The following is a 57,671-nucleotide window of genomic DNA, read 5'->3' as shown; positions in this document are numbered from 1 at the left end:
TACACCATCTGCTAATACTCCAGCACCAACTTGTTCTTCTTTCATATCTATATTAGAACTTTCACCAACAGCCTTTAAGCATCCAACTGTTTCAATAGTTGTAACAAAGTATGCTGGTAAAAATGCTATTACTGCCTTAAAATCAAACTTAACACCATATTCAAATATCTTAGGAATAGAAATCCAACTTGCTTCTTTAACTGCATTAAAATCAACCATTCCTAATGGAATACAAATTATATATCCAATAATCATTCCTATAAGTATAGAAGCACTACTTACTATACCTTTTCCATATCTATTTAATATAAGAGTTATTACTAATACAATTCCTGATATTCCTACATTTTTTAAATTTCCATAATCAGCAGAACCTGATCCACCAGCAGCCCAATCTATTGCAACTGGTAATAAAGTTAATCCTATTAAACATACAACTGTTCCTGTTACTAGTGGAGGGAACAATTTCATTAATGGCTTTATAAAAAAGCTTAAAATTATTTCTAAAAATGCCCCTAAAATAGTTGCACCTATTATTCCTGGTAACCCTAAAACTGAACCAACAGAAATAGATGGTGATACAAAAGTAAAGTCAGTTCCCATTATACAAGCTACTCTAGATCCAACCTTTCCAATTCCCCTAGCTTGTACTATTGTTGCTAATCCAGATGCTAATATCGTTGCACTTATTAATGTTGTCGTAGTCTTAGCATCAAATCCTAATGCACTTGCTATTACTAATGGAACAACTATTATTCCTCCAAATGCCGCGAATATATGCTGAATTCCAAATATAAATTTTTTAGATAAACTAGGATTATCATCTACACCATAAGCTAGTTTAATATCCCCTATAGGACTTTGTTCTTTAATCATTTGTTTTCTTCCTTTCTTTCATGGAGTAATTTACAGACTTAAATTATAAAAAAATAAGCAACACTCAAATTAAATTTGAGGTGCTGCTTAAAAAAATAAAATTCTATTCATCATATGCAACTCCTCGTAGTCTGCTAATTTAAGGTTAGCAGGTAGAAACTTTCGGACCATATTACCGATTATATACGAGATTATTTACTATATAAATTCATTATAATGCGAATGTTACTTACGGTCAACACAAACATTGTTTGTGTTTTACTCATTCCATAACTGTGCTTTATAAATTCCTTTATGTCCAGAAATAAAAAATGATATTATACATACCAACATTGCAAATACAATGTTATTTGCTCTAAAAAGTTCTAAATACATCATAAAGCATGCTATTGGTGCATTAGTTGCTCCTGAAAATACTCCAACAAGCCCTAAAGCTGCACAAAATGCAAATGACAAACCAAGTATGTGTGATAAAGTTGCTCCAAGTGTTGCTCCTATAACAAATAAAGGAGTAACTTCTCCACCTTGATATCCAGCTCCCAAGCACAATGCCGTTAATATAAGCTTAATAATAAATGCTAAAATGGGCACTTTTCCATAAAAAGCATCATTTAATAATCCTAAGCTTAAATTGTTATATAAATTATTTCTTAAAAACAACGTAGCTATTACCATTAAAGTACCACCAACAAATATTTTTAAATATTTATTTTTACAATACTTTATTAGTTTTTCATTAAACCAATGTGTCATATAAACAAATAATCTACTAATTAATCCAAAACAAATTGCTAATGCAATTACCTTTAAAACATTAATTATATCAACAGCTTCTTGTGCTGGTATTTTATAGTGACTATGTTTAACACCTAAAAACTTCACAACAGAATTTCCCACTAAGGCTGAAACTATAGCTGGTAGCATTGAATTATAACTTAAACGTCCTATATTTGCAATTTCTAAAGCAAATATAGTTCCTGTAAGTGGAGTTCCAAAAACAGATGAAAAACCAGCTGCTACACCACTTATTAATAATACTTTTTTCTCTTCTTCTGAACTTTTTAAAGCTTTAGCTAATGAATTTCCTATAGTTCCACCTATTTGAACCCCAGTCCCCTCTCTTCCTACTGACCCACCAAAAAGATGAGTTAATATAGTTCCAAGAAAAACTAGGGGTGCCATAATAAATTCAATTTTTTCTTTACTTCCATTTATATTTTCAATTATTATGTTATTTCCTTTTTGTGAATTACCACCATACTTGCTATAAAGATAAGTCATAAACATTCCTGAAAAAGGAAGTACAAATATTAATGATTTATAAGCTAAATTTAAATCTATAGCTTTTTCTAACAATATCAAAAATACTCCAATACATAACCCTGAAATTCCACCAATTATTACTGAAACTAATGCTAGCTTTAATATACTTAGCTTGCTCATATTATTCACTCCATTTATATTTTATACTTATTAAAATTCCCTAAGTATAGAAATATATTTATTTAATTGCTGATAGTATCATTCATATTATAATAATGCTAAACATTAAAGCTTTCACATATTGCGCCTCATGTCCAACTCTGATATAATCAAAAATTGTAGGGAATGAAGTTCTCCCTTGATAATTATCAAAACCGCTTATTATAGCTAATGACTTCTACAACTTTTTTTGTTGTAGAAATCATTAGCTTTTTTTAATTTTTAACTTTATTTTTTCTATTTTGTAATTATAAAGTTTTAATATTAAAATTTAATTTCATTTTTGGAGGATTATTTATGTTAATTAATGTTTTAGTAATTATAATTAGCTTAATACTTATTGGAATATTAGCTAATTATAGTGGAAAATTAGTAGAGTTTATAAAATTACCATCACTTATAGGAATGATTCTACTTGGAATGCTTATAGGACCATCATTTTTAGATTTAGTTCCAAAATCAACCTTAAGTATATCACCCTATATTAAGGATCTTGCCTTAATAACTGTATTATTTATAGGTGGTCTTGGAATAAGTTTAACTCAAATGAAACAAATTGGTAGACCTGCTATTTTATTAAGTATAATTCCTGCAACCTTAGAGGGTCTTACAATTGCAGTTTTATCCATGATATTTCTAAAATTCACATTTGTTCAAGGATCAATTTTAGGTTTTATAATTGCCGCTGTAAGTCCAGCTGTTTTAGTTCCATCAATGGTTGATTTAATTAAAAGAAAAATAGGACAAGATAAAGCAATTCCCCAAATGCTTTTAGTTGGTGCTTCTGCTGATGATACTGTTGCAATAACTTTATTTACGACCTTTTTAGGAGTATATATGTCTTCTGTTAATGGAAGTTCTATTTCTATTGTAAATGAACTTATAACAATTCCTATTACTATTGTTATAAGTATTTTAACTGGTTTATTGCTTTCCGTTTTAACAAAAAAGTTACTAAGATCAATTAATCATAATAGTTTAAGAGTTATTTTCGCCATTACAGTTTGTTTACTAATTAGATTGGTAGAAAATACTTTCCACTTAAAGCTGTTTAATTCTTTATTAACTATAATGATTTACGGATTCTCTTTAAGAGCATTTTTAGATGAATTAGCTCTTAAAATTCAAGATGGAATAAATATTGTATGGAAATATGGAAAGATATATTTATTTGCTTTTGTTGGTATGGCCATTAACCCTTCTCTAGTTGGAGAGTATTTATGGATTGGAATATTAATGCTAAGTATATCTCTAACTGTTAGATCTATAGGTGTTGCTATTTCTTTAATTGGAACTAATTTATCTTTTAAGGAAAGAATATTTTGTATTATAGCTTATTTACCTAAAGCAACTGTTCAATCTGCCAAAGCTGGAATACCTCTTCAAATGGGTGTTGTAGGTGGTGAAGTTATGCAAGCTATTGCTATCTTAAGTGTATTAATTACTGCTCCTATTGGTGCTATCGGAATTAATCTCACTTCACCTAAACTATTAAAACAAAATGATGAATATGAAGAGTTAGTAGTATAATATTAATCTTCTTATAAAATAAAAGTGACAAATTGAATTTATTATTAAAACTCAATTTGTCACTTTTAACTTTTCATTAAATAAACGCTCCAAATTCAGGACTATCATTAATATCATTCAGTAAATGCTTAATTTCCTGATCTTTATCCTTATCCATAACAAGAATAACATCTCCCGCATCAACAACTACTAAATCTTTAACTCCAAAACCAATAATCAGTTTTTCATCGCCTCCAAATATAGAGCAATTTTCGCAATCTTGAATATATACGTTATTACTTATTTTATTGTTATTTCTATATTGATTTAAATATCTACTTAATGCATTGAAACTACCTATATCGTCCCATTTAAAATCACCTTTGATTACGTAAGCCTTTCTTGTTCTTTGCATTACTCCAAAATCAATAGAAATTCCATCAATTAAACCATACTCTTCCCTTGTTACTTGCTCCTCATCTTCTTCTCCTAAATGTTGATATATATTCATTAATGATTTATACATCTTAGGCAAGTACTTTTCAATTTCCCTCAATATAACATCTGCTCTAAAAACAAACATTCCTGAGTTCCATAAATAAGTTCCCTTCAATAAGAAATCTTTTGCAACTTCAATATTAGGTTTTTCAGTGAACCTAGCTATTTTATAAGCTTGAGTTGCTGATGGTATCCTTTCACCCATTTCAATATATCCATATCCTGTTTCAGGCCTTGTTGGACTAATCCCTATAGTTACAATCCCTCTACGTCTATTTGCTATTTCAATAGCCTCTGATAGTGTATCTAAATAATCCTTTTGGCCCTCAATATGGTGGTCAGAAGGTAATACTACCATTACAGCATCATTATCTTTTTTTAATAACTTAATAGCTGATAATCCTATACAAGTAGCAGTTTCTTTATTTTCAGGCTCAGTAAATATATTTTCAGAATTAACGTCAGATAACTCACCTCTTATTTTATCTAAATAATCTTGGTTAGTTACTACATAAATATTGTCCTTCTTAATTAAAGGAGTAATTCTTTCAACAGTATTTACTAAAAAGCTTTTATTATTAATAACCTTCAAAAATTGTTTAGGTTGATTTGCTCTTGATAAAGGATATAGCCTTGTACCTTTTCCCCCAGCTAAAATTAGCGCGTATATCACAAAATTCCACTCCATGTAGTACTATGGTTTATTATATGAGTGCTTTTTCCCAATTGTGAAATTATAATATTATTTCATTATTTTCTTTACTAATTTCAATTTATTTTTATAAGGCGCAAACCTTACATTAAACTCTGCAAATGTTCCTCTATCCATTACAGCCCTATTATGTGTGAAGGCTTCAAAGCTTTCTCTTCCATGATATTTACCAACTCCGCTATTTCCAACTCCACCAAAAGGCAAATTAGAATTAGCAACATGAATGATAGTATCATTTATAGTAACTCCTCCAGAAGTTGTTGCTCTTAAAATATACTTAATTTTCTTTTTGTTTTCTGAGAAATAGTATAAAGCTAACGGTTTTTCTCTATTATTAATAAATTCAACCACTTTACTTAAATCTTCATAAACTAACACTGGAAGAATTGGCCCAAAAATCTCATCAGTCATAAGAGGAGATTTAAGATCTGGCTTAGTTATAATAGTTGGTTCCATATACAAATCATCTTTATCAATATTTCCACCAAAATAAATTTTACCATCCATTAAATAGCTCATTAATCTCTCTAAGGAGCTTTTGTTAACAACTCTAGGATAATCTTTACTTAACCTAATATTACTTCCAAACTGTTTATGTATTTCATCAACTATTAACTTTAATAGCTTTTCTGCTACTGATTTATGTACACACAAATAGTCAGGTGCTACACAAGTTTGACCTGCATTTAAGAATTTTCCCCACACAATTCTCTTAGCTGCTAAATTTAATTTTGCATCGGAATCGACTATACATGGACTTTTTCCACCAAGCTCTAGTGTTATAGGTGTTAAATATTTTGCAGCCTTTTCCATAACTATTTTTCCTACTCTCACGCTTCCTGTAAAGAATATATAATCGAATGGTAAGTCTAGAAGAGTAGATACTACTTCTTTTCCACCTAGTGGGTTTACAACCTTTAAATATGCCTCATTAAAATTTTCATTAATCATTTTTTCAAGCAATAAAGCTACATTCTTAGTATTTTCTGACGGTTTTATTATTGCAGTATTTCCAGCAGAAATAGCCCCTATTAGCGGTGATATAACTAATTGAAATGGATAATTAAACGGACCTATAATAAGCGTTACTCCATAAGGTTCCTTATAAACATAGCTTTTAGATGGATAGTAAATTATAGGTGATTTCCTTTTCTCCTCTTTTGCCCATTTTCTAACGTTCTTTATATGAAGATTAATATCATCATATACTATGCCAATTTCTGTGGCATATGCTTCAAACCCCGATTTTCCTAAATCTTTTTTTAATGCTTCTAATATTTTATCTTCATTACTTTTAATTATATTTTTTAACTTTTTCAAATTTTGAATTCTATAATTAATATCTATAGTTTTACCAGTACTAAAAAATTTCTTTTGCTTTTTAAAAATCATTTCTATATGTTCCATTACCGAACTCCTCGTTTATTTTAAATCAATATTTAAATCTTACCATAATTCACATTACTTTGTATAAGTTTATTTGGTATAACAAATTCTGATATTCCTGATGCATATGGTGCAATTTCATATAATCCAAAGTAAACTACGATATTTCCATTTTTAATATAAAAAGTTTGATTATCACTTATACCATTAAAGCCATCTTTTCCAGGAAAGTACCTATCTGGATCCTTACTTATTTGTCTATTAATTTCTTTATTTAATACATCTTTATAAGGAAAATCACTTTTAAAAATATCTTTTAACTGTAACTCATTTCCTGTTACTGAATCTATATTATATGCTACCCTATTAGTAATTCCATGAGCTCCACCTGTAAATTGATAATAATCTATGTAAAAGCTTATAATATCTGAATTATTAGTTACTTTATATCTTACATATAATTGATAAGAAATTAATGGTGAAGGATAATCTTTAAAGTATTCATCAGCAATACTTTTAACTTCATCAATCCACTTTTCTGTCCACTTTGTAATCTTATCATTAATTTCAGCTTCTTTTTTATCATTACTTAAGCCTTTTATTTGCGGAACAATCACGTTAATATCTAAATAATTATTTTTTGATTTATATATTTTATCCACAATCTCAACACTCATATTATCCTCATTTAAGCATTCACTTTTCAACATAGCCTGTGGATAATTTGTGATTACTGTTAGTAACATCAACATTACTAAAATCCACATTTTTAGGCACTTCATAAAACAATCCTCCTTTTATTTCGATAATACTCATACTCTTTTTATTATTATCTACAATATTGTTAATAATTATTAACATATCTATCAACATTTTTTTAACAAGTTATCCACACCCTGTTGTGGATTATGTGTGTAACCTCTATTTTTTGTTAATTTTATAATTTTTTTCATAAAATTATTTTATGCATGTTTTTAAATTTATTATTAATTTAATTTTTATTACCTGTTTTATCGCTCTTTTTCTGATAATATCTTAATTTTATACACATAAAATTAACTATTTAATTTTTATTAACTTATCAACACCCCATTCTAATTATTAACATTTTATAGACATTAGAAAATATAGATTCACTTTTTAAGTTTAGCTATTTTCATTAATTTATCACACATGCAATTAATTTTACCATTTTTTTTAATATACATCATTACTCATCATTTTCTTATATTATTTTTATTCATTTTAAATTCTAAAATTCATTTTTATAATTTAAAATATAAATATTTAATTTGTTATACTATTAAGTAATCATTTTATTTTTACTGTGTGTGGATATCTTTTTTAACTTTTTATCTTAATTCAGAAACTGTAGATAATTTTTTCAAAAAAATAAGCCACAGCTTTTAGCTATGACTTTTGTATTAATTTTATTAAAACTTCATTACTTATAAAGCATTTATTCTATTATTCCTCTTCATCAACCTCTTTAGTTTTTCCTGATGTTGAAATAAGAGAATTTAATTCTTTAAGCTCTTTATAAGTAAGATCTCTCCATTTTCCTATTTTTAATTCACCTAAATTTATATTCATAATTCTAACTCTTTTAAGCTTTACAACTTCATAACCTAAAGCTTCACACATTCTTCTTATTTGTCTGTTTAATCCTTGAGTTAATATTATTCTAAAAGTATTATTTCCTTCTTTCTTAACATAACATTTTTTTGTAACTTGCCCTAAAATTCTAATTCCGTTGCTCATTCTTCTAACAAATTCTTCATTAATAGGCTTATTAACAGTTACTATGTACTCTTTTTCATGATTATTTCCAGCTCTTAATATTTTATTAACTATATCTCCATCATTAGTCATTAATATTAATCCTTGTGAATCTTTATCTAATCTTCCTATTGGAAATATTCTCTTCTTATGATTTACAAAATCAACAATATTACCTTTTACCTTATGCTCTGTTGTGCAAGTAATTCCAACAGGTTTATTAAGAACTATATATACTAATTCTTCATCCTTAGAAATCAACTTTCCATTAACCTTAACCTTTTGCCCCTTTGAAACTTTAGTTCCCATTTGAGCTTTTACCCCATCAATAGTAACTAAACCACTTTCAATTAACTTATCGGCTTCTCTTCTTGAACAAAAGCCCGATTCACTTATATACTTGTTTAATCTAACAGTATCTCCTCTATCATTATGAACAATTACATTCTTATTTTTTCTTGACTTTTGTTGCATATGTACCTTCCTTATATATTATATTTGGAAAATTCAAGACCTCCAAAGCCCAATTTCTTTTGGATTTCGAGGTCCATTTCTCCATTATTAATTAAACTTATGCTCTCTACCAGAATTATTGAATCTAACCTTCAAGTCTTTCTTATAAATATACTCTTCTGTTTCAGGTAATGAATTATATCTTAATTCTTTACCTGTTACTGTTACTGTAATTCCCGTGGATTTTACCATTTCATTTTCATTAGCATATTCTATAATTTTATATATTGCTCTGTCAAGCTTTTGATCTAACAGGTTAGTTTCCTCTACTAGCAACTGTCCCTTTTCTGTTGATGATGTAATATTTAATACTCTGTTAAATCCATTAATCTCTAATCTAATTGGTGAAGTTGTTTCAACAACAATAGTTCGAACAACATTGTTATACTTATAAAGCATTGAAATTGAAAATACCACTAAAAATATTAATACAATTGATATATATATTTTAAAATCCTTTAATGTCTTCTTTTCATTTGCCTTAACTTCTTCTCCATTTATTACATCTTGGTTTAACTTAACCTTTTTAAACTCACCAATAGATGTAAGAATAATTGCATTCTTTTTATTTTTCCCTATTACAATGCCATTAACACCTATTTTTTCTTCATACTCTATAATTTCTTTTTTATTTTTTTCCTCTTCATCTTCTATACTATTTTCAACTATTTGTACATAATCCTGAATATTTTTATATATTGGATTTCCAAATATTAATGTATATGCAACTATATACTCCCTATATTTTTGTAAGAATTTCTTATCTACTCTTGTAAATCTATGTAAAACATCAATTGGTACATCCTCATTCTTCACAAAAGCATCATACAATTCAAAATTATTTATAATGAACATGGCTATAGTTAATAGCTCATTTCTTTTAGAATAATCCACTTCTGAATTTACTAAGTCTCTTATAAGCACTTTATATTTTATTAATTCTGATACAAGTTGATTTACTTGTTCATTTCTTGCTTCTACTATATCATTACCAATTAAAATCAACGGCTGTGTTGATGAAAATCGATATTTATTCTTTTGAAACTTGTCCATTTACTCCCCCTACCCTTATGCCTCATTTTTCTCAATAAGTTTTCCTGTTACTATCACTCTTCTTTTTGACCCTATTGTACATGTTATTAATGTAATTTTTTCATAATCTGCATTTTCCAAAACCTCAACCTGTTCAGGTTCTACAATAAAGCTTTCTTCAACTTCATATGTATATTTCCCATCTTTTGTAGTAACAATTACATTATCACCAGGTTTTACTTTATATAAATTTATAAATGCATCTGTAAAATCAGAAACTCTATGTCCTGCAACTGCAAAATTCCCTACTTCTCCTGGCATTGTTGATTCTGGAAACTTTCCTAAGAAATATTTAATTACATCCTCAGTTATTCCTTCCACAACCGGCTGTTTTAATTTAATTGAAGGAATCTCCATAATTGCTATAGGAGTATATCCATTTATTGAATCTAAATTTACTTCTTCCTCAGTATTCTCATTATCCCCTTCTGCTAATTGACTTTCAAAGGCTTCTAATAATTCATTTTGCTTTTGGGATGTAACTATCTTCTTATATGCTACAGTTCCAATTATTCCGACCCCTATAAGTATTAGTAATACCCCAATAATTTTTCTAAACTTTTCCAACAATTCCACCCCTATATTAAATTTCTTTTTTTATTTTTCTAATTTTGTACATATATGATTTTTTCTACATATATTATAACATAAGCACTTAAAACATTAATACCTTTTAATGTAAAGTATATGGGGGAGTTTATGAAATATAATAAAGATAATGTGATTTATATCGATTTCATATTCAAAAGAAAAAGAATTAACTCTAAATCTCTTTTATTATTATATAGGCTTTACTCTAAGCTATTAAGAATTTTTCCATTCAGAATTAATCGTAACAAAAACAAAAAACAAGCTTCTTATAATAGTAGAAAAACTTCGAACTATTAATTTTATTATCCCATTTTTATTTTCAAAATACATCTTTATGTTAAAATATATATATCGAACTATTAGCTTCAGGTGAAGCTTCTACTTCACCTGTTTGCTAAAATTATTATCTAAAGTCACTATTATGACTAAGCTATAATACAAAAATTAATGAGGTGATTTAATGAGAATAGGAATGGGATATGACGTACATAAATTAGTAGAAAATAGAGATTTAATTTTAGGCGGAGTGAAAATACCTTATGAATTAGGTTTACTTGGTCATTCGGATGCGGATGTACTTCTACACGCAATAATGGATTCTTTACTTGGCGCTTCTGCATTAGGTGATATCGGTAAACACTTTCCTGATACCGATCCAAAATACAAAGGAATTTCTAGCATTGAGTTATTAAAGCATGTTGGAAGACTATTACATCAACATAATTATATAATTGGAAACATTGATGCTACAATAATTGCTCAAAAGCCAAAAATGGCACCTCACATACCTAATATGCGTGAAAATATAGCGACTGCTTTAAACATATCAATCGACCAAATAAATGTTAAAGCAACAACTGAGGAAGGTCTTGGTTTTACAGGAGAAGGCCTTGGAATATCATCACAATCAATTTGTTTAATAGAAAAGAACAAATAATAATTTATAATAAAAAAAACAATAGTGTAGGATTATATCTATTTCCTACACTATTGATTTTTATATTATATTTTAAAATTATGTATTTAATTATTTTAAAACTCTACGTACTTATTACCATATCATTTATTAATTTGCCTTTTTTCTATGGTACCAAGCTATTGCAATAATTGCTGAAATCCCCATTAAATATGGATAAAATAAATATTTCATTATTGCAAATGGTGAAAGTGCAGCAAGTCCAGCTGCAGATATAAGTTGTGCACCATAAGGAATTACACCTTGGAATACGCAAGAAAACATGTCCATAATTCCGGCAACTCTCTTAGGCTCTAATCCAACTTCATCTGATATATCCTTAGCTATAGGTCCAACAGTAACAATTGCTACAGTATTATTTGCTGTACAAATATCTACTAAACTAACTAAAGCCGCAATTCCAAACTCTGCTCCCATTTTACTCTTAAAGCCCCTTAATCCTTTATTTATAATAAAATCTATTCCACCATTATATTTTATAATCTCAATAGTTCCAGCAATTAAAATAGATATTATAATAAGTTCACTCATTCCACCTATCCCATCAGCAATTGCACCAAAAAATCCTAATATATCAAAACTTCCTGTTGCAAATCCAATAATACCTGCTATTACTGTTCCACCTAATAAAACTACAATAACATTTAACCCTACTAAAGCTCCTACAATAACTGCTATATAAGGAACTATTTTTATTAAACTATAATCTAATGCTTCAACACTAGTTACTCCTGAATTTCTTGTTATTAAAACAAAAATTAAAGCTGTAATTATAGCTGCAGGTAACACAATTTTAAAGTTCATTTTAAATTTATCTTTCATCTCACAACCTTGAGTTCTTGTTGCTGCTATAGTTGTATCTGAAATCATTGATAAGTTATCACCAAACATTGCCCCACAAACTACTGCTGCAACTGCAATTGCTGTAACTATTCCTGTTTTTTCTGCAACTCCAACAGCAATTGGAACTAATGCAACTATAGTACCCATTGATGTCCCAACTGATAATGAAATAAAACAAGCAATTACAAATATTCCTGCAATCATTATATTACTTGGAAGTATTGATAACCCTAAATTCACAGTAGAATCAACAGCTCCCATAGATTTAGCTACTTGTGCAAATGCACCAGCTAATATAAATATTAATACCATCAATATTATATTGGTATTCCCAGCACCCCTACAAAAAATTTCAACTTTTTCATCAAATTTAACTTTTCTATTCATTAATAATGCAACTAGTGTTGCAGCTAAAAATGGTACTATTACCGAAACTGCATAAAAGTCTTTTGCTAATAAAGCTGACGATACATAAACTATTATAAAAACTAATAATGGTAACAACGCCCATCCATTTCCCTTTTTGTTCATCTTTCTCTCCTCCTTGGTATTTTACTCAAATAAAAAAAGCCCCCGAGAAACTCAGGAGCTTAAATATCAAAACTACATATAATTTCTCATCTATCAGGATTTAGCACCATCATTAATAGTTAATAATTAATAGTTATTGATGAAATTCTACTGAATTTCTAAAATATAAAAACTATTTAAGTTTTTATATCAACTACTAACTAATAGCTCTTAACTGCTAATAGGTTGCCGGGCTTCATAGGGCCAGTCCCTCCACCACTCTTGATAAGATATTAATTTAAAATGTGATTCTAAAGTTTTATTTAAATAATATAACTTTATTACTCGCAAATTGAAACTTTATATTTTAAAAATATATTTCCTTATTCATATTAACAAGTTGATATATCACTGTCAACTGTAAACAAAATCCAATTAAGATTAATAAAAAAAGAAGTAACAAAAGTTACTTCTTTTTTGGTGCGCCATCACGGGTTCGAACCGGGGACACCCTGATTAAGAGTCAGGTGCTCTACCAACTGAGCTAATAGCGCATAAAATGGAGCGGGTAGTGGGAATCGAACCCACCTTTCCAGCTTGGAAGGCTGGAGTATTACCGATATACGATACCCGCATACTTGACAATATAATTATAACTAATACAAATTATACTGTCAATAAATTTTAAATAACTTCTGTAAGACTCTTTTGTAATATTTTCCTAAAGATTTCACCTGCTTTTTTATCCTTAGTAGCACGGCAACATAAATCCATCCATGTTGTTAAATCCTCATGAGTCTTACTTTTAAACTCCTCCTCGCTACTTGCCATATAATTAGATTCTAAAACAAATTTACCTAAGTCCTCTGGTTTATCAAATAACTTTATATATAAAAACTCTTTACTATCTCCATACCAATCTCTATTAAACTCTCTTATAATTTTTTTCATCTCTATCACTGCTTTATTAGAAGGTAAATCCCAACACTTTTTTACTCTATTTATATATTTTTTCATCTTATCTGCTTCTTCTTTAGTAATTTTTTTACTAACCTCACCATCTCTTATTACTTCTTCAACAGGCTTTAATGGTATATAAGAAACAGAATCATCTTTGCAATTTATCCATATATAGAAGGCCTCTTGTAAAAATGAATATTGTATATATCCTATAAACGCCTTAATATTTGGGAAATAACTCCATATATTATTTAACCCATTTCCCCTAGAATAAATTAAAGTATGCATATAAACACTCTTTTCTGTTGGTAATTCATTCATAAACACATGACCTCTAATAGTTCTATTCTCAACAATAATATTTTTCCAATACTCAAAAGAATTATATTTTTGTCTCATATAATCACCTTCTTTCATAAATTTAAATATAATATAGTATATATTTAATATACCACTTTATGGTAAAAACAATCAACAGTAAACGTTTTTCATTATGTAAATTTGATATTTCACATTATTTAGAATATAATATGAATATAAATATATTATATTATATCATATAATATTCGAAAAAAATAAAGGGGGCAATCTATTGTACAATTGTGAGATATGTGGAAACAAAGCTGATGTTCATCATATAGTTCATAGAAGCGAGGGTGGTTTTGATATTGAGTTAAATTATAAGTATTTATGCGCTTATCATCACCGTGGGAAAAATGGTCCACATCAAAACCAATTTGTAGATCTTCAATACAAAATCGAAATGCAAAATAAATTGTACAATACTCTTCAAAAGGAATATTACTCTCCAAAGGAGATTTCTCAAATTTTAGGTATTCATAATAATTCCTTAAAAAGATTATTAAAGAACTTAAAGAGATATAAAGAAGGATATAAGCGTGACGATATAATCTATACACTTATGGGTTGCGTTAAATACAGCATAGAAACTTTAGAAGAGCTTGCTTTAGATCGTTTAACTGAAGTACTATAAAACTATATTGAATATAACAAAACCTATTTAAGTATATAGAATTGCCTGCAAAATTATTATATGTGATAATTTTGCAGGCAATTTTTTTATATTTTCTATTTACGAATACTCTATCTTGATCTCATTTCCCATGTGAAACTCATAAACATAGTTTAATAATTATATAACAAAAAAGACTGTGTAAACACAGTCTCACATGGAGCGGGTAGTGGGAATCGAACCCACCTTTCCAGCTTGGAAGGCTGGAGTATTACCGATATACGATACCCGCATAATTATTTTCGCTCGATTCATCCGAGCTCCTTTTAACAATTAATATTATATCCCCTCATTAAAAGCTTGTCAACTATTTTTTTAAATTTTTTTATAAATTTTTAATATATATTTAAAAATGGTGCAGATGAAGGGAGTCGAACCCATACGCCGATGGCGCTAGATCCTAAGTCTAGTGCGTCTGCCAATTTCGCCACATCTGCATACCCACAAATAAATTTTACAACTTTTGTAAAATATTTTCAATATATTTTTTATACTAAATTTCCATGTCTAATTGAATGAAAGATTCTCCTTGTGGTTTTAAAAATTCATAAGTATTTCCTCTCTCCTTATCTCCTATTATTAATAGTCTTTTATCTCCTATTATCATAAATCTATTAAAAAATATATCTTTATTATTACGCCAATATTTTAAAATCCAATGATTAGATTTATTTGAAAAGTATCGAAGCCAATCACTAGACGAAAACTCATTATTTATATATTTAGCCATAAACTTCACTCCCCTAATTAAATTGTTATATCTATAATTAATATATTTATATTCACCTTTACGTAATAAAATAACTGTTTCTAAAATTTTTATATTTTAAAATAAAATTGACTTTTCTTATCACCTAGTAAGCTTGATTGACTAAATTAAAATTTAGAATCTAACTTATAAAAAAAACAGTTTATTGACATAATTAATTCGGATAATTATAATTATTCTTAAATGAAACTCCAATTTCGACTTATAGTAAGTCTATAAAATCGGAGTGATATAATTTATATTACTTTTAAATTATATTTATAACTTTATAATTATTTAAAAATTTAAATCGATGAAGAGACGAGTAAATTAAACCTTCATTTTCAGAGAGAAAATACAGTAGCTGAAAGTATTTTTAAATGAAATTAATTGAAGACTACCTCTGAGAGACTCTAATCCAGTCCGTCGCATCACGTTACGATGTTTACTTAAGAGGCCTATTTTAGGCAATTAAGGGTGGAACCGCGGGAATATAATGCTCTCGTCCCTTTTCTATACTAGATTTGTATAAGAAAAGTGATGACGAGCTTTTTTTATACATAAATTTATTTATTATTATATTAAAATTGAGTTTAAATTTAATTTTGGGTTAACAATAAGACGCTACACATACATATTTAACTCGTACTTAAAATTAAAACTTAATTCTAAATTAATATTAAAGAGAACTCATCACCATATTAAATTTGATGAGTAAAAATCAAATATTTTGAATTTCACTTAAAATGAAGGGAGATACTAAAATGATTAAAGTTACTTTAAAAGATGGGTCTATTAAAGAAGTTGAAAATGGATCATCAGTTTTAGATGTTGCTAAAGCTATTAGTGAAGGTTTAGCAAGAGTTGCTCAATGTGGAATAGTTAATGGAAAAGTTGTTGACTTAAGAACAACTTTAAATGAAGATTGTGAATTAGAAATTTGTACTTTTGACTCTCAAGAAGGAAAAGATGCTGTAAGACATAGCGTTTCTCATGTACTTGCTGCTGCAGTTAAAAGATTATTCCCTGAAGCTAAAATTGCTATAGGACCTGCAATTGCTAATGGCTTCTACTATGATTTCGATGTAGAAAAAGCTTTTGCATCTGAAGATTTAGATAAAATCGAAGCTGAAATGAAAAAAATAATAAAGGAAAATCCTTCAATAGAAAGATTCGAACTTCCAAGAAACGAAGCTTTAGAGCTTATGAAGGATGAACCTTATAAAGTTGAATTAATAAATGACCTTCCAGAAGATGAAATAATATCATTCTATAAAATTGGTGATTTTACAGACCTTTGCGCTGGACCACACGTAATGTCATTAAAGAATATTAAAGCTATTAAACTTTTAAGAAGCGCTGGTGCTTATTGGAAAGGTGACGAAAAGAATAAAATGCTTTCTAGAATTTACGGAACTGCATTCTTAAAGAAAGCTGATTTAGATGCTCACTTAGAAGCTTTAGAAGAAGCTAAAAAGAGAGATCATAATAAATTAGGTAGAGAACTTGGGCTATTTACTACTGATGAAAAAGTAGGTCAAGGACTTCCATTATTTATGCCTAAAGGAGCTAAATTATTCCAAACTCTTCAAAGATGGATTGAAGATGAGGAAGAAAAAAGAGGCTATGTTTTAACTAAGACTCCTTTCATGTCTAAGAATGATTTATTTGTAGCTTCTGGACACTGGAGCCATTATAAAGATGGTATGTTCGTATTAGGTGATGAAGAAAAAGATGCTGAAGTTATGGCTTTAAGACCAATGACTTGCCCATTCCAATTCACTGTTTATAATGCAGAACAACATAGCTACAGAGATCTTCCAATAAGATATGCTGAAACTTCTACTCTATTCAGAAAAGAAGCTTCAGGAGAAATGCACGGTCTTACTAGAGTTAGACAATTCACTTTATCTGAAGGTCACATAATCTGTACTCCAGAACAATTAGAAGATGAATTCAAAGAAGTTGTTGATTTAATAAATTACGTTATGGAAACTTTAGGAATATCTGAAGATATTTCTTACAGATTCTCTAAGTGGGATCCAACAAATACTGAAAAGTATATAAATAACCCAGAAGCTTGGGAAGCTACTCAAAACCAAATGAGAACTATATTAGATCACCTTGGAATTGATTATGTTGAAGCTGAAGGTGAAGCAGCATTCTACGGACCAAAACTTGATATTCAATCTAAAAATGTTCATGGAAAAGAAGATACAATAATTACTGTTCAAATTGACTTCGCTTTAGGTGAAAGACTTGGTATGACTTACATCGATAAAGATGGTGAAAAGAAAGTACCATTCGTTATCCATAGATCTTCAATTGGATGTTATGAAAGAACTATCGCTACTTTAATTGAAAAGTATGCTGGAGCTTTCCCAACATGGATGTCACCTGTTCAAGCTAAAGTTCTTCCACTTTCTGATAAGTATGCTGACTATGCTGATGATGTAGTTAGAACTTTAAGAAAAAATGGTGTTAGAGTTGAAGTTGACCACAGAACTGAAAAAATTGGTTACAAAATCAGAGAAGCTAGACTTGAAAGAGTTCCTTATATCCTAGTTGTTGGTGAAAAAGAAGCTGCTAACAACGAAGTATCTGTAAGAAGCAGAAAGAATGATGATGAAGGTGCAATGGCTTTAGATGCTTTTGTTTCTAGAATAACTAATGAAATAGCTAATAAAGAAAGATAATTTTATTTAAACATGGTAAACAAATTAGTTTACCATGTTTTTTTCATGAATTTATATTATAAACAACATAAAAATTGTAAAATATATGTATATTAATGATATACTTTTTAATATATTTTTGAAAGGGATTGAGAATTTTGAGTTTTTATGAACAGGATAATATTGAATTAACTAAAGAAGAAATTGAAAACTGTAGACATAAATCTGAAAAGAAATGGTATGGGATATTACTATTTATTAATTTTGCTATAATAATCACAGTTATAGCATTTTGTATTATAAATATACATAACTATAATACATTACCTGATACATTAAAAGAATCTTTTTCAGATCCTTCTTCATATGCAAATGTAGTAATATTTCCTACTTCTGCTTTAAGTAGTTTTCCAACCGAACTTCAACTATTACTAGCAGGTATTGTAACAATAATTGCTTTTCCTTTTGGAGTAAATCTTTATTATGCTAAATACAGATCAAGAGCTATAAAAATTACCGAAAACAACTTTCCAGAAGTTTATTATAATATAGCTAAATATTCTCATAAGTTAGGACTAAAAAGGGTTCCTGAAGCATTTTTAATTCAACAAAATGGTGTTATGAATGCATTTTCTGCTTTTATAGTTCGTAAACAGTACATTGAAATTGATAGTGATTTATTTGAAATTGCTTATAGAGAATATAATGACTTAGAATCTATTAATTTTATAATAGCTCATGAATTAGCTCACATTAAATATAAGCATGCTACTTTTTATTATAATTTATTTATAATGTTTTCAACTGTACTTCCTATTATAGGAAGCACTGCTTCAAGAGCTAGAGAATATAGTTGCGATCGATTAGCTCAAAAAGTTACAGGAAACAACGGTGTTGAAGCTATGTTTTCTTTATTTGCAGGGAAACATCTTTATAAAAAAATAGATGTCCATGATTATATTAATAATAGTAATGACATAAAAGGCTTTTTTGTATGGTGTAATAATTTAGTTAGCAGTCATCCAATATTACCAAAAAGAATCAGAGCTTTAGTAAAAGGCGAAGGAAGTGGAGACCTTTATTGATAATATATAAAATGAAAAATAGTTAATGTAATCTGCACATTACATTAACTATTTTCATTTTCACACAACTTATTTAAATTCAACAATGGCTTATAAATAACATAAGATATAATTTTTAGAGAAAATTTTATTCCTTAAAGGAAAGATGATACTAACTAGTTTTTAGAATAATACTCTACAACTAAAACTTCATTAATTTCTATTGGAACCTCTGTTCTTTCAGGATATCTTTGTAAAACTCCTGAGAAATTAGCTTCATCTTTACTTAAATATGGTAAAACATTAAGAATATTTGATTCAAAATTTTCTTTAAACATAACATTCTTTTGAGACTTTTCTCTTAATTTTATTTCATCTCCAACAGAAACATTGAATGATGGAATATCAACTTTTTTACCATTAACTAAAAAATGACCATGTACAACCATTTGTCTTGCCTGTCTTATTGAATTTGCAAATCCTAATCTATAAACTAAATTATCTAATCTGCATTCTAATAAATTAATTAAGGCATGCCCTGTTAATTCTCTTGATTTAGATGCTTTTTCAAAGTAATTAGCAAATTGCTTTTCCATAACCCCATAATAAGCTCTTAATCTTTGTTTTTCTAATAATTGAGTACCATAGTCAGAAAGCTTTTTATCATTTCTTGCTGTGCCTTTAGTAGCTCTATTCATTGCTTTTGGGTGTCCACAAACATTTAAGCCTAATCGTCTGCACTGCTTAAACCTTGGGCCCATCATCTTTGCCATATAATCATCTCCTTAAATTATTTCTAAGCCTAAATACAATATATCATACATTTTACCTTTTGTAAATGATAATAATTATCATTATCATTTTATTTTTCTGCCTATCTTTTTCAATAATAAAAAAATATATAATATTTAATTGCAATAAAAATAGCGATAAGAATTTAAGATTACAAATTTATACTAACTGAATAAATTCAATTTTAAATCTCTCAACGAAATTTTGTCATAAACTTGTTACTTACAACTTATCACTATCTATACTACTACTTATAAATTTTATCGTAATTAATTTAAGCCACTATTAACTTTTTAGCCCCTTCATAATAAGTCTCATCTTCTATCTCTTCAATAAATTTTTCAACATATGCTTCTGAAGTACATTCAATGAAAATTGCAACCTCATCATCAATAGACTTATCAATAACTTTTATATTATTAAAAGCTTCTCTACATCTATTTATTACTTCTTCTTTATCCAAAGCCTTTATTCTTAATATACAATTGCAAGTTTTACTAGCAAACTTTATTACATTTGCCTCTTCTTTATTAAAACTATCAACTTTAGTAAATCTATTATTTATAATATCATTTAAATCACTATAAACAGCACTTCCTGTAGGAAGTTTACCTGCTCCCTTACCTACAAATAATAGTTCTCCTATTTCATCCCCATTTAAAATAACAGCATTTACTTCATTATTAATTTGCGCTAATATACTTTCATTATCTACTAATATAGGTTTTACTGAAGTATAAACTCCACTTTTACACTTAAAAGCTTCTGCTACAAGCTTTATTTTACAGTTTAACTTATTAGCATATTTAAAATCATTAGTATCTATATTAGTAATACCCTCTATTGATATATCATCCCACTTAAACTTTTTATCAAATGCTAAACTTGATAATATTGCAAGCTTTCTTGCTGAGTCATATCCCATAACATCTGATTCTGGATTAGCTTCTGCAAAACCAAGCTGTTGCGCTTCACTTAAAGCCTCTTCATAGGATAAATTTTCACCATCCATCTTAGTTAATATGAAATTTGTAGTTCCATTTAATATTGCTTTTATACTACTAATTCCATTACCATAAAGACTTTCAGTTAATGGCTTTATTATTGGTATTCCCCCTGCTACAGCTGCTTCAAACTTTAATGAGACATTATTTTCCTGCGCCAATTGGAAAAGTTCATGTCCAAAAGTAGCTATTAAGTCTTTGTTAGCTGTAACAACATGCTTTCCTAAAGCTAATGCTCTTTTTACATAATCATAAGCAGGATGTAACCCACCGATTACTTCTATTACAACATCGCTTTTAATAGAAAAGAACTCCTCTACATCAGTAGTTATAACCTCATTGTGACTGGAATTAAGATGTTTTTCTTTATTTCTAACCAATATACTAGTTATTTTTATATCATCTTCCCTGTTGTATTCTCTATTCTTATCTATTAATTCAATAAGCCCACTGCCTACTACTCCATACCCCATAATAGCTACTTTAGTCATTACTATTCCTCCAATCAAATACCTATATAGCTTTTAATGCTTCACTAATATCATTAATTAAATCTTTAGCATCTTCTATTCCTACAGAAAGTCTTAATAAATCTGGTGTAACTCCACTTGCTAATAGTTCTTCTTCATTTAATTGACTATGACTTGTAGTTGCTGGATGTAAAAGACAGCTTCTTGCATCTCCTAAAGTTACTGCTAAAGCAATTACATTTAATCCTCTACTAAATTCCTTGGCATTTTCAATTCCGCCTTTAACTCCAAATGTTAAAAGCCCACTAGCCCCACCTTTAAGATATTTCTTTGCCAAATCATAATATTTACTTCCTTCAAGTAATGGATAGTTAACCCACGAAACCTTTTCTTCAGTAGTTAACCACTGAGCTATTTCTAAAGCATTTTTTGAATGTCTTTCCATTCTTAAATGTAAAGTTTCTAATCCTAAGTTAGTTAAGTAAGCATTAAATGGACTCATACAAGCGCCTAAATCCCTTAATAAAGTTACTCTAAGCTTTACTATATATGCAGCTTGTCCAAAGCTTTCAACATACTTAAGTCCATGATAGCTTGGATCTGGTGTTGTAAAGTCATTAAACTTACCATTAGTCCAATCAAAATTTCCTCCATCTACTACTATTCCACCAATTGTTTGAGCATGTCCTTCTGAATACTTTGTTGTTGAATGTACAACTATGTTTGCACCATGTTCAAATGGATTGCAATGATATGGTGTTGCTACCGTATTATCTATTATAAGTGGCACTTGAATTTTTTTAGCAACTGAAGAGAACTTATCAAAGTCTAAAATATTTAATCCTGGATTTCCTATTGTTTCACCATATATAGCCTTTGTATTTTCTTTTGCTAGTGATAATATTTCTTCTTCAGATGCATCTGGTTCAACAAAACTAACTTCTATTCCTAAATTTTTTAAATGAACATTAAATAAATTAACTGTTCCTCCATACAAAGATGTTACTGAAATAATATGATCTCCTGCTTTACAAAGGTTTAAAACTGCATAAAGTATTGCTGATTGTCCTGAAGCTGTTGCTACTGCTCCAACTCCTCCTTCTAATTTTGTGTATTTATCCTCTAGCGCCCCAACTGTTGGATTAGAAATTCTACTGTATAAGTGTCCTTCTGCTTTTAAAGCAAATAAAGCTTCTAGTGTATCTGGATCATCATATTTGTAGGTTGCACTTTGATAAATTGGTAATACTCTTGGTTCACCTGACTTTGGTGAATACCCCCCATGAATTCCTATTGTTCCTTTTCCTAAATTATTTGACATAAATAAAGCCCCCTTTTTTTATAATTAGGAGTTCGTAGTTTTTAGTTAATAATTAACTTCAACTCTAATCCTATATTCATTTAAATTTTGATACTTATTGCTCTTTTATTAATTATTAATGGAAAAATATTAGCCTTGTTCTTAATTGTTATAAATTCCAATTTAAAATTTTTATACAAAAAAAGCTATTTCTTATTATCCTTATAGATAATGAGAAATAGCATAAAACTCTATTTTACTAATATATACTCTCATTTCTCAGGTTAAACCTGCAGGATTTAGCACCAACGTACATCAGCAAAATTTATAACTATAAGTCACAGTTAATTTATATAACTTGTCACTTACAACTTATCACTTGTTACTGATAACAGGTTGCTAGGTTTCTCAGGGCCAGTCCCTCCACCGTTCTTAATAAAAGATTTTCTATTAACTTGTTATCTTTATTATACACATATGGAATATTTTTTCAATAGTTTTTTTATAAATTTTTTACATTTTTATAAACTCTTTATTTGATATTATACCATCTGCCTTTATATCATGTTCCTCACACTGTATTTTATCAATGATCTGCAAATCATATGCCAATGCAATTTTAGGACATTTAATATTTTTTCTAGAAATATATTTATCATAATATCCTCCACCATAGCCAATCCTATTTCCAAATTTATCAAAAGCTACTCCTGGCATAATTATTAAATCAAACTCTTCTCCAATTTTATCTTCTTCCACAGTTTTAGGTTCAAGTATTCCCCACTTATCCACACCCATGTTATCTAAACTGTTAATTTTCATAGCTACCATTTCCCTTTTACCTTTATCGGTTTTTGGCACATAAATTTCTTTATTATCACTTAATGCATATTTTATAAACTCCTTAGTATCAACTTCCGAACCAAAGCTTATATAAGTAAATATTTTATTGGCATTCTTATAAGTATCACTATTAATCAACCTTTTAAAGATTATACTATCATATTCTTTTTTTAAAACTACTTCTATATCATCTCTTGTCTTCAATATTTCTTTTCTTATATAATTCTTATCCATAAGTCTCACTCTCCCCAAATTACTTTCTATCTATCTGTATCTTGCTTTTATACATCTCTATATTAAGTGATATTCTCATTTATCATTATACTATAACCCTACTACATATTTTATTAGTTAATTTTTATATTTTAATATAATCAAAAAAGGTTGTAGTTTAAACTACAACCTATAATAATCTATAATTATCTTCTATTTTGTTCTTTTTTAGCTCTTCTACAAGCTACACATCTTGTTGGCTCATTTGTAAATCCTTTTTCCTTGTAGAATTCTTGTTCTCCTACTGAAAATACGAATTCACTTCCACAATCTCTACATACTAATGTCTTATCTGTCATAAATATTCCTCCTGAAATTAAAGATTCTAAATTGATATAATAATCTCTAATTTTCGAGAAACTATTTACCTAAATGAAACTTTTTTTTGTTAGCAACTTTGCTACTCATTTATAATAACATAGTATTTATTAAATTACAACCTTTTTTAATTATTTTTTATAAATAATTAAAATTCATACAATATTTTCTATATTATTATCTAAACACCTCTAAGTAATATTATATCTCTTAATATTGAAGCTGCAGCATTCATGGTTCCTGAAGCGCCACCAATTATACTTATATCCCCTAAAGTATCTGTTTTATAATATATCCCCTTATTTTTATAATCTACGCAATATAACGGATGATTTTCATCAATTTCTATTGGTGTTACATAACCTTTGACTAAATTATCTTTCTTATATACCTTACCAATTAACTTTATCTTATTTCCCCTTACTTTAGCTTTTTCTATATTATCTAATCTAACTTCTTCAATCCCATTAATTTTTAAATCTTCTAGTTTTAAATCTGAATTCATAAGTACATTTGATAAAATAATTATTTTACTTGCTGTATCATATCCTAAAACATCTAAACTAGGATCGGATTCTGCTATACCAACCTTTTGTGCTTCTAATAAGGCTTCTTTATAATCTACATTATCATTAGCCATTTTACTTAATATATAATTAGTAGTGCCATTTAGTACTCCTTCAATACTTTGAATTTTACTCCCTGCAATATCATATATTCCTCCATTAATTGAAGGTAATGCTCCACCTGTTGTACATCCAACCTTAAGCTCTACATTATTATTATCAGCTAAAACTTTTAATTTTTTATAATCTAATAAAATAGGACCTTTATTCCCTGTAACAACATTTATATTATTTTCCAATGATTTTCTAATATGAGTAAGCCCTGGTTCGCCAGTTTCTATATTAGTTGAAGTTAACTCTACCAAAGTATCTATATCATTATTATCAATAATATCATTAATATTCAAATTATCTTTCCACTCATTGTGGCATGTAATATTTATATTTTCATCAATTACTTTTAATATCTCACTTAAATTTATTCCAGAAGCATTGTATATTCCTCCATTGCTTTTTATTATGTATTTTACGTTTATTTTTAAATTGTATTGTTGCAATAAATAACTTTCTTTATCTATTAGCAATTTTATTAATGCTTGTCCTACTCCTCCAAATCCAATTAACCCAATATCCATAGTATTCACCCCAATTTTATATTATAAAAGCACTTATCTATTTAAAGATAAATGCTAATTATTTCATCACTCATTTTATTTAAAATCGTTATTTATTATATAATTAATAGCTTCTTTACTTCTCTCTTTTAAATTTAATGTCTTAAATAAGTAAATCATTAACACTAAGCCTAATATAGGAAGTAATACAAATAAGATGTTTGTCCATAACTGTGAAGTTGGATAATAAACAAAATTAACTAAGAAGTTATTAGCAAAATGCATTATCATACATAAATATATTGATCTTGTATAATAATATACAGTTCCTATTATTAATCCTAATAAAAACGCATTAATTCCTTGTGGAAAATTTAGATGTGCTATTCCAAATATTAATGCTGAATAAATAATAGCTTTTTTCCTACTATATCTATTAATTAATCCATTTAATATAATTCCTCTATATAATAGTTCTTCAAAAAATGGTGCCATTATGCAAGTTTCTACTAATAATATAACTATAGGAATTGAGTTTAAATATTCAATAACATATTCATATGTATTACCTGTTGGAAAGAAATATAAAATATAATCGAACCATCCATAAGTTAATAAAATATATGAAACTATTAGTAGCGGAACTAATACCCAATCTCTTTTTCTTAATTTAAATCCAGTATTTATATTATTTACTTTATTGTTTCTATTGTTTAGAAAAATAATTAATATTAATATTGCACCAAACTCATATGCTGCCGATAATGCTGTCGATATCCACATCCAAAATCCACTATATGTTACAACTCCTAAACTATTTAATATAATATAAAAAATATCTGTAGGTTTATTTAAAAATAAAGTTATTATATCAAATAAAATTGTTATTCCTATAGCCTGCCAAAAGTTTAATGGGCTTAAATTTATTTTGCTACTATTTAATTCTTTTATATAATTAATCTTCATTAAATTAATCCTTTTCTTTTCTAATTGATTCATATATCTATTCTATTTTAAAAACCAATTAATGTAAACAATGTTATACAAAAAAAGCTAGCTTATTTGATATTAATATTCTTAAACCTTAAGAATATATTATAGCTAGCCTTATATTAATTATCTATTTATCAATCTTTGATACAAAAGTTGAACATTCTGTTTGTATTTCAGATAAAGCATAATCTCCTCCAATTGTTATATTGGATGCATCACATTTATTATCTTTATTATGTTCACAATTTATAGCTTCACAAGTTACATCTAACATTGTATTAGCTGATTTCACACTACTAGTAAGTTCACCAGTTTTTCTTCTAAAATCTTCACAACTTGTAAAATTAGCTGTAATGGTATTTTTACCTGCAATTTTAATACTTTCTTTGCTACACAAGTTTTGTGAATTATATACACATGTAGTAACATTACATGATAAATTATTCATTCTTATACCTCCTCTTTAGTTCATAATTCTCTATATATTATTGTTATAAGCTTACTTTTTTATACTTTCATTAAGTAATTATCTAACTTTTTCTATAAGTTACTTTATTTTTTAGTTATATTCGATTAAAATTATTAGTAATAGTTAAAATATATGTTATAAATGTTATTTACTTAGGACATAATTATTCTTTATAGAATAATTTTAAATTCCTTTAAGAATATTTTTAACTTAAATAATTAAGCGTTAATAGGAGAGGTAAAATATGTCAAGTGAAATTAATTCTTCTAATTTTATAAGAAACATAATAATTGACGATTTAGAAAGCGGAAAACATAAGGAAATAATTACACGTTTCCCACCAGAACCAAATGGATACCTACATATAGGTCATGCAAAATCTATTCTTTTAAACTTTGGATTAGCTGAAGAATTCCATGGTAGAACACATCTTAGATTCGATGATACTAACCCTGTAAAAGAAGATACAGAATATGTTCAATCAATTAAAGAAGATGTAGAATGGCTTGGTGGAAAATGGGATGAACTTTACTTTGCATCAAATTACTTTGATGAAATGTATAACAGAGCTGTTTTATTAATAAAAAAAGGATTAGCTTATGTTTGTGATTTAACTCCAGAAGAAGCTAAAGAATATAGAGGTACTTTAACTGAACCTGGTAAAGAAAGCCCTTATAGAAACAGAACTGTTGAAGAAAACCTAGATTTATTCGAAAGAATGAAAAATGGAGAATTTGCAGATGGAGAAAAAGTTTTAAGAGCAAAAATTGATATGGCTTCTCCAAATATGAACATGAGAGATCCTATTATCTATAGAATTGCTCATGCACATCATCATAATACAGGTGATAAATGGTGCATATATCCAATGTATGACTTTGCACACCCATTAGAAGATGCTATAGAAAAAGTAACTCATTCTATTTGTACTTTAGAATTTGAAGACCATAGACCTCTATATGATTGGGTTGTAAGAGAATGTGAAATGGATTGCCAACCTAGACAAATTGAATTTGCTAGATTAAATATGACTAATACTGTTATGAGTAAAAGAAAACTTAAACAACTAGTTGATGAAGGTGTTGTTGATGGATGGGATGATCCAAGAATGCCTACTATTTCTGGTTTAAGAAGAAGAGGTTGTACACCAGAAGCTTTAAAGAATTTCTGTGCTGCAATTGGTGTTGCTAAAGCTAACTCTACAGTAGATTCTCAAATGCTTGATTATTTCGTAAGAGAAGATTTACAAATGAAAGCTCCTAATGCTATGGCCGTTTTAAGACCTTTAAAATTAGTTATTACTAACTATCCAGAAGGTCAAACTGAAATGCTTGAAGTTAGCAACAATGCTAAAGATGAATCTTTTGGTAAAAGACTTGTTCCATTCTCAAGAGAATTATATGTTGAACAAGAAGACTTCATGGAAGTTCCAATAAAGAAATACTTTAGATTATTCCCTGGTAATGAAGTTAGATTAATGGGTGCTTACTTTGTTAAATGTAATGAAGTTATCAAAGATGAAAATGGTAATGTTACTGAAATTCACTGTACTTATGATCCTGAAACTAAGAGTGGTTCTGGATTTACAGGAAGAAAAGTTAAAGGAACTATTCACTGGGTAGATGCAAATAATTGTGTACCTGCTGAATTTAGATTATACGAACCATTAATCTTAGATGATGCTCCTGAAAATGAAGGTAAGAATTTCTTAGAACAAATAAATCCGAACTCTATGGAAGTTTTACAAGGATTTATTGAGCCAACTGCTGCTAAGGATGCTAAACCTCAAGATAAATTCCAATTAGTTAGAAATGGATTCTTTAATGTTGATACTAAGTATACAACTGCTGATAAATTAGTATTTAACAGAATTGTATCTTTAAAATCTTCATTTAAATTAAAATAAAAGAAAAAATAAGAGAAAGGCAAATGCCTTTCTCTTATTTAAATTAGGTATAGTGAGTGTTCTTGAGGTTTCATACACAGTAATACTTTATAATCGGATTCACACTGAGTCGCCACTTATATAATCATTTTTCTATAGCTTTCTTTCGATGCAAAAACTATAAACACCAGTTAAATTGTTTAGGGTTTACTTCTTTTTTAATATTCATCCCATCAGTCTTCCTCCAACACTCTTATCAATATTATTTTGCTCCGTATTATTAATTTAATACTAGAATTTATTTCTATAAACAGCTTTTAAATTATGACCATTGATTATTTGTTGCTGTTTTTTCTTGCTTTTCACATGTACAATTCTTATAATTTTCTACTTTTACACCAGCTGGTGATGCCCATTGATTATTTACTGCAGATTTTGGTGCACCACTATTACATCCACATCCACAACTTGATTCACAACTACTTTTTTCTTTTGTATGACATCCACACTTTGAATGTTTATCCATAACATTTACCTCCAGTGTCTTATTAAATTTAGCCCTGATACAGCCAAGTCTTAACTTAGTTCTACCACCGCTACAGTAATAGTTTGTACATTTTATTTTCTTTGATACCTTGTATTAATTTCATTTCAGTCCAAGTTGTGAAGTTAAATTAAAATATTGAAAAATTATATATTAAGTAGTTAATATATAAAACTTTAGTCTTTTTATAAAAAATAAAAACCCCTACTTATAAGGAGTTTTTATTTTGTAAATATTTTATTGCATTGAATTTTGGTTAGCATTTTGTTGTGCTTTTTTATAAGCTTCTATGTTTGAATCAATTTGAGCACTACTCATTGCACTTTGAGAATTTGCATTACTTTGCATATTGCTTTGTTGTTGTGCACTACTATTCATACTTTGTTGAGTATTATTGCTCATAGTCGAACTATTTTGACTTTGTTTATTCATAAAAAACACCTCCTTTTACATTTCGATATTATTTTATGAAGTTCTGTTAATATAATACACATTAAATTTTTCCAAGTTATATTATTAATAAAATAACACAGCTAAACATAAACATTTTTTATTTTATATTTAAAATATAAAATAAAAAAGCAACTATACTATTTTAAATATAGCTGCTTTTAATACTATTTTATAACTCTAAAAATCTATTAAATCTTTCTCTAACCTTATCTTCACCCATAATTTGCATTATAGTATAAAGGTCAGGAGTGTTTGTTCTGTGTGATAATGCACTTCTTACTGCTCCAGCAACATCAGAAATCATTCCCTTATATTGATCTGGATTAGCTTTATATTCTTTTCTGTTTGCACAATATCCAAGTTCTGCTCCAATTACTTTTAAATCTTCAAACCAATTTTCTTGGCTTCCAGCATTGAAGTTAAACTTCTTAGCATATTCTTCAATTATAGCTTTAGCATTTTCTAATGATAAAGTCTTTGGTAATTCCACTTGATCTGCTGTTTCATTATAGAATAACTCATCGAAGAAATAGAAAATCTTATCTTTAACTTCATCCCATTTAGCAAAATCTTTTCTTGGCTTTGGACCTTCTTTATCTATGTTGAATATTTCCTTAGACATAGCTTCATTTGCAGTTACTAAGTTATACATTTCTTCATCATATTGCTTAGCCCATGCTGTATATTGTTCATATACTTTATTTGCTGGCATTCTAGCAATAACATCTTTAGAAACGTCATTTAACTTAACTAAGTCAAATAATGCTCCACTCTTACTCATTTTTTCTAAAGCAACATGGAATTCATGGTAATCAGCAGTAGGATTTTCTGCTCTCCATTCTTCATAGCTTGAGTTTACTATGTTTAATAAGTATTCAATAACACAAACTACTGGATATCCAACTTCGTTGTAGTAAGATACAGCTGCTTCAGCATCTTTTCTCTTAGAAAGCTTTCTCTTAGATCCACCTTCTTGTTTCATTATTGTTGTAATATGAGCATAGTTTGGTCTTTCAAATCCTAATACTTCAAATAATTGAACATGTATTGGAAGAGATGATAACCATTCTTCTCCTCTTATTACATCTGTAGTTCTCATTAAATAATCATCAATTGCATGTGCAAAATGATAAGTTGGAAGTCCATCACCTTTTATTAAAACAACATCTTGATTGTTTTCTGGGAAAGATATATCTCCTTTTATTAAGTCGTGGAATTCTACTCTATTTTCAATATTTCCTGGTGATTTTAATCTTAATATATAAGCTTCACCATTGTTTATTCTTTCAATAGCTTCTTCTTCAGTAATATTTCTGTATTTAGCATATTCTCCATAGTATCCAGGAGTTATCTTATTAGCAATTTGTTCTTCTCTTAATGCTGCTAATTCTTCTGGAGTACAGAAATCTGGGTATGCTAATCCTTTTAATAATAAGTCCTTAGCAAAAGTTCTGTATATTTCAGCTCTTTCACTTTGTCTGTATGGACCATATTCACCTTTTGAAGTTTCTTGACCAGTCATTCCTTCACTGAAGTCCATTCCAAAGTTATGCATAGTTGCAATTGTATCTTCTATAGCACCTTCAACTTCTCTTTTTTGGTCTGTATCTTCTATTCTTAAATAGAAAACACCTTCACTTTGACTTGCTAATCTTTCATTTATTAATGCAGCAAAAACTCCACCTATATGTTGGAATCCTGTTGGTGATGGTGCGTATCTAGTTACCCTAGCACCTTCTTTTAAATTTCTCTTTGGGTATTTTGCTATATAATATTCTCTATCATGTTCTACATTTGGGAATATCATTTCAGCTAACTTTTCAAATGCCATCTTATTTTTCTCCTTTTAATTTTATTTATTTTTTACAAAATAAAAAGTCTTTCACCCTAAACTTTTAGGACGAAAGACTGTATTTCCGCGTTACCACCTAAATTGGTTAATATAAATTAACCCACTCAAATACTTATTTAATTTTATTGCTCCCTGGTTTCCTTCAATAGTTCTAAATTTTAGGCTTACACCACTTCCTAAATCGCTTTAAATTAGAATTCTATTTACTGCTCCTAATCAACACAATTATATTAACTATTATTTTCAAATTACAGATTAATTATACAGATTACAATTATTATTGTAAAGTATTTATACTAAAGTGAATATATAAAAAAATAATTCAACTTCTATACCGCCTCATTTATATTTTTTTACTTCTAATAAGTATATCTTAAATAAGCAACTTTATAGTTATAAATACAATATCGACCTGAAATTTAATTTATACTTTACATCAATACTACTGATATCATTGATATTACACAGAGAACTATATATAAAATCATCCCTACATTCAAATAAATAGTTTTAGCAACTGTACCTTTTTCTAGTTTTATTTCACCTTCTGATAAATGTATATTCTTTCTATTATTGATTAATAAAACTATTCCTATAATAGTAATTGCTATTAAAACTAATCCTGCTACTCCAATTAACGCTATATTACTACCATCTCCAACTATAGATGGCATAATTACACTTCCAACAATGTTAATTACTATATGTAATATTATTGAATATTTTATAGTACCAGTCTTTAATGTTACATAAGCAAATATAACTCCTAATCCGACTGCATAAAAAAACTGAGAAAAATTTGCATGAAATAATCCAAACATAATTGCTGTTGTAATTATAGCTACTTTATCACCATACATTCTTATCTTATTAAGCATTATCCCCCTAAATAACATTTCTTCAACAATAGGAGATAATATTCCTGCAAAAATCAAACTCCAAATCCAATTGCTTGTCCCTACTACATTAGCTATTGGATTCATTATCTCGCTACCCTTTATTGCAGCAATTATCATTAGTAAAATAGTAGTTAAAAAGTTAACCACATATAATATTGCATAAGACATAAAAAATAGTAAAATCATTTTTCCTACACTTAAACTTTTACTTTCCTTTTTCTCACCATCAGGAAGCTTTCTAACCATTACATAAAATATAGGAAAGCCTATAAAGTAAAAACTAATTGCAATAGCTATATAATTTACCCAAGGTTGTTCTAACAATGATGGCCTAATTACATTAATAGCTGAATAATAAATTGTTTGTATAACATTTACTACTATCATACAAACTAAGATAGCTAATCCAATTTTAGCAAATACTTTTTTTGTCATTTACCTTAGTCTTTAATTCCATTTTTTCTCCTCCAATCAATAATTAAATATACTTTGAAAACTAAGTTTATCTATTAAATTTTAACATTTATACCATTATTTAAAAAATATACTATTTCATAACTTATTACTTTTGTGAACTTATACAAAAATAAGGAATTACATCTCAATTATTAGCTGTAATTCCTTTTATTAAATCTGTTTAATTCAAAAAGTTGTGATTATTAATCTAAGTTCTTAGTATCAATCCAAGACATCATTTCTCTTAACTCTTTACCAACCTTTTCAATTGGATGTTCTGCTTCCATTCTTCTCATAGCATTAAATTGTGGTCTTCCAACTTGGTTTTCCATTAACCAATTTCTTGCAAAAGTACCATCTTGAATTTCAGTTAATACTTTTTTCATTTCTTTCTTAGTTTCATCAGTAACTATTCTGTTACCAATCATGTAATCACCATATTCAGCAGTATCAGATATAGAATATCTCATTGCAGCCATACCACCTTGGTATATTAAATCAACAATAAGCTTCATTTCATGTAAACATTCAAAATAAGCATTTTCTGGGGCATATCCACCTTCTACTAAAGTTTCAAATCCAGCTTTGATAAGTGCTGTAACACCTCCACAAAGGACTGCTTGTTCACCAAATAAATCTGTTTCAGTTTCATCTTTGAATGTAGTTTCTAATACACCAGCTCTAGCTCCACCAATTCCATTGGCATAAGCTAATGCAAATTCTTTAGCTTTTCCTGTGTAATCTTGTTGAACTGCTATTAAGCAAGGAACTCCTGAACCTTCAGTATAAGTTCTTCTTACCATATGTCCTGGTCCTTTTGGAGCAACCATGAATACATCAACATCTGCAGGAGGAACTATTTGTCCATAATGAATGTTAAATCCATGAGCAAATACTAAAGCATTTCCTTCTTCTAAATATGGAGCGATTTCTTCTCTATATAATTTAGCTTGTTTCTCATCTGGTACTAAAACCATAACAACATCAGCAGCCTTAACAGCATTTGCAACTGTAGCAACTTCTAATCCGGCTTCCTTAACTCTATTCCATGATTTACTTCCTTCATATAATCCAACAACTACATCAATTCCACTTTCATGAAGGTTTAATGCGTGAGCATGTCCTTGGCTACCATAACCGATAACTGCAACCTTCTTTCCCTTTAATAAACCTAGATTTGTGTCCTTTTCATAAAACATCTTTGCCATTTTTTATACCCCCGACTTATTTATTTTTATTTATAAAAATTCACTACCAAATTCTTATGATAGAAATTTAAATTAACTTTTTATTATTAACTAATAGATGTAAAGTAAAAACTTTTCGCTTTTGCTTTTTATCTATTCATTTTTATCTATTACTTATTGCCTATTCCTCTACAACATCTTCTTCATTAATTATTTGATGAATTGGTGCTCCCGGAGCAACCATAGGGAATACTTTTTTATCACTATCAATTCTATAATCAATTATTACTGGTCTATCTACAGCTAAAGCCTCTTCTAATACAGAATCAAGTTCTTCTCTTTTTTCTACCCTAAATCCAACGCCTCCAAAAGCTTCAGCAAGCTTAACAAAATCAGTAGCTCTATCTAAAGTAGTTTGAGAATATCTAGCCTCATAAAATAAACTTTGCCATTGTCTAACCATTCCTAATGCATTGTTATTCATTACAATAATTTTAATTGGAATATTATATTTAACAGCTGTTGCAAATTCATTGCAGTTCATTCCAAAGCTTCCATCACCAGCAATGTTAAATACAGTTTTATCAGGATTAGCAACTTTAACTCCAATTGCCGCACCTAAACCAAATCCCATAGTTCCAAGTCCTCCAGATGAAATTAAAGTTCTTGGTGTTTTAAAATTAAAATACTGTGCTGTCCACATTTGATGCTGTCCAACTTCAGTCGTCATAATAAAATCACCTTTATCTAATTCACTAAGCTTTTCAAATAAAAATCTTGGTGTTAATTGCTCACCATCATCCTTATTATTTTTTGTAATAGCTAAAAGCTTTAATTCATCTACTTTTTTTAACCACTTATCATTTTTCTTATAATCTATTAAAGGCATTAATCTTTGTAATGCTACCTTAATATCACCTATAATAAATGAATCTACTTTAACATTCTTATTTACTTCTGCCGGATCCACATCTATTTGAATTACCTTAGCATTATTAATAAATTCTCTATCGCTAATTACCCTGTCACTAAACCTTGCACCTAATGCAATTATTAAATCGCACTTAGTTGCTAAAATATTTGATGCATTACTTCCATGCATCCCTATCATTCCAGTATTTAACCTATGTTCTGAAGGAATTGCACCTCTACACATTAATGTTGTTGCAACTGGTGCATTAATTTTTTCTGCAAAATTAACTAGTTCTTCAGTAGCACCTGAATTAATAACTCCTCCACCTGCATAAATAAGTGGTTGTTCTGAATCATTAATATATTTAGCTACTTCATTTAATGAATCAACAGTAATATGCTTACTTTTTGGTTCCACTGGTAATGGCTTCAAATTTTTATATTCTGTTTTATCAGATGTAATATCCTTTGGAATATCAATTAATACCGGCCCTGGTCTTCCTTCTCTAGCAATATAAAATGCCTTTCTAACAGTTTCCTCTAACTCATTAACATCTTTAACAATAAAATTATGTTTTGTTATTGGCATTGTTATTCCAGTAATATCAACCTCTTGAAAGCTATCTCTTCCAAGCAGACTTTTTTGAACATTACCTGTTATTGCAACTAATGGAACAGAATCCATATATGCAGTTGCAATTCCCGTTACAAGATTTGTTGCTCCTGGACCTGATGTAGCAATACATACCCCAACTTTTCCTGATGACCTTGCATAACCATCAGCTGCATGAGCTGCACCTTGTTCATGGCAAGTCAAATAATGTTTAAGCTGATCTCTGTATTTATACAAATAGTCATAAATATTTAATACAGCTCCTCCAGGATATCCAAAAACAGTGTCAACACCTTCATTTAATAAAGTCTTAACAAGAATCTCAGCACCTGTTAATAACATTGAAAATAACCCCCTTTATATTAGTTAACTTATAACTATTTAAATACTGCCCCTGAGCTTGCTGAGCTAACTAATTTAGCATATCTTGCTAAATATCCCTCTTTAACTTTTGGCTCAACTGGCTTTAAATTTGATCTACGCTTTGCTAGTTCTTCATCGCTAACAAGCAAATCTAAATTACCATTTGTAATATCAATAGAAATAATATCTCCATCTTCTACTAACGCAATATTTCCACCTTCAGCTGCTTCAGGAGAAACATGTCCTATTGCTGCACCTTTAGTTGCCCCACTAAATCTTCCATCTGTAATAAGTGCAACAGATGTATCAAGTCCCATTCCACATATTGCAGATGTAGGTGATAACATTTCTCTCATTCCTGGTCCACCTTTTGGACCTTCATATCTAATAACTACAACATCGCCTTCAACAATTTTCTTACCCATAATTGCTTCAATAGCCTCTTCTTCAGAGTTAAAAACTTTAGCTGGCCCTTTATGAACTAACATTTCTTTTAAAACTGCTGATCTCTTAACAACAGCTCCATCTGGTGCTAAATTTCCTTTTAAAACTGCAATTCCACCAGTTTGACTATATGGTTCTTCTATATGTTTTATTACTGAATAATCTAAAACTTTTGCATTTTCAATATTTTCTCCAACAGTTTTACCAGTTGCAGTAATACAATTTAAATTTAATAAATTCTTCTTATTTAATTCACTCATTACAGCTCTAATTCCACCAGCTGCATATAAATCTTCTATATGAGTATCAGATGCTGGAGCTAGTTTACATAAGTTAGGCACCTTTGCTGACATCCCATTTATAATATCAAGATTTATAGGTAGTTTAGCTTCATTTGCAATTGCTGTTAAATGAAGAACACTATTTGTTGAGCATCCAAGTGCCATATCTACTGTTAATGCATTTTTAATGGCATCTTCTGTTACTATATCTCTTGGCTTAATATCTTTTTCTAAAAGCTTCATTACAGCCATCCCTGCATACTTAGCAAGTCTTATTCTTTCGGAATAAACAGCTGGTATTGTTCCATTGCCTGGTAATGCTAATCCTAAAACTTCACATAGACAATTCATAGAATTTGCAGTAAACATACCTGAACATGATCCACAAGTCGGACATACTTTTTCTTCTAATTCTGCTAAATCTGATTCAAGCATTAATCCACTTTCAACTGATCCAACAGCTTCAAACATTGTAGATAAAGATACTTCCTTACCTTTAAATTTACCAGCTAGCATTGGTCCACCACTAACTATTACTGATGGAACATTTACTCTTAATGCAGCCATGACCATTCCTGGAACTATCTTGTCACAGTTTGGTATAAATACTAAAGCATCAAATGCATGAGCATTTGCCATACATTCAACAGAATCAGCAATAAGTTCTCTAGTTACTAAAGAATATTTCATTCCTTGATGTCCCATTGCAATTCCATCACATACACCTATTGTTGGAAATACTAATGGTGTTCCTCCAGACATTAATACTCCTTTTTTAACACCTTCAACAATTTTATCTAAGTTAACATGACCAGGAATTATATCATTTTGAGATGTTACAATTCCTATTAATGGTTTATTTATTTCCTCATCAGTTAATCCTGATGCTTTAAACAACGATCTATGAGGAGCCTTTGCTACTCCCTTTTTAACTACATCACTTCTCATTTATATCACCCCATTAAATTAGTTAGTAGTTCTTAGTTTTTAGTTAGTAGTTACTAAGAATATATAATTCAATAAACTCCCTAAGGAGTTTCAAGCTTAACTCCTAACTTATAACTTCTAACTATCTAAATTCTTTCTAAAACAAGTTGTCCCATTTCTTTGGTTCCAACAAGTGTAGTTCCTTCACTTGTTATATCACCAGTTCTATATCCTTCTTCTAATACTTTAACTACTGAATCTTCAATATCTTTTGCTTCATTTTCTAAGTTAAAGCTATATCTTAACATCATTGCAGTTGAAAGAATTGTTGCTAATGGGTTTGCTATTCCCTTTCCAGCAATATCAGGTGCAGAACCATGAATTGGCTCGTACATCCCTAAAGTTCCTTCTCCTAATGATGCAGATGGAAGCATACCAATTGATCCTGTTATCATTGAAGCCTCATCTGATAAAATATCACCAAACATATTTGAAGTAACAATTACGTCAAATTGTCTTGGATCTCTTACTAATTGCATCGAAGCATTATCAATATATAAATGATTTACTTCAACCTCTGGATAATCTTTAGACATTTCTTCAACAACGCTTCTCCAAAGTCTTGAACTTTCTAATATATTAGCTTTATCAACACTAGTAAGCTTCTTACTTCTCTTCATTGCAGTATCAAAGCCTATTCTTACTATCCTTTCAATTTCTTCCATATTATATCTTTCTGTATCGTAAGCTGAAATAACTCCATCAATTACTTCTCTTCCTCTTTCACCAAAGTAAATTCCCCCAGTAAGCTCTCTTACAACACAAATATCAATTCCATCACCAATTATGCTATCCTTTAATGGAGATGCTTCTTTTAGTGGTTTATATAAAAGTGCAGGTCTTAAATTACAATATAAATTTAAACCTCCCCTTAATCCTAATAAGGCCTGTTCAGGTCTTACTTTTGCATTAGGATCATCCCATTTAGGTCCTCCAACAGCACCTAAAAGAACTGCATCACTTTTCTTGCAAGCTTCTAAAGTTTTTTCAGGAAGTGACGTTCCCATTGAATCTATTGCACATCCTCCAGCTTGTAAAAACTCAAATTCAAATGTATGATTGTATTTTTCCCCAATTTTATTTAAGACTTTTATTGATTCATCGATAACTTCTGGTCCTATTCCATCTCCTGGTATAACTGCTATATTAAAATTCATGATTCTTCCCCCTTAAAATTTGCCCATTGCCTTTTATTTTATTTATTCTTATTTTTTATATAACCTATAAGTCCATTATTATTTATAATATTTTGCATAAACTCTGGGAACGCTTCTCCTTGATATTCTTCATCCTTAGTTAAATTTTTAATAACCCCTGTATCAAAATTAACCTCTAACTCATCCCCTGCTTCAATAGATTTAACTGCTTCATCACATTCTAATATTGGTAATCCAATATTAATTGAATTTCTATAAAATATTCTTGCAAAAGTTGATGCTATAACACAGCTAATTCCACTTTCTTTTATTGCTATTGGTGCATGTTCTCTAGATGAACCACATCCAAAATTCTTATTTGCAACAATTATATCTCCTGGTTTAACATTATTAGCAAAATTTAAATCAATATCCTCCATACAATGACTTGCTAGTTCCTTTGGATCTGATGTATTTAAGTATCTTGCTGGTATAATTACATCTGTATCTACGTTATCTCCATATTTAAAAACTTTTCCCGTTGATTTCATATTTATTTACCCCCTTAAAGTGTTTCCGGATTAGTTATTTTTCCTGTTATTGCTGAAGCTGCTGCAACTGCTGGACTAGCTAAATAAACTTCTGATTCAACATGCCCCATTCTTCCAACGAAGTTTCTATTTGTAGTTGAAATAGCTCTTTCACCTTTAGCTAATATACCCATATGTCCACCTAAGCATGGTCCACAAGTTGGAGTTGAAACAACTGCCCCTGCTTCTACTAAATCCTTAATTATTCCTTCTTCTAACGCCTGTAAATAAATTTTTTGAGTTCCTGGGAATACTATACATCTAACTCTCTTATTTACTTTTTTACCCTTAAGAATATCTCTTGCTACTCTCAAATCTGATATTCTTCCATTTGTACATGAACCTATAACCGCTTGATCAATTTCAATTTCTCCAACCTCATCTATAGTTCTTGTATTATCAGGTAAATGTGGGAATGATACTGTTGGTCTTAAAGTAGATAAATCTATTTCATAGACCTCATCATACTCTGCATCTTCATCTGCTTCGTATACTTTCCATTCTTTCTTTCCATGCTCTTTTAAGTATTCAATAGTTTTTTCATCCACTGGGAAAATACCATTCTTTCCACCAGCTTCAATAGCCATATTTGCCATTGTGAATCTATCATCCATTGATAAGTACTTTAATCCTTCACCAACAAATTCCATTGATTTATATAAAGCTCCATCAACCCCTATCATTCCAATGATATGAAGTATAACGTCTTTACCACTTACCCATTTTGAAGGTTTTCCCTTTAATACGAATTTTAATGCTGATGGAACCTTAAACCAACATTTCCCTGTAGCCATTCCTGCTGCCATATCTGTTGAACCAATTCCTGTTGAAAAAGCTCCTAATGCTCCATATGTGCAAGTATGCGAGTCTGCCCCTATAACAACATCACCTGCAACTACTAATCCTTTTTCAGGTAATAGACAATGTTCAATTCCCATTTCTCCTATTTCAAAAAAATTAACTATTCCTTTTTCTCTTGAGAATTCTCTTATAAATTTACATTGTTCTGCTGCTTTTATATCTTTATTTGGAGTAAAGTGATCAGGTACTATTGCTATTTTTTCCTTATCAAAAACTTTTTTAACTCCAAACTTTTCAAATTCCTTTACTGCAACTGGTGAAGTAATATCGTTACCTAGCACCAAATCTAAATTTGCTTCAATTAATTGGCCTGCCTTTACACTTTCTAATCCTGCATGAGCAGCTAATATTTTTTGAGTCATTGTCATTGCCATTGTTTTTTCCCCCTTTAAAAATATGCTTTTGCTTTTCTTTCAATATCTTTAATAAGTTTATATTCAATCGAATCAACTAATGCAATCCAGCTTGCTTGAATTACGTCCCTAGAGACCCCAACTGTACTCCAGCTTTCATTACCATCAGTACTTTCAATTAAAACTCTAACTTTTGCACCTGTTGTGCTTTCTGAATCTAAAACTCTAACCTTATAATCAACTAACTTTACATTTTTTATCTCAGGATAAAAAACTTCTACTGCTTTTCTTAATGCTTTATCTAATGCATTTACTGGTCCATCACCTTCTGCTGCTGTCATTTCTGTCATTCCATCAACTGTTATATTAATTAAAGCTGTTGAGCTAAATTCACCATTGTTCCAAGGAGTTTCTCCCATAGTTTTAAAATGATTTAATTTGAAGAAAGGTTTATACTTTCCAATTGTCTTTCTTATTAATAGTTCTACAGTTCCTTCTGCTCCTTCAAATTGATAACCTTCATATTCCAATTCTTTTAATCTTTTAGTTACCTTTTTAACTTCATCTCCATCTTTTTTGACATTAGGAAAAATCTTGTGTATCTCTTGCAAAACTGTACTTTTACCACTTACCTCTGATAATAAAAATCTTCTCTTATTCCCAACTATTTCTGGATTTATATGCTCATAAGATTGTGGTGTTTTACAAATTGCATCTATATGCATTCCTCCTTTATGAGCAAATGCTGATTTACCCACATAAGGAGTTGAATCCTCTAATTGAATATTAGATATTTCTGAAATATATCTAGCCTTTGCAGTCAATTCTTGCAAGTAATTTTCTGCTTTTAAATTGCAATCCATTTTTAAGGCTATAGTTGGAATTATTGTACTTAAGTTAGTATTCCCACATCTTTCTCCAACTCCTATAAATGTGCCTTGAATATGTATCGCCCCTGACTCTATTGCCATAATAGAGTTTGCTACTGCCATACCTATATCGTTATGACAATGAATTCCTATTTTACAATCAAAATTCTTAACTACTTCACTAGTTATTTCTTTAATTTCGCTTGGTAATGTTCCACCATTTGTATCGCATAAAACTAGTGTTTTTGCTCCAGCCTCTCTAGCAGCTTTTAAAGTTAACATAGAATATTCTTTATTTTCTTTATAACCATCAAAAAAATGTTCTGCATCAAAAATTACTTGTTTATTTTTTTTAGTTAAATATTCTATAGTTTCTTTTATCATAAGTAGATTTTCATCTAAGGTTGTCTTTAATATATCTGTTACTTGAAATGTCCATGACTTACCAAATATAGATACAACACTTGTTTCTGCATCCAATAAGCTTTTTATATTAACATCATCACCAATCTTTGAATTTGGCTTTCTTGTTGATCCAAAAGCAACTAACTTCGAATTTTTAAGTTCTATTTCTTTTACTACCTTAAAGAACTCCATATCCTTAGGATTAGATCCTGGATTACCAGCTTCAATATAGTCAATCCCTATGTCATCCAATACCTTAACTATTTTTGTCTTATCCTCTAAAGAAAATGATATTCCCTGACCCTGAGCACCATCTCTTAAAGTAGAATCAAAAATTTCAATGGTTCTATTCAAACTTCCACCCCCAATTTTGCAAGTGACAAGTTTCAAGTGGTAAGTGACAAATCATTGCCTGTTATTTGATTTATTGAAGAACCCTTAACTCCAATAATCTTAAAGTTATAAATTAACTTTCTTACTTATACTAGCCACTATAGCTTGTCATAATTTAAATGCTTATTACCGCTTTGTTAGTTACGAGCTTTATTAGTTACGAGTTTTAAGTTAATAGTTAAGGAAAAATTTCAGCTGATTTGAATTTTAAAAATATATTTTTAGAAACTCATAAAAGTTCCCTCATTAAACTCTTAACTATTAACTTTTAACTTTTAACTAATTAATCGCTATTACCTAATTAAAGATTTCGCAGTAATCTGTAATATCATTAGAGCCCCTTTCTAATGCACAGACCCCTGTTCTAACTAGTTCTTTAATTTCATACTCTTCCATTAGTTTTATATGAGCATTAATTTTACTTTCATCTCCAGTAAGTTCAATCGTTAGTGTTTCAGGCGAAATATCCACTATCTTACTTCTAAAAATTCTAACAACTTCATTAATTGCTGCTCTTTGCTCTGAATCTGCCTTAACTTTAATTAGTACTAATTCTCTATAAACAGAGTTTTCTGGTTTTAATCTTAATACCCTTAGAACATCTTCTAATTTATTTAATTGCTTCATAAATTGCTCTAATACTTCTTCGCTTCCATTTAACGCAATAGTCATTCTTGATATTTCTGGATTTTCTGTTCTTCCAACTGTTAAACTATCAATGTTAAATCCCCTTCTTGCAAATAAACCCGAAACTCTTGTTAATACTCCTGAAGAATTTCTAACTAAAACCGACAAAACATGTCTTTCCATTTATATAACCCCCAAAATCAAATAATTTCAAATTATTGAATAAAACGGAATGAATTTAGGTTAAAAAAATCCCACCCTTAATGATAAAATCATAACGGTGGGATAACATTCCTCATCATTAAATATCACTAGGCTCCAACAAACCCTTGCATATAACGGTGCTTACCGGTAATTCCCTACTTATAAATTGAATTCTTAGTTTAAGGTTTAGTTTTAACTACACCTTAAGGTTATAATTCATTATCTAGAGGCATGTCCGTTGTTATCCACCACAAAAGAGTTGGAGTGTTCCAAAAACTAGCCATCAGATAAATTTACTAATGTTCAGGATACAGCTCAAGAGTGATTATTATTTAGTAAAAGTATCCATTCACACCTAACATGGACTCTCTGAAACTTTTTTATTCTAAATAAATGTCTCTATCACAGCTTTTATTCCTTAAAAAGGACCTTCCAAAATATTCTATTGTTAATATATTACTCTTTACTTTAATACACTGTCAATAGAATCTCTTAAAATTTACCAAATTAATTATAATTAGGATTTTACTTCATTTACTTTTAACATATAGTTAATATTTTTATTATTTTCTTAGTAATTTAATAGATTTATTTCAAACTTATTAATTTATTAATAACTTATCTATTTTTTATGTTTACAATTTAAATCCCTTGTTTTTAACACTTCTCTTTATTTTTAATCTTGTTTTTATTAATTTATTACAAAAAAATTTGGCGTATTAAAATTAATTTTACTCTTAATTTTAATACGCCATTATAATTTAATACTTATACTTTACTTAATATTAAATTTGCAATTCTATTTGCCATTTCATTTATTTCTTCTTGATTTTCACCTTCAAGCATAACTCTAACTAATGGTTCAGTTCCAGATGGTCTTATAAGCACCCTTCCAACTCCATTTAGCTTAGCTTCAACTTCTTGTATGGCAGCAATTATTTCTGCATCCTCTAAATATATATTCTTTTTTTCATTTGGTACTTTAGCATTAACTAATACCTGTGGTAATTCTTTCATAACTCCAGCTAGTTCACTGAAAGTTTTTCCACTTTCTTTAAGAATAGCAGCTACTTGAAGTGCTGTTACTAATCCATCTCCTGTAGTATTATGATCTAAAAATATTATATGTCCTGATTGCTCTCCACCTAATACATAATTATCCTTAAGCATTTCTTCAAGAACATATCTATCTCCAACTTTAGTTTTAACTAAGTTAATTCCTTCTCTTTTAGCAGCAATATCTAATCCTAAGTTACTCATTACAGTTACTACTAAAGTATCATCTTTTAATTGTCCTGATTCTTTTAATGCCTTAGCACATATTGTTAATAAGAAGTCTCCATTAATCATGTTTCCTTTTTCATCTACAGCTAAACATCTATCAGCATCACCATCAAATGCAAAACCAATATCACAATTTTTTCTTACAACATAATCCATTAACTCTTCCATATGAGTTGAGCCACAATTTTCATTTATGTTATTTCCATCTGGATTATCATTTATTACATATACTCTTGCACCTAAAGATCTGAAAGCTTTTACTGCAGCTTTATATGCAGCACCATTTGCACAGTCTAAAGCAACTCTTAATCCCTTTAAATCTGTATTTATAGTACTTAATGCATAATCAATATATTCTCTTAATGCTGTTTCTTCAGTGTACGATCTACCAACATTCCCACCTATTGGACTAGGTACGCCTTCGAATCCTCCCTCTATTACAGCTTGTATTTGATCTTCTAAACTATCTGATAATTTGTATCCTTTTCCATCAAAAAATTTAATTCCGTTATATTCTACTGGATTATGAGATGCTGAAATCATTACTCCTGCATCTGCTTTATATTCTCTAGTTAAATGAGCTACTGCTGGTGTTGGTACTACTCCTAAAATTACTGCTTCTGCCCCTACTGAAAGTATACCTGCAACTAAAGCAGCTTCAAGCATATCTCCTGATATTCTAGTATCTTTTGCTACTAAAATCTTTGGCTTATGAGTACCCTCAGTTAATACAAAAGCTCCTGCTCTTCCTAAGCTATAAGCTAATTCTGCAGTTAATTCAGTATTTGCTATCCCTCTAACACCATCTGTTCCAAACATTCTACTCATATATAATACCTCGCTTATATAAATAATTAATTATAGACATTATCTTTTATAGTATATTACTTATTCCGATTTTTTACAATATATCGTACTTTATAGCTATATATTCATTAATCTTGTTTATCTTTAGGATACATTCTTTCTAATACTAAATTATATCCTCCCTGTCCATAATTAAGACATTTATTTACTCTACTAATAGTTGCTGTACTTGCCCCTGTTGCATCAGCTATTTCTGTATATACCTTTTTATCTGTAAGCATTTTTGCAACATATATTCTTTGAGAAATTGCCCTTAATTCATTTATTGTTGCAATATCTTCAAAAAACTTATAGCACTCATCTATATTATTTAACTCTAAAACAGCTTTAAATAGCATATCTAAATCTTTTTTAAATTCTAAATTCTGTAGGCTCATATTATCACTCCTATTATCTCTCTACATCATAATTTTAACACTTTAGTGTGCTAAATTTAAGATATACTTTAAATTTTTCTTTATCTAATTAATTTTCTTCATCATTTTCAAAACAATTAGTTTCTATATATTTATCATAAATGCTTTTTGTTGGTAAAATCCATACTTCACCTATACCAATATAAACATTATTTACTTCTTCTACAAGTTCTTCGTCAATTATTCTTTCATACTTCTCTTGAGCTAATTTTATATTAGCACTTCTTAGTACTATAAAATCACCATTAACTACTAATCTATCCTTATATAATTTACACCTTATAATCTCTTCTTCGGGTACAGGTAACTTCAATGCAACAACTCCAGATCCACTTAATTTTATTTTATTATTATCATTTGGAATTAAAGAAATATCAATCTCATTGTCACAAGCATAAAACATATCTTCGTTTATTATTATTTCTTCATCAACTAATTCAATTAATGTAAAATCATTAAAGCTAGGCTCTAATAATATTTCACCACTTCCACTAAAAACAGTTTTCAATCCAAAATGCCTCATATGAGTAGCACCAAAAATAACCTTTTTAATTCCTTTGTAGTCGTTTACTACATCACTTCTTTCGATAAAGCCTTTCATATAGCTTAGAGCATTTTGTTGAATCTTAACAGCGCTGTCATTAAGTAATATTCTGACCTGCTTTAATCTTTTACCATTACCTTCAATCGTCCTAATAGCGCTAGCTACATTTAACTCACTTGCGCCATTAAGAGATGCATATTTCAAAATTTGAAAACAAGATTCATTACCCATTTGCGAAACTAAAGTAAGCTTATTTTTAACTTCTATATTGCTTCTCATCTTAACTACCCACACCTTTATATTCCATAAATATTATACCTTAATTCTATCCAAATTTAATATTCATTAAACACTTCATGTTTGATGATGAGTAAATAAAAAGTAAGAATTAATAGTTAAGTTGTTTTCCTAACTCTTACTTCTTACTTTTTACTCTTATATCAAATTTTTTCTTATTTCAAGCTATTTACTAATTCTTCTGACTCTAAAACACTTGTAATTTTAATTCCAAAATTTTGTTGAGAAATAACAACTTGTCCATATGCTATTTTTTTACCATTAACAAGTATTTCTACCTCTTGATTTTCTAAAGTATCAAGCTCAACTAAGGAACCTTTACCAAGCTCTAAAATTTCATTCAAAGGCATTCTAGTTTTACCTAAAACAGCAGTTATCTCTATTGGTATATCTAAAATTCTAGATATCTTCTCATTCATTAATATCTCCCCTTACCTAATTATATCAATAATTTCTATTCCTTTTTTCATTCCTATAACACCAGGCTTTGCTTTATAAATATTTGCTTCACCAATATCTACTGTAATATTTTCATTTATTTTTTGATCTAAAAGAATAACATCCCCAACCTCTAGATTTAATAAATCACTAATACTCACTTTTGCACAGCCTAATTTTGCAGTCACATCTACATCAATATTTTTGATATACGGAAATATCTCACTACAAGATATATCTTTGCATTTTTCCTCTTCAAAATTATCTTCATGTTTTAACTTATCACTACCAAAATCATCTATGATATCTTTCATGCTTTCATATGGAATGCAAAATCTTATGTGTCCAACAACTTCATTTTGTAATAATACATTTATTAATGAACTAAAAATCATATCTTTTGTATTAAGCTTTTGATATTGAATTTTATTAGGATATATTCTATTAACTTCAATTTTTTCATGTGTTGCAGGCATATATATTCTCTTTAATAAATTATCAAATAGATATTTCAACAATTCTAAATCTATATTAGTTGGCTCTCTATTTAAATCTTCAACTTGACCATTGCCACCTAATAATAAATCAACAACAGTTAAAACTGCACCTTTATCCACAAATAAAACTAAATTATCCACTATAGGAAGTATACTATATTCAATTACAACATTATCTCCATTTATACTTTCTATAAATTCTCCATAAGTTGTTTGAATACATTTATTTAATGCCATTCTAAATCCATCATTTTTAGTTTCATAATTTATTTGCATATTAGAAGTTTTACAAAACTCTTCACATACAAGTGCCAAATTTCTTATATTTTCTAAAGAGAACTTCTCACTTTTTTTGAAATCATATAATCTTATATCTTCCATCTTTTATCCTCTTTCTTATCTAGATTGTAGATTGTTAATCATTGACCACATTTCATCAGCAACAGTAAATCCTTTACTATTTAACTGAAATGCCCTTTGCATTGCAATTAAATCAGTAAATTCTTGAGAAATCTCTACATTAGACATTTCAGTATATCCTTGATATATATCCCCATCTGCAGCAATTAACTCTACTCCATCATTAGCAATAAATAAATTACCACTTGCTGATAAAACATCATTATCTCCTGTAGGTTTATATAAATTAATATTTCCTATCTTTTCATCATTAACAAAGACTTCACCTTGTTTATTAACACTTAAATTATCTGATGTTATTCCTGAATTGTTATAATTTTTTTCATCCTCAAATTGTATATCAAGAATATTTCCAGCATCATCAACTAATGTTCCATTTGCATCAACTGAAAATTCACCATTTCTTGTATATGCATAAGTATTATCCGATCTAATCACTCTAAAAAGTCCTTCACCATCAATTGCTAAATTGGTAGATATTTTAGTATTTTTTAATGATCCCTGAGTAAAATTTCTTACCTCTGTCGTACTTTTAATTCCAGTTCCTGTTGTAGCATTGACATCATTGGTAGGGTAAGAATTATTTGAAAGCCCTGCCCTAACTAAATCTTGAAATTCAACATCCAATTTTTTATAACCAGCTGTATTAGAATTTACAATATTATTTGAAATAACATTTATCTTATTTTGAGTAGAACTCATACCACTTTTACTTACATTTAAAATCCCATACATATATTTACCCCTACCTTACTGTTCCTATTTCATTTGCTATTTTACTTAAAGTAGAATCCATAGCTTGCACTACCTTTTGGTTCGCTTCAAATGCTCTTAAATTAGACATTAAAGCAGCTGTTGATTCAATAATATCAACGTTTGAACTTTCTTTCTGCATATTTTGTACTCTATAATTATTTGTAGCTATCGCGCCTTCACCACTATAAAGATTTTGTCCAACTTTATTTAAACTACTATAATCATCAAAATCTACAATATTAAATTTATGTACTGCACCAGATGATAAAACAACATTATTGTTACTATCTACACTTATACTACTTCCTCCAACATACATTGGTTGATTATTCGAATTTAATACTTGTGCACCAGATGATGTAACTAAGTATCCATCACCATTTATATTAAATCCCCCATCTCTAGTGTAAAAAACATTTCCTTGTTCATCTCTAACTGTAAAAAATCCTTTCCCATTTAAAGCAAAGTCTGTTTCATTTTCAGTTTCAACTATTACGCCTTGTTCATAATTAGTCGTAACCTCATCTATTTTCACACCTAAATTTAAAGTACCTAACTCTTGAGTTGTACCTTTTCCATTAACATACTTATCATTATTTTTAATTAATACATCATCAAATGTTTTAGATATTAATGTCTCCGATTTAAAACCAGTAGTATTAGCATTTGCAATATTATTACTTATTACTGTTTGACTACTTTGTAAATTTATCATAGCCGATACTGATGTATACATTCCTCTTAACATGTTAAACCTCTCTCCTTAAGCTATATTGTAATTTAGCCTCTTCATTGCATTTCTTAAATTTACTATTGCCCTACTATGTAATTGGCACACTCTTGATTCAGAAACCTCTAATACCCTACCAATTTCCTTTAGTGTTAGCTCTTCATAATAATATAGTGATAAAACAAGCTTATCCTTCTCTTTAAGCATATCAATCGCTCTTGTTAATATATTAAGCTTTTCATCTTCTTCTATTATATTTTCAGGTAATAAGGACTCATCTTCTTTTATAGTATCTATAATACTTACATCAGTATTTCCCTCGAAAATAACTGTATCTAAAGAAGTAGTACTCATTATATTAATTCTACTTTCTATCTTGCTTATTTCAGATTTTGATACTTTTAAATACTTTGATATTTCTTCTCCAGTAGGCTCCCTTAATAATTTATTTTGCAAATTCTCTACAGCTGAATTATATTCATTTATTTTAGCAACATCATTTCTTGAAATTGGAGAATGTCTTCTTATTTCATCAACAATTGCTGCTCTTATTTTAAGAGAAGCATAAGTTGAAAATTTGCAGTTTTTATCATCTCTATAGCTGTTTGCTGCATCTATAAGTCCTATAGTCCCATAGCTAACTAAATCCTCATATTCAATTCCAATATTCTTAGTAAAATACTTTGAAGCTATAAATTTTACTAAATTCATATTCTCCAATACATATTCCTCATTTTGGATATCAACCACTTTAACTCCCCCCAATTATAGATTAACTACCGCTTGTGCTCTTATTTGAACATCATTTGGTATTTCATTTAATGATAGAATTGCTACATTAGGAAATACCATTTCAACAAGTTTCCTAAATGGTGCTCTTATTTTAGGTGAAACTAAAATAACAGGTCTATTATTAGCAAATGCTATGCTCTCAGTAATTTCTTTTATACTATTAAAAATTCTATTAGTGTTATCAGGGTCAACTGCTGGATAAGTACCATTAACAGACTTTTGAAGATTATTAGCAATTAATCTTTCAACTTCATTAGATAATGTTGCAACTGTTATCGTATTTTCATCATCTATAAAAGCCTCACAAATACCTTTGTTTAATGCCATTCTTACATATTCAGTTAACAACTCAATATCCTTAGTATTTATAGCATTATCTGCTAAAGTTTCTAATATCGTAACCCTATCTTTAATTGCTACTTTTTCTCTAAGCAAGTTTTGTAATACCTTTTGAACTTCACCTAAAGTCATAATATCAGGTATTAACTCATCAACTATTACACTATACTTTTCTTTAGTTGCATCCATTATTGCTTTAACTTCTTCTCTTCCCATAAGCTCATGAGATTTATCTTTTACTATCTCTAACAAATGAGTAACTAATATAGTAGATGGATCTACTATTGTATATCCTCTTAATTCTGCTTCTTCTATTTTATCTTTACTTATCCATAATGCTTCTAAACCAAAACTTGGCTCAATAGCCTTTATTCCCTCTAGTTCTAATCCTAATCCCATCGGATCCATACATAAAACCATAGTTGGCATAAGAGTATATGTTGCAACTCTATTTCCTTTTATTTTTATACAATATTGATTAGGTTCTAGTTGAAGATTATCTCTAATTCTTATAGGTTGTACTATTATTCCCATATCTATTGCACATTGTCTTCTTATTGAAGAAATTCTTTGCAGTAAATCTCCTCCACTACTTTCATCAGCTAAAGGTATTAAGCCGTATCCAATTTCAACCTCTAATGCTTCAATATTAAGTAATTCACTTACATCTTCAACTTCATTGGTAACTGCAGTTTCTTCTACTGCTAAATCTTCACTAATACTTTCTGTCTTTTCTTTTTCTTCGCCCTTTTTTAGCGTCATTCCAATTAGTACACATCCTACACCTAATGAAAAGAATGATAGCGTTGGTAATCCTGGCATAATTCCTAAAATAAATAACACTACACCTGTTATCATTATAGCTTTTGGAATTGCTGTTAACTGTTGACCTGCTAAGCTAGCGACACTATCGTCACTATCAGCTCTTGTTACTAAAATACCTGACGCAGTTGAAATAAGTAATGCTGGAATCTGACTTACAAGTCCATCTCCTATTGTTAATCTTATATATGTCTGAGCAGCTTCTCCAAAATCCATATCAAGCATCATTACTCCCATTATAATTCCGGCAAATATATTTACTGCTGTTACTATAATTCCTGCAATTGCATCACCTTTAACGAATTTAGAGGCACCATCCATTGACCCATAAAAGTCAGCCTCTTGTTGTAATTCTCTTCTTCGTCTTCGTGCTGTTTTTTCATCAATCATACCTGAATTCAAATCAGCATCTATGCTCATTTGTTTTCCTGGCATAGCATCTAATGTAAATCTTGCCGATACTTCTGATACTCTTCCTGACCCATTAGTAATTACAACAAATTGAATAATTATGATTATTAAAAATATAATTACACCTAATACATAATTTCCTCCAACAACAAAATTACCAAAAGATTCAATTATATTTCCTGCATAACCCTCACCTAAAATAAGTCTAGTAGATGAAAGATTTAATCCTAACCTAAATAGTGTTGTAACTAGTAATAAAGTCGGAAATATTGATAATTGTAATACATTAGTTGAAAATAATGTCATGAGTAAAATTAATACTGATAATGCTATATTTACGACTAATAATATATCTAATAAAAATGAAGGTAGCGGAATAATAATCATCAAGATTATTCCCATAACACCAAAGGCAACTAATACGTCAAACCTATTTTTTAATTTCCCCATCTTTAAATTCCTTTACTTGTTTTTCTTATATCTATTTTTGATTTTATATACAGCTACCAGTACTTCTGCAACTTCTTGGTACATTTCAGCTGGTATCTCTTGTTCTACTTCAACTTCTCTATAAAGCATTCTCGCTAAAGGCACATTTTCAATCATTGGAATATCATTTTCCTTAGCTATCTCTCTAATTTTCATAGCTAATACATCTGCTCCTTTTGCAATAACTATTGGAGCTGAATCCCTTTCTCTCTCATACCTAATTGCTATTGAAATATGAGTTGGATTTGTTATAATTGCTGTTGCATCCTTAGTATTTTGAATCATTCTCTGAGAAGCTATTTGTCTTTGCTTTTGTTTAATTTGAGACTTAACATGAGGATCCCCTTCTGCTTGTTTAAATTCTTCCTTTACCTCTTGCTTAGTCATTTTCATTCCTTTTTTATGTGAATACAACTGATAAGCAAAATCTATTGCTCCAATTGTAACTGCAATCATTATTGCAATATTAAGCAGTTTTTTTACTATATCAAATATTGAATATATTAAATGTGGGAAATATATATCTCCTATTTTTAAAATATCAACATAGTTTTTCTTAACAAATGAATACCCAATATAAGATAATAAAATTAAAAGTATTGTGTTCTTTAAAGCGGCAACAAATGACTTTTGTGAAAACATATTTTTTAATCCCTTCATAGGATTTAGTTTTGAAAACTTTAGTTTCATTGACTCTTTACTTATTACAACTCCACTTTGTACAATATTTGAAATAACACCTAAGCAAAGTATTATCATTCCCATTGGTAAAAATAATTTTAAATATGTAAATAATCCATCTGCAAATAATCCATGAGCCATTTTGCCATTTAAAGTTCCACTAAAATCCATAGTTAAAGCTGAAGCTATATATGTTTTTAAATTTTTAATTAAACCATTAGTCGTGGTGTAAATGCATATTACTGCACCTATTAATGTAAAGGCATTTGATACTTCTTTACTTTTTGCTACATTACCCTTCTTCCGCTCATCCTTCTTCTTTTTGGCTGTGGGTTGTTCTGTCTTATCCGATGCCGACAAAATAATCTCTCCCCTTTATCCTATTAGCGTATTTAAAATAGTCTATTTATTAACGCAATCATTATATCTTGATATACAAGAGTTCCTTCAATAACATTCTTTAACTGCTTAAGAATATCTTTAATTGTATTTACTATAAATGGCAGTGAACTCATAAAAAATAAAATTCCAACTAACATTTTAAGTGGCATTCCTACAATCATTACATTTAATCCAGAAATGCTTCTTGAAATTATTCCAGTAATTAAATCTGTTAATATTAGTACAACTAAAATTGGAATTGCTATTTTTATTCCCATCATAAAATACTCTGTAAATACTTTTAAAATATAAGTAAAGTTATAATCAATTATTGAGTATCCTATTGGTATTATCTTAAAACTATTTTGCATGGAATTTATTATTATGTGATGTGCATTAATGCTGAAAAACACAACTACTCCTACAAAATATATTAAATTTTCCATTATTGTAGCTTGTGATTGAGTATTAGCATCATATGTACTTGCCATAGATAATCCCATTTGTCCATCTATTAATTTCCCTGCCATTTTTAAACTATAAAAACAAATTGTAACCATGTATCCCATAGTTAATCCATTTACCGTTTCTAATACTCCATATCTAATTAATTCATAAAAATTTTCAATTGGTATATTTATCTCTAAATTAATTGCAATCATTGCCGATAATAATAATGAGAAACAAATTTTAAATAACTTTGGTGTACCATTTGGGAAAATAATACTAGTAGCTAAAAAAAATGCTGTTATTCTAAAAAATACGTATATCATGCTTATTTAACTATTGTTGATATACTTTGGAATAGCTCATTTGTAAGCATTACAAGCTTATTTAACATCCAAGGTCCACCCAAAACTAAAACTAATATTATTGCAATTAACTTTGGTACAAATGTTAATGTTTGTTCTTGAATTTGTGTTGTTGCTTGAAAAATACTTATTATAAGTCCTACAACTAAAGATATAATAAGTATTGGGCCCGCTATTAAAAGACCTGTAACCAATGCTTTTTTTACTATTGTCATTATTGCTAATTCGCTCATTATATCTATCCCCTATCCTGTAAAACTTTCTATTAATGATTTAATCAGCAAATTCCATCCGTCTACCATAACAAATAAAAGTAATTTAAATGGTAATGATATCATTGCTGGTGGAAGCATAAACATCCCCATTGACATCAATGTACTTGAAACTACTAAATCAATTACTAAAAATGGTATGTATATTATAAAACCTATTTGGAATGCCGTTTTAAGCTCACTTATTGCAAAAGCTGGAACTACAATACTTAATGGTAAATCCTCTCTTGTTATGTTTGTTACATCTATTGATGAATTCTTTACAAACAATTCTAAATCTGCTTCTCTTGTTTGTTTAAGTAAGAATTCTGTTATTGGTTTTCTTAACTCTTCATAAGCTTCTTCCATTGTTATTTCTTTATTTATGTAAGGCTCTATTGAATTTTCAGTAATTTTCCCCACAACTGGACTCATTATAAACATAGTTATACATAATGCTAATCCAACTAGTATTTGATTTGGAATAGCTTGTTGAGCCCCTAATGCAGATTTTATAAATGAAAATGTAATTATCACTCTTACAAAGCTTGTCATCATAAAAATTATTGTTGGCAAAAACATAAGAGCAGTCATTAACAAGAACATCTGCATGTTTGGTGTTAATTCTGAACTATTACTTAAAATCTGACTTAATATGTCCATTATCTTTTTCCCTTGTTAATTTATTATTTAGTAATTTGCTAAAGTTTAATTGATTTAAATAAGCTGAATCATTTTTTTCTTTTTTCAATTTTACTATCTCATTTATTTCGTTTTCATCTAGCTCTTTAATTACTTGTGTATTGTTATTTGACGATACTATTACACAGCCTACTTTCCCTGTTTTTATTACATATATACATATATCTTTGTTTAAATTTAATCTCTCTAACACCTTAACATAAGAACCTGATGATAATTTATTCAGGCTCCCTTTGCTAAGTTTTAAAGATATAACTATTAATAGTATGACAATTGGAACTAACACAATTAAGTTTATAATAAACTCTAAAAATGTATTTTCCATTTATTCCTTCACAATCTCCTTTTGTTGAACTATTAATATATCAACTCTTCTATTAATAGCTCGGTTTTCTTCTGTTGCATTATCTACTAATGGCCTATACTCACCATATCCTGTTGCTGAAAATCTTGTAGGATCAAACCCTTTTGTTTCAATAAAATATTTAACTACATTAACTGCCCTTGAAGTTGATAACTCCCAATTTGATTTATATGTTCCTGAACTAATAGGTATATTATCTGTATGACCTTGTACCATTATTTCATTTTCTATGGCTGGAATTAATCCACTTATTACTTCTAATACAGGAGTGCTATCTGCTTTTAAATCTGCTTTTCCTAAATCAAAAAGTATACTCTCACTTAATTGTAGAACAACTCCAGCATCTTCTTCTCTTATTTTCACTGTATCTGTTAATCCATTTTTATCTATTATTTCTTGTATATCTTCTAATAAAATTTGATATGGACTTTTTTCTCCGATACCTTGTTCTTTTTCTTCATCTTCAATATCAGAAACATCCTCTAATTTCATTGGTATTCCAGTTATTTGCCCTTTAAGTGCAGCTGCTATTAATTTTAGTTTTTCATTATCTGTAGTTGAAAATGAGTAAAGTAGTATAAAAAATGTTAATAATAATGTTATCGTATCTGCATATGTATCCATCCAAGAATTAGGATTAATATCATCTGGTTTTCTTCTTTTACGCGACATTCTTTTCTATACCATCTACATTTCCATCTTTATTGTATTTGGCTTTCTCCTTTTCATTTAAAAAGCTTGTTAGCTTTTCTTCTAAAATTCTTGTTGAATCACCATTCTTTATACTTAAAATTCCTACTAACATCATTTCCCTATTTTCTACTTCTCTTTGTCCTTTATTTTCAAGATTAAATCCTAATGGATTTAAAATTAAGTTTGCTAATAATGCACCATAAAAAGTAGTTATAAGTGCAGCTGCCATACCACTTGCTATATTATCTGGATTATCAAGCTCTGCAAGCATTTGTATAAGACCTACAAGTGTACCTATCATACCGAATGCTGGAGCATATGAACCCCATGTCTTATACATCTTTGCTCCCTTCATGTATCTTCCTTCAATTTCGGAAATATTATTATTTAAAATTTCAATTATTAAATCTGTTTCTATTCCATCAACAACTAGCTCTAATCCTGTTTTCATAAAGCTATCATTTATTTCTTCAATATCTGATTCTATTGCCAGTAATCCATCTTTTCTTGCCTTCATTGAAATTTCTTTAAATATATGTATTACTTCTACCTTATCTAATGCTGGAGTCTTGAATAATACCTTAGAAATACTCCCCATCATCTTTACTTCATCAAACGAAAATGTAATTAGAAGTGCTGCAAATGATCCACCAATAGTAATGATTACAGAAATTAAATCATAAAATCCTGATAGTCCAACATTTCCTTGTGATATTGCAAATACTATAAGACTTATTCCTAGTAGTATACCTATTGGTGTTAATATGTCATTTCTTTTCATTGTTAACCTCTTATTTATCTCTTAAGATTTATTATTTCTTGTAATAACTCATCACTTGTTGTTATTACTTTACTTGATGCTTGGAAAGCTCTTGTTGTAACTATCATTTCTGTAAATTCTTCTGATAGGTCTACGTTTGACATTTCTAATGCACCTTGAGTAATAAGCCCATGTTTTCCTCCATCAGAATTATACGTTGGTATTCCTGAATTTTTTGTTTCTTTATATATATTTGAACTAGTTGCTTCTAACCCATTTTGATTTACAAATGTCGCTATCTTCAATTGTTGATTACCATCAATTTTTTCACCATCTTCAAGCACATAAGATATTTTTCCATCTTTAGCTATATTGTATGATAAGACTCTTTTTGCTCCTTCCACACTTGGATCAACTGCATTTCCTTTATCATCTACAGCTGCTGGTATTTTTACTCTATTATCAGTTTCAGTTTTTTCATCATCGCTTGGTGTTTCTGGTATGTCTCCAACATCTGGTGTCTCATCAACATCCGGTGTCTCATCAACATCTGGTGCCTCATCAACACCACCAATCCCATCACTTTCATCATCGCTTGGTGTTTCTGGTATGTCTCCAACATCTGGTGTCTCATCAACATCCGGTGTCTCATCAACATCCGGTGTCTCATCAACATCTGGTGCCTCATCAACACCACCAATCCCATCACTTTCATCATCACT

The 57,671-nt window shown here is 29.1% G+C and carries 54 protein-coding genes, 4 tRNA genes, 4 riboswitches and 1 other annotated feature (1 of these 63 cut by a window edge); of the genes, 6 read left to right on the top strand and 52 right to left on the bottom strand.

Going from position 1 to position 57,671, the window contains the following annotated elements; translation table 11 throughout:
- Both HCG70_RS00905 and HCG70_RS00900 read right to left on the bottom strand, forming a co-directional pair.
- A protein-coding gene (locus HCG70_RS00905) for a uracil-xanthine permease family protein (protein ID WP_042399147.1) crosses the window boundary here: on the bottom strand, window positions 1-876 show its 5' portion. It extends 477 nt beyond the left edge of the window; only the first 876 of its 1,353 coding nucleotides appear in the window; its start codon is at window positions 874-876; its stop codon lies off the left edge, out of view.
- A 107-nt stretch (window positions 877-983) separates the two neighbouring features.
- Window positions 984-1,085, bottom strand: a riboswitch (purine riboswitch).
- 49 nt (window positions 1,086-1,134) lie between these two features.
- Entirely contained in the window at window positions 1,135-2,319 is a 1,185-nt protein-coding gene (locus HCG70_RS00900; RefSeq protein WP_221697371.1) for a chloride channel protein, read from the bottom strand.
- 152 nt (window positions 2,320-2,471) lie between these two features.
- Window positions 2,472-2,546, top strand: a riboswitch (Fluoride riboswitch).
- Window positions 2,547-2,655: 109 nt separating this feature from the next.
- Here HCG70_RS00900 and HCG70_RS00895 point away from each other — a divergent pair.
- On the top strand, window positions 2,656-3,888 hold the full coding sequence (locus tag HCG70_RS00895) for a cation:proton antiporter (protein WP_221697370.1): 1,233 nt from the start codon (window positions 2,656-2,658) through the stop codon (window positions 3,886-3,888).
- 76 nt (window positions 3,889-3,964) lie between these two features.
- Here HCG70_RS00895 and HCG70_RS00890 read toward each other — a convergent pair whose 3' ends face one another.
- From HCG70_RS00890 to HCG70_RS00865, 6 genes are all read right to left on the bottom strand, one after another.
- Window positions 3,965-5,038 carry a mannose-1-phosphate guanylyltransferase gene (locus HCG70_RS00890; RefSeq protein WP_055275580.1) on the bottom strand — a complete coding sequence of 358 codons (1,074 nt, stop codon included), beginning with the start codon at window positions 5,036-5,038 and terminating at the stop codon, window positions 3,965-3,967.
- A 69-nt stretch (window positions 5,039-5,107) separates the two neighbouring features.
- The gene (locus HCG70_RS00885) at window positions 5,108-6,484 is read right to left on the bottom strand and encodes an aldehyde dehydrogenase (protein WP_154820741.1); all 1,377 of its coding nucleotides are present in this window, start codon (window positions 6,482-6,484) and stop codon (window positions 5,108-5,110) included.
- A gap of 32 nt (window positions 6,485-6,516) precedes the next feature.
- Window positions 6,517-7,245: a DUF3298 and DUF4163 domain-containing protein gene (locus HCG70_RS00880; protein ID WP_052330724.1), complete on the bottom strand. Its 729-nt coding sequence runs from the start codon at window positions 7,243-7,245 to the stop codon at window positions 6,517-6,519.
- A gap of 685 nt (window positions 7,246-7,930) precedes the next feature.
- Complete coding sequence (gene rluF, locus HCG70_RS00875) at window positions 7,931-8,716, bottom strand: 23S rRNA pseudouridine(2604) synthase RluF (protein WP_055275576.1); 786 nt, start codon at window positions 8,714-8,716, stop codon at window positions 7,931-7,933.
- Between the two features lie 87 nt (window positions 8,717-8,803).
- Window positions 8,804-9,808, bottom strand: a complete 1,005-nt coding sequence (locus HCG70_RS00870; RefSeq protein WP_055291594.1) for an anti-sigma factor domain-containing protein — start codon at window positions 9,806-9,808, stop codon at window positions 8,804-8,806.
- Window positions 9,809-9,823: 15 nt separating this feature from the next.
- A complete protein-coding gene (locus HCG70_RS00865) occupies window positions 9,824-10,423 on the bottom strand; it encodes a class D sortase (RefSeq protein WP_242833263.1) in 600 nt (199 codons plus the stop codon).
- Window positions 10,424-10,898: 475 nt separating this feature from the next.
- Here HCG70_RS00865 and ispF point away from each other — a divergent pair, with 475 nt between their 5' ends.
- Window positions 10,899-11,375: a 2-C-methyl-D-erythritol 2,4-cyclodiphosphate synthase gene (gene ispF / locus HCG70_RS00860; protein WP_042400607.1), complete on the top strand. Its 477-nt coding sequence runs from the start codon at window positions 10,899-10,901 to the stop codon at window positions 11,373-11,375.
- A gap of 129 nt (window positions 11,376-11,504) precedes the next feature.
- Here ispF and HCG70_RS00855 read toward each other — a convergent pair whose 3' ends face one another.
- The 4 genes from HCG70_RS00855 to HCG70_RS00840 all read right to left on the bottom strand — a co-directional run bounded on the left by HCG70_RS00855 (window position 11,505) and on the right by HCG70_RS00840 (window position 14,126).
- Window positions 11,505-12,788, bottom strand: coding sequence for a Na+/H+ antiporter NhaC family protein (locus HCG70_RS00855; protein ID WP_042400605.1), 1,284 nt, complete (start codon window positions 12,786-12,788; stop codon window positions 11,505-11,507).
- A gap of 83 nt (window positions 12,789-12,871) precedes the next feature.
- Window positions 12,872-13,059, bottom strand: a riboswitch (SAM riboswitch).
- A 186-nt stretch (window positions 13,060-13,245) separates the two neighbouring features.
- Window positions 13,246-13,321 (bottom strand) — tRNA-Lys (locus HCG70_RS00850).
- 6 nt (window positions 13,322-13,327) lie between these two features.
- Window positions 13,328-13,401 (bottom strand) — tRNA-Gly (locus HCG70_RS00845).
- Between the two features lie 50 nt (window positions 13,402-13,451).
- Window positions 13,452-14,126, bottom strand: coding sequence for a hypothetical protein (locus tag HCG70_RS00840; protein WP_042400603.1), 675 nt, complete (start codon window positions 14,124-14,126; stop codon window positions 13,452-13,454).
- A 193-nt stretch (window positions 14,127-14,319) separates the two neighbouring features.
- On the opposite strand from HCG70_RS00840, the gene HCG70_RS00835 reads away from it, so the two are divergent.
- Window positions 14,320-14,721, top strand: a complete 402-nt coding sequence (locus tag HCG70_RS00835; RefSeq protein WP_042400602.1) for an HNH endonuclease signature motif containing protein — start codon at window positions 14,320-14,322, stop codon at window positions 14,719-14,721.
- A gap of 197 nt (window positions 14,722-14,918) precedes the next feature.
- Here HCG70_RS00835 and HCG70_RS00830 read toward each other — a convergent pair.
- From HCG70_RS00830 to HCG70_RS00820, 3 genes are all read right to left on the bottom strand, one after another.
- A tRNA-Gly gene (locus tag HCG70_RS00830) sits at window positions 14,919-14,992 on the bottom strand.
- 121 nt (window positions 14,993-15,113) lie between these two features.
- Window positions 15,114-15,197 (bottom strand) — tRNA-Leu (locus tag HCG70_RS00825).
- 56 nt (window positions 15,198-15,253) lie between these two features.
- Window positions 15,254-15,490, bottom strand: coding sequence for a hypothetical protein (locus tag HCG70_RS00820; RefSeq protein WP_042400600.1), 237 nt, complete (start codon window positions 15,488-15,490; stop codon window positions 15,254-15,256).
- A 322-nt stretch (window positions 15,491-15,812) separates the two neighbouring features.
- Window positions 15,813-16,021 (top strand) — a binding site (T-box leader).
- A gap of 251 nt (window positions 16,022-16,272) precedes the next feature.
- Here HCG70_RS00820 and thrS point away from each other — a divergent pair.
- Together thrS and HCG70_RS00810 are read left to right on the top strand one after the other, a co-directional pair.
- Window positions 16,273-18,204: a threonine--tRNA ligase gene (gene thrS, locus HCG70_RS00815; protein ID WP_154821047.1), complete on the top strand. Its 1,932-nt coding sequence runs from the start codon at window positions 16,273-16,275 to the stop codon at window positions 18,202-18,204.
- Window positions 18,205-18,341: 137 nt separating this feature from the next.
- The gene (locus tag HCG70_RS00810) at window positions 18,342-19,268 is read left to right on the top strand and encodes a M48 family metallopeptidase (RefSeq protein ID WP_221697369.1); all 927 of its coding nucleotides are present in this window, start codon (window positions 18,342-18,344) and stop codon (window positions 19,266-19,268) included.
- Window positions 19,269-19,423: 155 nt separating this feature from the next.
- On the opposite strand, the gene rpsD is transcribed toward HCG70_RS00810, so the two are convergent.
- The 8 genes from rpsD to HCG70_RS00770 all read right to left on the bottom strand — a co-directional run bounded on the left by rpsD (window position 19,424) and on the right by HCG70_RS00770 (window position 26,868).
- Window positions 19,424-20,020, bottom strand: coding sequence for a 30S ribosomal protein S4 (rpsD, locus tag HCG70_RS00805; RefSeq protein ID WP_042400595.1), 597 nt, complete (start codon window positions 20,018-20,020; stop codon window positions 19,424-19,426).
- A 293-nt stretch (window positions 20,021-20,313) separates the two neighbouring features.
- The gene (locus HCG70_RS00800; protein ID WP_042400592.1) at window positions 20,314-21,534 is read right to left on the bottom strand and encodes a homoserine dehydrogenase; all 1,221 of its coding nucleotides are present in this window, start codon (window positions 21,532-21,534) and stop codon (window positions 20,314-20,316) included.
- Between the two features lie 22 nt (window positions 21,535-21,556).
- Window positions 21,557-22,834: an O-acetylhomoserine aminocarboxypropyltransferase/cysteine synthase family protein gene (locus HCG70_RS00795; RefSeq protein ID WP_042400590.1), complete on the bottom strand. Its 1,278-nt coding sequence runs from the start codon at window positions 22,832-22,834 to the stop codon at window positions 21,557-21,559.
- Window positions 22,835-23,082: 248 nt separating this feature from the next.
- A riboswitch (SAM riboswitch) is annotated at window positions 23,083-23,255 on the bottom strand.
- A gap of 71 nt (window positions 23,256-23,326) precedes the next feature.
- On the bottom strand, window positions 23,327-23,890 hold the full coding sequence (locus HCG70_RS00790; RefSeq protein WP_042400589.1) for a 5-formyltetrahydrofolate cyclo-ligase: 564 nt from the start codon (window positions 23,888-23,890) through the stop codon (window positions 23,327-23,329).
- Window positions 23,891-24,075: 185 nt separating this feature from the next.
- A complete protein-coding gene (locus HCG70_RS00785; RefSeq protein ID WP_042400586.1) occupies window positions 24,076-24,228 on the bottom strand; it encodes a zinc-ribbon domain-containing protein in 153 nt (50 codons plus the stop codon).
- Between the two features lie 200 nt (window positions 24,229-24,428).
- The gene (locus tag HCG70_RS00780; protein ID WP_042400584.1) at window positions 24,429-25,448 is read right to left on the bottom strand and encodes a homoserine dehydrogenase; all 1,020 of its coding nucleotides are present in this window, start codon (window positions 25,446-25,448) and stop codon (window positions 24,429-24,431) included.
- A 75-nt stretch (window positions 25,449-25,523) separates the two neighbouring features.
- A complete protein-coding gene (locus tag HCG70_RS00775; protein ID WP_042400583.1) occupies window positions 25,524-26,393 on the bottom strand; it encodes a CPBP family intramembrane glutamic endopeptidase in 870 nt (289 codons plus the stop codon).
- 154 nt (window positions 26,394-26,547) lie between these two features.
- Entirely contained in the window at window positions 26,548-26,868 is a 321-nt protein-coding gene (locus tag HCG70_RS00770; protein WP_042400581.1) for a DUF1540 domain-containing protein, read from the bottom strand.
- 265 nt (window positions 26,869-27,133) lie between these two features.
- Here HCG70_RS00770 and HCG70_RS00765 point away from each other — a divergent pair, with 265 nt between their 5' ends.
- Window positions 27,134-28,795, top strand: coding sequence for a glutamine--tRNA ligase/YqeY domain fusion protein (locus HCG70_RS00765; RefSeq protein WP_042400578.1), 1,662 nt, complete (start codon window positions 27,134-27,136; stop codon window positions 28,793-28,795).
- 301 nt (window positions 28,796-29,096) lie between these two features.
- Here the strand turns inward: HCG70_RS00765 and HCG70_RS00760 are convergent, their stop codons facing one another.
- The 29 genes from HCG70_RS00760 to HCG70_RS00620 form a co-directional block, all read right to left on the bottom strand.
- Window positions 29,097-29,300: a hypothetical protein gene (locus tag HCG70_RS00760; RefSeq protein ID WP_042400576.1), complete on the bottom strand. Its 204-nt coding sequence runs from the start codon at window positions 29,298-29,300 to the stop codon at window positions 29,097-29,099.
- Between the two features lie 255 nt (window positions 29,301-29,555).
- Window positions 29,556-29,750 carry a hypothetical protein gene (locus HCG70_RS00755; protein ID WP_042400574.1) on the bottom strand — a complete coding sequence of 65 codons (195 nt, stop codon included), beginning with the start codon at window positions 29,748-29,750 and terminating at the stop codon, window positions 29,556-29,558.
- A gap of 190 nt (window positions 29,751-29,940) precedes the next feature.
- Window positions 29,941-31,602 carry a glutamate--tRNA ligase gene (gltX, locus tag HCG70_RS00750; protein WP_221697368.1) on the bottom strand — a complete coding sequence of 554 codons (1,662 nt, stop codon included), beginning with the start codon at window positions 31,600-31,602 and terminating at the stop codon, window positions 29,941-29,943.
- A 452-nt stretch (window positions 31,603-32,054) separates the two neighbouring features.
- Window positions 32,055-32,957, bottom strand: coding sequence for a CPBP family intramembrane glutamic endopeptidase (locus tag HCG70_RS00745; RefSeq protein WP_221697367.1), 903 nt, complete (start codon window positions 32,955-32,957; stop codon window positions 32,055-32,057).
- A 224-nt stretch (window positions 32,958-33,181) separates the two neighbouring features.
- Entirely contained in the window at window positions 33,182-34,186 is a 1,005-nt protein-coding gene (gene ilvC / locus HCG70_RS00740) for a ketol-acid reductoisomerase (RefSeq protein WP_042400566.1), read from the bottom strand.
- Between the two features lie 160 nt (window positions 34,187-34,346).
- Complete coding sequence (ilvB, locus tag HCG70_RS00735; protein WP_042400562.1) at window positions 34,347-36,032, bottom strand: biosynthetic-type acetolactate synthase large subunit; 1,686 nt, start codon at window positions 36,030-36,032, stop codon at window positions 34,347-34,349.
- Between the two features lie 35 nt (window positions 36,033-36,067).
- On the bottom strand, window positions 36,068-37,726 hold the full coding sequence (gene ilvD / locus HCG70_RS00730) for a dihydroxy-acid dehydratase (protein ID WP_042400559.1): 1,659 nt from the start codon (window positions 37,724-37,726) through the stop codon (window positions 36,068-36,070).
- Window positions 37,727-37,851: 125 nt separating this feature from the next.
- The gene (gene leuB / locus HCG70_RS00725; RefSeq protein ID WP_042400556.1) at window positions 37,852-38,922 is read right to left on the bottom strand and encodes a 3-isopropylmalate dehydrogenase; all 1,071 of its coding nucleotides are present in this window, start codon (window positions 38,920-38,922) and stop codon (window positions 37,852-37,854) included.
- A 38-nt stretch (window positions 38,923-38,960) separates the two neighbouring features.
- Window positions 38,961-39,452, bottom strand: coding sequence for a 3-isopropylmalate dehydratase small subunit (gene leuD, locus HCG70_RS00720; protein WP_221697366.1), 492 nt, complete (start codon window positions 39,450-39,452; stop codon window positions 38,961-38,963).
- 14 nt (window positions 39,453-39,466) lie between these two features.
- Window positions 39,467-40,726: a 3-isopropylmalate dehydratase large subunit gene (leuC, locus tag HCG70_RS00715; protein ID WP_042400549.1), complete on the bottom strand. Its 1,260-nt coding sequence runs from the start codon at window positions 40,724-40,726 to the stop codon at window positions 39,467-39,469.
- Window positions 40,727-40,740: 14 nt separating this feature from the next.
- Entirely contained in the window at window positions 40,741-42,333 is a 1,593-nt protein-coding gene (gene cimA, locus HCG70_RS00710) for a citramalate synthase (protein WP_055275547.1), read from the bottom strand.
- A gap of 336 nt (window positions 42,334-42,669) precedes the next feature.
- Window positions 42,670-43,182 (bottom strand): acetolactate synthase small subunit, encoded by a 513-nt coding sequence (ilvN, locus tag HCG70_RS00705; protein WP_042400543.1) that lies wholly within the window; start codon window positions 43,180-43,182, stop codon window positions 42,670-42,672.
- A 789-nt stretch (window positions 43,183-43,971) separates the two neighbouring features.
- Window positions 43,972-45,315 (bottom strand): phosphoglucosamine mutase, encoded by a 1,344-nt coding sequence (glmM, locus tag HCG70_RS00700; RefSeq protein ID WP_042400540.1) that lies wholly within the window; start codon window positions 45,313-45,315, stop codon window positions 43,972-43,974.
- A 107-nt stretch (window positions 45,316-45,422) separates the two neighbouring features.
- Complete coding sequence (locus HCG70_RS00695; RefSeq protein ID WP_042400537.1) at window positions 45,423-45,731, bottom strand: YerC/YecD family TrpR-related protein; 309 nt, start codon at window positions 45,729-45,731, stop codon at window positions 45,423-45,425.
- A gap of 88 nt (window positions 45,732-45,819) precedes the next feature.
- Window positions 45,820-46,593: an AIM24 family protein gene (locus HCG70_RS00690; RefSeq protein WP_055292322.1), complete on the bottom strand. Its 774-nt coding sequence runs from the start codon at window positions 46,591-46,593 to the stop codon at window positions 45,820-45,822.
- Between the two features lie 173 nt (window positions 46,594-46,766).
- Window positions 46,767-47,030 carry a flagellar motor switch protein FliN gene (gene fliN / locus HCG70_RS00685; RefSeq protein WP_042400531.1) on the bottom strand — a complete coding sequence of 88 codons (264 nt, stop codon included), beginning with the start codon at window positions 47,028-47,030 and terminating at the stop codon, window positions 46,767-46,769.
- A gap of 12 nt (window positions 47,031-47,042) precedes the next feature.
- On the bottom strand, window positions 47,043-47,927 hold the full coding sequence (locus HCG70_RS00680; protein ID WP_221697365.1) for a FliM/FliN family flagellar motor switch protein: 885 nt from the start codon (window positions 47,925-47,927) through the stop codon (window positions 47,043-47,045).
- A 15-nt stretch (window positions 47,928-47,942) separates the two neighbouring features.
- Entirely contained in the window at window positions 47,943-48,701 is a 759-nt protein-coding gene (locus HCG70_RS00675) for a flagellar hook-basal body complex protein (RefSeq protein ID WP_221697363.1), read from the bottom strand.
- Between the two features lie 10 nt (window positions 48,702-48,711).
- On the bottom strand, window positions 48,712-49,470 hold the full coding sequence (locus tag HCG70_RS00670) for a flagellar hook-basal body complex protein (protein ID WP_195953792.1): 759 nt from the start codon (window positions 49,468-49,470) through the stop codon (window positions 48,712-48,714).
- Window positions 49,471-49,485: 15 nt separating this feature from the next.
- A complete protein-coding gene (locus HCG70_RS00665; RefSeq protein WP_341478724.1) occupies window positions 49,486-50,202 on the bottom strand; it encodes a sigma-70 family RNA polymerase sigma factor in 717 nt (238 codons plus the stop codon).
- Between the two features lie 15 nt (window positions 50,203-50,217).
- Window positions 50,218-52,266: a flagellar biosynthesis protein FlhA gene (gene flhA / locus HCG70_RS00660; protein ID WP_195953793.1), complete on the bottom strand. Its 2,049-nt coding sequence runs from the start codon at window positions 52,264-52,266 to the stop codon at window positions 50,218-50,220.
- Between the two features lie 12 nt (window positions 52,267-52,278).
- On the bottom strand, window positions 52,279-53,346 hold the full coding sequence (gene flhB, locus HCG70_RS00655; protein ID WP_221697362.1) for a flagellar biosynthesis protein FlhB: 1,068 nt from the start codon (window positions 53,344-53,346) through the stop codon (window positions 52,279-52,281).
- Between the two features lie 32 nt (window positions 53,347-53,378).
- Window positions 53,379-54,140 (bottom strand): flagellar biosynthetic protein FliR, encoded by a 762-nt coding sequence (locus HCG70_RS00650; RefSeq protein WP_221697360.1) that lies wholly within the window; start codon window positions 54,138-54,140, stop codon window positions 53,379-53,381.
- Between the two features lie 2 nt (window positions 54,141-54,142).
- The gene (gene fliQ, locus HCG70_RS00645; protein WP_195953794.1) at window positions 54,143-54,412 is read right to left on the bottom strand and encodes a flagellar biosynthesis protein FliQ; all 270 of its coding nucleotides are present in this window, start codon (window positions 54,410-54,412) and stop codon (window positions 54,143-54,145) included.
- Between the two features lie 12 nt (window positions 54,413-54,424).
- Window positions 54,425-55,093 (bottom strand): flagellar type III secretion system pore protein FliP, encoded by a 669-nt coding sequence (gene fliP / locus HCG70_RS00640; RefSeq protein ID WP_195953795.1) that lies wholly within the window; start codon window positions 55,091-55,093, stop codon window positions 54,425-54,427.
- The gene (locus HCG70_RS00635) at window positions 55,065-55,457 is read right to left on the bottom strand and encodes a flagellar biosynthetic protein FliO (RefSeq protein WP_221697359.1); all 393 of its coding nucleotides are present in this window, start codon (window positions 55,455-55,457) and stop codon (window positions 55,065-55,067) included. Before HCG70_RS00635 ends, fliP begins: the two co-directional genes overlap by 29 nt.
- A complete protein-coding gene (locus HCG70_RS00630) occupies window positions 55,458-56,168 on the bottom strand; it encodes an OmpA family protein (protein ID WP_221697358.1) in 711 nt (236 codons plus the stop codon).
- The gene (locus HCG70_RS00625) at window positions 56,158-56,970 is read right to left on the bottom strand and encodes a motility protein A (protein WP_195953798.1); all 813 of its coding nucleotides are present in this window, start codon (window positions 56,968-56,970) and stop codon (window positions 56,158-56,160) included. Before HCG70_RS00625 ends, HCG70_RS00630 begins: the two co-directional genes overlap by 11 nt.
- A gap of 14 nt (window positions 56,971-56,984) precedes the next feature.
- Window positions 56,985-57,671: flagellar hook-basal body complex protein (locus tag HCG70_RS00620; protein WP_221697356.1), on the bottom strand; the 687-nt coding region annotated here is incomplete at its 5' end.

Origin of the sequence: Clostridium sp. K04, from assembly GCF_019734375.1 — a bacterium.
GTDB lineage: Bacteria > Bacillota > Clostridia > Clostridiales > Clostridiaceae > Clostridium > Clostridium saudiense.
This window is presented reverse-complemented; position numbering and strand designations above follow the sequence as displayed.

What these genes read in the sequence shown, in the direction of transcription:
- HCG70_RS00695 (WP_042400537.1), bottom strand. Translation starts at nt 45,731, where the DNA reads ATGAGCCTACAGAATTTAGAATTTAAAAAAGATTTAGATATGCTATTT.
- HCG70_RS00800 (WP_042400592.1), bottom strand. Translation starts at nt 21,534, where the DNA reads ATGACTAAAGTAGCTATTATGGGGTATGGAGTAGTAGGCAGTGGGCTT.
- fliP (WP_195953795.1), bottom strand. Translation starts at nt 55,093, where the DNA reads ATGGACATATTAAGTCAGATTTTAAGTAATAGTTCAGAATTAACACCA.
- HCG70_RS00775 (WP_042400583.1), bottom strand. Translation starts at nt 26,393, where the DNA reads ATGAAGATTAATTATATAAAAGAATTAAATAGTAGCAAAATAAATTTA.
- flhA (WP_195953793.1), bottom strand. Translation starts at nt 52,266, where the DNA reads ATGGGGAAATTAAAAAATAGGTTTGACGTATTAGTTGCCTTTGGTGTT.
- HCG70_RS00630 (WP_221697358.1), bottom strand. Translation starts at nt 56,168, where the DNA reads ATGTCGCGTAAAAGAAGAAAACCAGATGATATTAATCCTAATTCTTGG.
- thrS (WP_154821047.1), top strand. Translation starts at nt 16,273, where the DNA reads ATGATTAAAGTTACTTTAAAAGATGGGTCTATTAAAGAAGTTGAAAAT.
- HCG70_RS00840 (WP_042400603.1), bottom strand. Translation starts at nt 14,126, where the DNA reads ATGAGACAAAAATATAATTCTTTTGAGTATTGGAAAAATATTATTGTT.
- HCG70_RS00670 (WP_195953792.1), bottom strand. Translation starts at nt 49,470, where the DNA reads ATGTTAAGAGGAATGTATACATCAGTATCGGCTATGATAAATTTACAA.
- HCG70_RS00885 (WP_154820741.1), bottom strand. Translation starts at nt 6,484, where the DNA reads ATGGAACATATAGAAATGATTTTTAAAAAGCAAAAGAAATTTTTTAGT.
- HCG70_RS00755 (WP_042400574.1), bottom strand. Translation starts at nt 29,750, where the DNA reads ATGAATAAACAAAGTCAAAATAGTTCGACTATGAGCAATAATACTCAA.
- ispF (WP_042400607.1), top strand. Translation starts at nt 10,899, where the DNA reads ATGAGAATAGGAATGGGATATGACGTACATAAATTAGTAGAAAATAGA.
- HCG70_RS00895 (WP_221697370.1), top strand. Translation starts at nt 2,656, where the DNA reads ATGTTAATTAATGTTTTAGTAATTATAATTAGCTTAATACTTATTGGA.
- HCG70_RS00635 (WP_221697359.1), bottom strand. Translation starts at nt 55,457, where the DNA reads ATGGAAAATACATTTTTAGAGTTTATTATAAACTTAATTGTGTTAGTT.
- HCG70_RS00820 (WP_042400600.1), bottom strand. Translation starts at nt 15,490, where the DNA reads ATGGCTAAATATATAAATAATGAGTTTTCGTCTAGTGATTGGCTTCGA.
- ilvD (WP_042400559.1), bottom strand. Translation starts at nt 37,726, where the DNA reads ATGAGAAGTGATGTAGTTAAAAAGGGAGTAGCAAAGGCTCCTCATAGA.
- HCG70_RS00870 (WP_055291594.1), bottom strand. Translation starts at nt 9,808, where the DNA reads ATGGACAAGTTTCAAAAGAATAAATATCGATTTTCATCAACACAGCCG.
- HCG70_RS00855 (WP_042400605.1), bottom strand. Translation starts at nt 12,788, where the DNA reads ATGAACAAAAAGGGAAATGGATGGGCGTTGTTACCATTATTAGTTTTT.
- glmM (WP_042400540.1), bottom strand. Translation starts at nt 45,315, where the DNA reads ATGAGTAGAATGTTTGGAACAGATGGTGTTAGAGGGATAGCAAATACT.
- HCG70_RS00760 (WP_042400576.1), bottom strand. Translation starts at nt 29,300, where the DNA reads ATGGATAAACATTCAAAGTGTGGATGTCATACAAAAGAAAAAAGTAGT.
- ilvN (WP_042400543.1), bottom strand. Translation starts at nt 43,182, where the DNA reads ATGGAAAGACATGTTTTGTCGGTTTTAGTTAGAAATTCTTCAGGAGTA.
- HCG70_RS00675 (WP_221697363.1), bottom strand. Translation starts at nt 48,701, where the DNA reads ATGTATGGGATTTTAAATGTAAGTAAAAGTGGTATGAGTTCTACTCAA.
- HCG70_RS00745 (WP_221697367.1), bottom strand. Translation starts at nt 32,957, where the DNA reads ATGACAAAAAAAGTATTTGCTAAAATTGGATTAGCTATCTTAGTTTGT.
- HCG70_RS00680 (WP_221697365.1), bottom strand. Translation starts at nt 47,927, where the DNA reads ATGGAAGATATAAGATTATATGATTTCAAAAAAAGTGAGAAGTTCTCT.
- HCG70_RS00625 (WP_195953798.1), bottom strand. Translation starts at nt 56,970, where the DNA reads ATGAAAAGAAATGACATATTAACACCAATAGGTATACTACTAGGAATA.
- HCG70_RS00785 (WP_042400586.1), bottom strand. Translation starts at nt 24,228, where the DNA reads ATGACAGATAAGACATTAGTATGTAGAGATTGTGGAAGTGAATTCGTA.
- fliQ (WP_195953794.1), bottom strand. Translation starts at nt 54,412, where the DNA reads ATGAGCGAATTAGCAATAATGACAATAGTAAAAAAAGCATTGGTTACA.
- HCG70_RS00880 (WP_052330724.1), bottom strand. Translation starts at nt 7,245, where the DNA reads ATGAAGTGCCTAAAAATGTGGATTTTAGTAATGTTGATGTTACTAACA.
- HCG70_RS00650 (WP_221697360.1), bottom strand. Translation starts at nt 54,140, where the DNA reads ATGATATACGTATTTTTTAGAATAACAGCATTTTTTTTAGCTACTAGT.
- ilvB (WP_042400562.1), bottom strand. Translation starts at nt 36,032, where the DNA reads ATGTTATTAACAGGTGCTGAGATTCTTGTTAAGACTTTATTAAATGAA.
- HCG70_RS00900 (WP_221697371.1), bottom strand. Translation starts at nt 2,319, where the DNA reads ATGAGCAAGCTAAGTATATTAAAGCTAGCATTAGTTTCAGTAATAATT.
- HCG70_RS00770 (WP_042400581.1), bottom strand. Translation starts at nt 26,868, where the DNA reads ATGAATAATTTATCATGTAATGTTACTACATGTGTATATAATTCACAA.
- leuD (WP_221697366.1), bottom strand. Translation starts at nt 39,452, where the DNA reads ATGAAATCAACGGGAAAAGTTTTTAAATATGGAGATAACGTAGATACA.
- fliN (WP_042400531.1), bottom strand. Translation starts at nt 47,030, where the DNA reads ATGAATGAGAAGATATCTAGAATTTTAGATATACCAATAGAGATAACT.
- leuB (WP_042400556.1), bottom strand. Translation starts at nt 38,922, where the DNA reads ATGAATTTTAATATAGCAGTTATACCAGGAGATGGAATAGGACCAGAA.
- rluF (WP_055275576.1), bottom strand. Translation starts at nt 8,716, where the DNA reads ATGCAACAAAAGTCAAGAAAAAATAAGAATGTAATTGTTCATAATGAT.
- gltX (WP_221697368.1), bottom strand. Translation starts at nt 31,602, where the DNA reads ATGGCATTTGAAAAGTTAGCTGAAATGATATTCCCAAATGTAGAACAT.
- HCG70_RS00795 (WP_042400590.1), bottom strand. Translation starts at nt 22,834, where the DNA reads ATGTCAAATAATTTAGGAAAAGGAACAATAGGAATTCATGGGGGGTAT.
- HCG70_RS00790 (WP_042400589.1), bottom strand. Translation starts at nt 23,890, where the DNA reads ATGGATAAGAATTATATAAGAAAAGAAATATTGAAGACAAGAGATGAT.
- HCG70_RS00765 (WP_042400578.1), top strand. Translation starts at nt 27,134, where the DNA reads ATGTCAAGTGAAATTAATTCTTCTAATTTTATAAGAAACATAATAATT.
- rpsD (WP_042400595.1), bottom strand. Translation starts at nt 20,020, where the DNA reads ATGGCAAAGATGATGGGCCCAAGGTTTAAGCAGTGCAGACGATTAGGC.
- HCG70_RS00690 (WP_055292322.1), bottom strand. Translation starts at nt 46,593, where the DNA reads ATGAGAAGCAATATAGAAGTTAAAAATAAGCTTACTTTAGTTTCGCAA.
- ilvC (WP_042400566.1), bottom strand. Translation starts at nt 34,186, where the DNA reads ATGGCAAAGATGTTTTATGAAAAGGACACAAATCTAGGTTTATTAAAG.
- HCG70_RS00780 (WP_042400584.1), bottom strand. Translation starts at nt 25,448, where the DNA reads ATGGATATTGGGTTAATTGGATTTGGAGGAGTAGGACAAGCATTAATA.
- leuC (WP_042400549.1), bottom strand. Translation starts at nt 40,726, where the DNA reads ATGGCAATGACAATGACTCAAAAAATATTAGCTGCTCATGCAGGATTA.